Source organism: Streptomyces deserti (assembly GCF_054782695.1).
In genome coordinates this window covers 55,105-109,361 of record NZ_BAAGRZ010000003.1, presented here as the reverse complement: position 1 = coordinate 109,361, position 54,257 = coordinate 55,105, and the positions used below count along the sequence as shown (strand labels likewise).

General features: G+C 72.3%; 56 protein-coding genes, 1 pseudogene and 1 riboswitch (2 of these 58 only partly in view). Of the genes and pseudogenes, 36 read left to right on the top strand and 21 right to left on the bottom strand.

Annotated elements, in window-relative coordinates:
• On the bottom strand, positions 1-454 hold the start of the coding sequence (locus ACYVMZ_RS08765; protein WP_461077339.1) for an acyl-CoA dehydrogenase family protein. The gene continues 773 nt to the left of window position 1, outside the view; the window shows 454 of its 1,227 coding nt (coding positions 1-454); it begins with the start codon at positions 452-454; its stop codon lies beyond the left edge, outside the window.
• A 171-nt stretch (positions 455-625) separates the two neighbouring features.
• Between ACYVMZ_RS08765 and ACYVMZ_RS08760 the strand changes: the two genes are divergently transcribed.
• The gene (locus tag ACYVMZ_RS08760) at positions 626-1,267 is read left to right on the top strand and encodes a TetR family transcriptional regulator (RefSeq protein WP_461077337.1); all 642 of its coding nucleotides are present in this window, start codon (positions 626-628) and stop codon (positions 1,265-1,267) included.
• A 97-nt stretch (positions 1,268-1,364) separates the two neighbouring features.
• On the opposite strand, the gene def is transcribed toward ACYVMZ_RS08760, so the two are convergent.
• Positions 1,365-1,904: a peptide deformylase gene (gene def, locus ACYVMZ_RS08755; protein ID WP_461077335.1), complete on the bottom strand. Its 540-nt coding sequence runs from the start codon at positions 1,902-1,904 to the stop codon at positions 1,365-1,367.
• Positions 1,905-2,053: 149 nt separating this feature from the next.
• On the opposite strand from def, the gene ACYVMZ_RS08750 reads away from it, so the two are divergent.
• The 7 genes from ACYVMZ_RS08750 to ACYVMZ_RS08720 all read left to right on the top strand — a co-directional run bounded on the left by ACYVMZ_RS08750 (position 2,054) and on the right by ACYVMZ_RS08720 (position 10,253).
• The gene (locus tag ACYVMZ_RS08750; protein ID WP_461077333.1) at positions 2,054-3,292 is read left to right on the top strand and encodes a DUF1727 domain-containing protein; all 1,239 of its coding nucleotides are present in this window, start codon (positions 2,054-2,056) and stop codon (positions 3,290-3,292) included.
• Positions 3,293-3,312: 20 nt separating this feature from the next.
• On the top strand, positions 3,313-4,041 hold the full coding sequence (locus ACYVMZ_RS08745) for a type 1 glutamine amidotransferase (RefSeq protein WP_461077331.1): 729 nt from the start codon (positions 3,313-3,315) through the stop codon (positions 4,039-4,041).
• Positions 4,042-4,350: 309 nt separating this feature from the next.
• On the top strand, positions 4,351-5,376 hold the full coding sequence (locus ACYVMZ_RS08740; protein ID WP_461077329.1) for a 6-phosphofructokinase: 1,026 nt from the start codon (positions 4,351-4,353) through the stop codon (positions 5,374-5,376).
• 132 nt (positions 5,377-5,508) lie between these two features.
• Positions 5,509-6,459 carry a cytochrome c oxidase assembly protein gene (locus tag ACYVMZ_RS08735; RefSeq protein ID WP_461077327.1) on the top strand — a complete coding sequence of 317 codons (951 nt, stop codon included), beginning with the start codon at positions 5,509-5,511 and terminating at the stop codon, positions 6,457-6,459.
• Positions 6,460-6,642: 183 nt separating this feature from the next.
• Complete coding sequence (locus ACYVMZ_RS08730) at positions 6,643-8,037, top strand: DUF6777 domain-containing protein (protein ID WP_461077325.1); 1,395 nt, start codon at positions 6,643-6,645, stop codon at positions 8,035-8,037.
• A gap of 28 nt (positions 8,038-8,065) precedes the next feature.
• The gene (locus ACYVMZ_RS08725; protein ID WP_461077323.1) at positions 8,066-10,054 is read left to right on the top strand and encodes a serine/threonine-protein kinase; all 1,989 of its coding nucleotides are present in this window, start codon (positions 8,066-8,068) and stop codon (positions 10,052-10,054) included.
• Between the two features lie 64 nt (positions 10,055-10,118).
• Positions 10,119-10,253, top strand: a complete 135-nt coding sequence (locus ACYVMZ_RS08720) for a hypothetical protein (RefSeq protein WP_461077858.1) — start codon at positions 10,119-10,121, stop codon at positions 10,251-10,253.
• Positions 10,254-10,273: 20 nt separating this feature from the next.
• Here the strand turns inward: ACYVMZ_RS08720 and ACYVMZ_RS08715 are convergent, their stop codons facing one another.
• The 4 genes from ACYVMZ_RS08715 to ACYVMZ_RS08700 all read right to left on the bottom strand — a co-directional run bounded on the left by ACYVMZ_RS08715 (position 10,274) and on the right by ACYVMZ_RS08700 (position 14,370).
• The gene (locus tag ACYVMZ_RS08715; protein WP_461077321.1) at positions 10,274-11,479 is read right to left on the bottom strand and encodes a sensor histidine kinase; all 1,206 of its coding nucleotides are present in this window, start codon (positions 11,477-11,479) and stop codon (positions 10,274-10,276) included.
• Entirely contained in the window at positions 11,476-13,188 is a 1,713-nt protein-coding gene (locus ACYVMZ_RS08710) for a sodium/solute symporter (protein WP_461077319.1), read from the bottom strand. The genes ACYVMZ_RS08715 and ACYVMZ_RS08710 overlap by 4 nt, the downstream gene beginning before the upstream one ends.
• 70 nt (positions 13,189-13,258) lie before the next feature.
• Entirely contained in the window at positions 13,259-13,618 is a 360-nt protein-coding gene (locus ACYVMZ_RS08705) for a hypothetical protein (protein WP_461077838.1), read from the bottom strand.
• A 2-nt stretch (positions 13,619-13,620) separates the two neighbouring features.
• Positions 13,621-14,370, bottom strand: coding sequence for a LytR/AlgR family response regulator transcription factor (locus ACYVMZ_RS08700; protein ID WP_461077317.1), 750 nt, complete (start codon positions 14,368-14,370; stop codon positions 13,621-13,623).
• Between the two features lie 123 nt (positions 14,371-14,493).
• Between ACYVMZ_RS08700 and ACYVMZ_RS08695 the strand changes: the two genes are divergently transcribed.
• The 5 genes from ACYVMZ_RS08695 (at position 14,494) to ACYVMZ_RS08675 (ending at position 21,106) form a co-directional block, all read left to right on the top strand.
• Positions 14,494-15,009: an Lrp/AsnC family transcriptional regulator gene (locus ACYVMZ_RS08695; RefSeq protein ID WP_461077315.1), complete on the top strand. Its 516-nt coding sequence runs from the start codon at positions 14,494-14,496 to the stop codon at positions 15,007-15,009.
• 48 nt (positions 15,010-15,057) lie between these two features.
• On the top strand, positions 15,058-15,966 hold the full coding sequence (gene ddaH, locus ACYVMZ_RS08690) for a dimethylargininase (RefSeq protein WP_461077313.1): 909 nt from the start codon (positions 15,058-15,060) through the stop codon (positions 15,964-15,966).
• On the top strand, positions 15,963-17,189 hold the full coding sequence (gene rocD, locus ACYVMZ_RS08685; protein WP_461077311.1) for an ornithine--oxo-acid transaminase: 1,227 nt from the start codon (positions 15,963-15,965) through the stop codon (positions 17,187-17,189). Before ddaH ends, rocD begins: the two co-directional genes overlap by 4 nt.
• A 144-nt stretch (positions 17,190-17,333) precedes the next feature.
• Positions 17,334-19,790 (top strand): SpoIIE family protein phosphatase, encoded by a 2,457-nt coding sequence (locus ACYVMZ_RS08680; protein WP_461077309.1) that lies wholly within the window; start codon positions 17,334-17,336, stop codon positions 19,788-19,790.
• An 86-nt stretch (positions 19,791-19,876) separates the two neighbouring features.
• Positions 19,877-21,106, top strand: a complete 1,230-nt coding sequence (locus ACYVMZ_RS08675; protein ID WP_461077307.1) for a PP2C family protein-serine/threonine phosphatase — start codon at positions 19,877-19,879, stop codon at positions 21,104-21,106.
• A gap of 3 nt (positions 21,107-21,109) precedes the next feature.
• On the opposite strand, the gene ACYVMZ_RS08670 is transcribed toward ACYVMZ_RS08675, so the two are convergent.
• Positions 21,110-21,565 carry an RpiB/LacA/LacB family sugar-phosphate isomerase gene (locus tag ACYVMZ_RS08670; RefSeq protein ID WP_461077305.1) on the bottom strand — a complete coding sequence of 152 codons (456 nt, stop codon included), beginning with the start codon at positions 21,563-21,565 and terminating at the stop codon, positions 21,110-21,112.
• Between the two features lie 208 nt (positions 21,566-21,773).
• Here ACYVMZ_RS08670 and ACYVMZ_RS08665 point away from each other — a divergent pair, with 208 nt between their 5' ends.
• On the top strand, positions 21,774-22,499 hold the full coding sequence (locus ACYVMZ_RS08665) for a lysophospholipid acyltransferase family protein (protein WP_461077303.1): 726 nt from the start codon (positions 21,774-21,776) through the stop codon (positions 22,497-22,499).
• Positions 22,500-22,558: 59 nt separating this feature from the next.
• Positions 22,559-23,583 (top strand): annotated as a pseudogene (locus ACYVMZ_RS08660) (NAD-dependent epimerase/dehydratase family protein).
• Positions 23,584-23,692: 109 nt separating this feature from the next.
• Here the strand turns inward: ACYVMZ_RS08660 and ACYVMZ_RS08655 are convergent.
• From ACYVMZ_RS08655 to ACYVMZ_RS08620, 8 genes are all read right to left on the bottom strand, one after another.
• Entirely contained in the window at positions 23,693-25,288 is a 1,596-nt protein-coding gene (locus tag ACYVMZ_RS08655) for an alpha/beta hydrolase (protein WP_461077301.1), read from the bottom strand.
• A 152-nt stretch (positions 25,289-25,440) separates the two neighbouring features.
• Positions 25,441-26,202 (bottom strand): urease accessory protein UreD, encoded by a 762-nt coding sequence (locus ACYVMZ_RS08650; protein ID WP_461077299.1) that lies wholly within the window; start codon positions 26,200-26,202, stop codon positions 25,441-25,443.
• Positions 26,199-26,882 carry an urease accessory protein UreG gene (gene ureG, locus ACYVMZ_RS08645; RefSeq protein WP_461077297.1) on the bottom strand — a complete coding sequence of 228 codons (684 nt, stop codon included), beginning with the start codon at positions 26,880-26,882 and terminating at the stop codon, positions 26,199-26,201. The genes ACYVMZ_RS08650 and ureG overlap by 4 nt, the downstream gene beginning before the upstream one ends.
• Before the next feature lie 269 nt (positions 26,883-27,151).
• Positions 27,152-27,826 (bottom strand): urease accessory protein UreF, encoded by a 675-nt coding sequence (locus tag ACYVMZ_RS08640; RefSeq protein ID WP_461077295.1) that lies wholly within the window; start codon positions 27,824-27,826, stop codon positions 27,152-27,154.
• 18 nt (positions 27,827-27,844) lie between these two features.
• Positions 27,845-29,566, bottom strand: coding sequence for an urease subunit alpha (locus ACYVMZ_RS08635; RefSeq protein WP_461077293.1), 1,722 nt, complete (start codon positions 29,564-29,566; stop codon positions 27,845-27,847).
• The gene (locus ACYVMZ_RS08630; protein WP_461077291.1) at positions 29,559-29,870 is read right to left on the bottom strand and encodes an urease subunit beta; all 312 of its coding nucleotides are present in this window, start codon (positions 29,868-29,870) and stop codon (positions 29,559-29,561) included. Before ACYVMZ_RS08630 ends, ACYVMZ_RS08635 begins: the two co-directional genes overlap by 8 nt.
• Before the next feature lie 14 nt (positions 29,871-29,884).
• A complete protein-coding gene (locus ACYVMZ_RS08625) occupies positions 29,885-30,187 on the bottom strand; it encodes an urease subunit gamma (RefSeq protein WP_461077289.1) in 303 nt (100 codons plus the stop codon).
• 167 nt (positions 30,188-30,354) lie between these two features.
• Positions 30,355-30,984, bottom strand: coding sequence for a TetR/AcrR family transcriptional regulator (locus tag ACYVMZ_RS08620; RefSeq protein WP_461077287.1), 630 nt, complete (start codon positions 30,982-30,984; stop codon positions 30,355-30,357).
• A 119-nt stretch (positions 30,985-31,103) separates the two neighbouring features.
• Between ACYVMZ_RS08620 and ACYVMZ_RS08615 the strand changes: the two genes are divergently transcribed.
• Positions 31,104-32,120, top strand: coding sequence for an ABC transporter permease (locus ACYVMZ_RS08615; RefSeq protein ID WP_461077285.1), 1,017 nt, complete (start codon positions 31,104-31,106; stop codon positions 32,118-32,120).
• 75 nt (positions 32,121-32,195) lie between these two features.
• On the opposite strand, the gene ACYVMZ_RS08610 is transcribed toward ACYVMZ_RS08615, so the two are convergent.
• A complete protein-coding gene (locus tag ACYVMZ_RS08610; protein ID WP_461077283.1) occupies positions 32,196-32,474 on the bottom strand; it encodes a type II toxin-antitoxin system Phd/YefM family antitoxin in 279 nt (92 codons plus the stop codon).
• 150 nt (positions 32,475-32,624) lie between these two features.
• On the opposite strand from ACYVMZ_RS08610, the gene ACYVMZ_RS08605 reads away from it, so the two are divergent.
• The 4 genes from ACYVMZ_RS08605 (at position 32,625) to ACYVMZ_RS08590 (ending at position 35,269) form a co-directional block, all read left to right on the top strand.
• The gene (locus ACYVMZ_RS08605; RefSeq protein WP_461077281.1) at positions 32,625-33,260 is read left to right on the top strand and encodes an ATP-dependent Clp protease proteolytic subunit; all 636 of its coding nucleotides are present in this window, start codon (positions 32,625-32,627) and stop codon (positions 33,258-33,260) included.
• 4 nt (positions 33,261-33,264) lie between these two features.
• Positions 33,265-33,573 (top strand): hypothetical protein, encoded by a 309-nt coding sequence (locus tag ACYVMZ_RS08600; RefSeq protein ID WP_461077279.1) that lies wholly within the window; start codon positions 33,265-33,267, stop codon positions 33,571-33,573.
• A gap of 352 nt (positions 33,574-33,925) precedes the next feature.
• A riboswitch (cyclic di-AMP (ydaO/yuaA leader) is annotated at positions 33,926-34,116 on the top strand.
• 3 nt (positions 34,117-34,119) lie between these two features.
• Positions 34,120-34,593 (top strand): C40 family peptidase, encoded by a 474-nt coding sequence (locus tag ACYVMZ_RS08595; RefSeq protein ID WP_461077277.1) that lies wholly within the window; start codon positions 34,120-34,122, stop codon positions 34,591-34,593.
• Between the two features lie 79 nt (positions 34,594-34,672).
• On the top strand, positions 34,673-35,269 hold the full coding sequence (locus ACYVMZ_RS08590) for a DUF6328 family protein (protein ID WP_461077275.1): 597 nt from the start codon (positions 34,673-34,675) through the stop codon (positions 35,267-35,269).
• On the opposite strand, the gene ACYVMZ_RS08585 is transcribed toward ACYVMZ_RS08590, so the two are convergent.
• The gene (locus tag ACYVMZ_RS08585; RefSeq protein ID WP_461077273.1) at positions 35,202-35,828 is read right to left on the bottom strand and encodes a LysE family translocator; all 627 of its coding nucleotides are present in this window, start codon (positions 35,826-35,828) and stop codon (positions 35,202-35,204) included. The two genes, ACYVMZ_RS08590 and ACYVMZ_RS08585, sit on opposite strands and share 68 nt — an antisense overlap.
• Before the next feature lie 92 nt (positions 35,829-35,920).
• On the opposite strand from ACYVMZ_RS08585, the gene ACYVMZ_RS08580 reads away from it, so the two are divergent.
• Positions 35,921-36,844 carry a LysR family transcriptional regulator gene (locus ACYVMZ_RS08580; protein ID WP_461077271.1) on the top strand — a complete coding sequence of 308 codons (924 nt, stop codon included), beginning with the start codon at positions 35,921-35,923 and terminating at the stop codon, positions 36,842-36,844.
• Positions 36,845-36,874: 30 nt separating this feature from the next.
• Here the strand turns inward: ACYVMZ_RS08580 and ACYVMZ_RS08575 are convergent, their stop codons facing one another.
• Positions 36,875-37,333, bottom strand: a complete 459-nt coding sequence (locus tag ACYVMZ_RS08575) for an ATP-binding protein (protein WP_461077269.1) — start codon at positions 37,331-37,333, stop codon at positions 36,875-36,877.
• 215 nt (positions 37,334-37,548) lie between these two features.
• Between ACYVMZ_RS08575 and ACYVMZ_RS08570 the strand changes: the two genes are divergently transcribed.
• Positions 37,549-38,409: a helix-turn-helix domain-containing protein gene (locus tag ACYVMZ_RS08570; RefSeq protein WP_461077267.1), complete on the top strand. Its 861-nt coding sequence runs from the start codon at positions 37,549-37,551 to the stop codon at positions 38,407-38,409.
• 9 nt (positions 38,410-38,418) lie between these two features.
• Positions 38,419-38,643, top strand: coding sequence for a DUF397 domain-containing protein (locus ACYVMZ_RS08565; RefSeq protein WP_461077265.1), 225 nt, complete (start codon positions 38,419-38,421; stop codon positions 38,641-38,643).
• Positions 38,644-38,705: 62 nt separating this feature from the next.
• Here the strand turns inward: ACYVMZ_RS08565 and ACYVMZ_RS08560 are convergent, their stop codons facing one another.
• Positions 38,706-39,833, bottom strand: coding sequence for an 8-amino-7-oxononanoate synthase (locus ACYVMZ_RS08560; protein ID WP_461077263.1), 1,128 nt, complete (start codon positions 39,831-39,833; stop codon positions 38,706-38,708).
• A gap of 148 nt (positions 39,834-39,981) precedes the next feature.
• Here ACYVMZ_RS08560 and bioB point away from each other — a divergent pair, with 148 nt between their 5' ends.
• The 4 genes from bioB (at position 39,982) to ACYVMZ_RS08540 (ending at position 43,888) form a co-directional block, all read left to right on the top strand.
• The gene (gene bioB / locus ACYVMZ_RS08555) at positions 39,982-41,139 is read left to right on the top strand and encodes a biotin synthase BioB (protein ID WP_461077261.1); all 1,158 of its coding nucleotides are present in this window, start codon (positions 39,982-39,984) and stop codon (positions 41,137-41,139) included.
• Entirely contained in the window at positions 41,132-42,412 is a 1,281-nt protein-coding gene (locus tag ACYVMZ_RS08550; protein ID WP_461077259.1) for an adenosylmethionine--8-amino-7-oxononanoate transaminase, read from the top strand. Before bioB ends, ACYVMZ_RS08550 begins: the two co-directional genes overlap by 8 nt.
• A gap of 1 nt (position 42,413) precedes the next feature.
• A complete protein-coding gene (gene bioD / locus ACYVMZ_RS08545) occupies positions 42,414-43,130 on the top strand; it encodes a dethiobiotin synthase (RefSeq protein WP_461077257.1) in 717 nt (238 codons plus the stop codon).
• Between the two features lie 83 nt (positions 43,131-43,213).
• A complete protein-coding gene (locus tag ACYVMZ_RS08540) occupies positions 43,214-43,888 on the top strand; it encodes a class I SAM-dependent methyltransferase (RefSeq protein WP_461077255.1) in 675 nt (224 codons plus the stop codon).
• Position 43,889: 1 nt separating this feature from the next.
• Here the strand turns inward: ACYVMZ_RS08540 and ACYVMZ_RS08535 are convergent, their stop codons facing one another.
• Together ACYVMZ_RS08535 and ACYVMZ_RS08530 are read right to left on the bottom strand one after the other, a co-directional pair.
• Positions 43,890-44,264 carry a fic family toxin-antitoxin system, toxin component gene (locus ACYVMZ_RS08535; protein ID WP_461077253.1) on the bottom strand — a complete coding sequence of 125 codons (375 nt, stop codon included), beginning with the start codon at positions 44,262-44,264 and terminating at the stop codon, positions 43,890-43,892.
• A gap of 4 nt (positions 44,265-44,268) precedes the next feature.
• Complete coding sequence (locus tag ACYVMZ_RS08530) at positions 44,269-44,487, bottom strand: toxin-antitoxin system HicB family antitoxin (RefSeq protein ID WP_461077251.1); 219 nt, start codon at positions 44,485-44,487, stop codon at positions 44,269-44,271.
• A 199-nt stretch (positions 44,488-44,686) separates the two neighbouring features.
• Here ACYVMZ_RS08530 and ACYVMZ_RS08525 point away from each other — a divergent pair, with 199 nt between their 5' ends.
• From ACYVMZ_RS08525 to ACYVMZ_RS08485, 9 genes are all read left to right on the top strand, one after another.
• Positions 44,687-45,532, top strand: coding sequence for an ABC transporter ATP-binding protein (locus ACYVMZ_RS08525; protein ID WP_461077249.1), 846 nt, complete (start codon positions 44,687-44,689; stop codon positions 45,530-45,532).
• Positions 45,533-45,536: 4 nt separating this feature from the next.
• Positions 45,537-48,104 carry an ABC transporter permease gene (locus tag ACYVMZ_RS08520; protein WP_461077247.1) on the top strand — a complete coding sequence of 856 codons (2,568 nt, stop codon included), beginning with the start codon at positions 45,537-45,539 and terminating at the stop codon, positions 48,102-48,104.
• Between the two features lie 94 nt (positions 48,105-48,198).
• Positions 48,199-49,008 carry a TIGR03621 family F420-dependent LLM class oxidoreductase gene (locus ACYVMZ_RS08515; protein ID WP_461077836.1) on the top strand — a complete coding sequence of 270 codons (810 nt, stop codon included), beginning with the start codon at positions 48,199-48,201 and terminating at the stop codon, positions 49,006-49,008.
• On the top strand, positions 48,914-49,339 hold the full coding sequence (locus ACYVMZ_RS08510) for a GNAT family N-acetyltransferase (protein ID WP_461077244.1): 426 nt from the start codon (positions 48,914-48,916) through the stop codon (positions 49,337-49,339). The genes ACYVMZ_RS08515 and ACYVMZ_RS08510 overlap by 95 nt, the downstream gene beginning before the upstream one ends.
• Positions 49,340-49,489: 150 nt before the next feature.
• Positions 49,490-50,818, top strand: coding sequence for a hemolysin family protein (locus ACYVMZ_RS08505; protein WP_461077242.1), 1,329 nt, complete (start codon positions 49,490-49,492; stop codon positions 50,816-50,818).
• On the top strand, positions 50,815-51,828 hold the full coding sequence (locus ACYVMZ_RS08500) for a hemolysin family protein (RefSeq protein WP_461077240.1): 1,014 nt from the start codon (positions 50,815-50,817) through the stop codon (positions 51,826-51,828). The genes ACYVMZ_RS08505 and ACYVMZ_RS08500 overlap by 4 nt, the downstream gene beginning before the upstream one ends.
• Positions 51,829-51,892: 64 nt before the next feature.
• Positions 51,893-52,675: an SGNH/GDSL hydrolase family protein gene (locus ACYVMZ_RS08495; protein WP_461077238.1), complete on the top strand. Its 783-nt coding sequence runs from the start codon at positions 51,893-51,895 to the stop codon at positions 52,673-52,675.
• A gap of 93 nt (positions 52,676-52,768) precedes the next feature.
• Complete coding sequence (locus tag ACYVMZ_RS08490) at positions 52,769-53,824, top strand: right-handed parallel beta-helix repeat-containing protein (protein ID WP_461077236.1); 1,056 nt, start codon at positions 52,769-52,771, stop codon at positions 53,822-53,824.
• A gap of 42 nt (positions 53,825-53,866) precedes the next feature.
• A protein-coding gene (locus ACYVMZ_RS08485) for a methyltransferase (protein WP_461077234.1) crosses the window boundary here: on the top strand, positions 53,867-54,257 show its 5' end (the start). The gene runs 638 nt beyond the window's last position; the window shows 391 of its 1,029 coding nt (coding positions 1-391); its start codon is at positions 53,867-53,869; its stop codon lies beyond the right edge, outside the window.

Here is a 54,257-nt window from a genome sequence, read left to right as displayed (position 1 = left end):
CCTTGGCCTCGTCGTACACGGCACGCGTACGCATGGAGGCCACGTCCGAGCCGGCGTCGGGCTCGGAGGAGCAGAACGCGGCGACCTTGACATCGTTGGCGTCGCCGTACATCTGGGGGATCCAGGTGCCGATCTGCTCCTCGGTGCCGTTGGCGAGGACGCCGACGGCGGCCAGGCCGGTGCCGACGATCGACAGGGCTATACCGGCGTCTCCCCAGAACAGCTCCTCCATCGTCATGGGGATGCCGAGGCCCGTGGAGTCGAAGTACTGCTGGGCGTAGAAATCGAGGGAGTAGATGCCGACCTTGGCGGCCTCCTGGATGACCGGCCAGGGAGTCTCCTCGCGCTCGTCCCATTCGGCGGCCGCGGGGCGGATCACATCGGCGGCGAAGCCATGGAGCCAGTCCCGGACTTCCCTCTGTTCGTCGTTGAGCTCCATGGTGAACTCGGCCATGTCCCCTCCAGCGGCGACGCACGTACGTGTTACTTGCGGTAACCCAGTCTGTTACTGGCGGGTAGGAAAAGTCAACTCCCGATGACTCCTCGGCAGCCCGTTCGATGGAAGGGCCGGGTTGAGTGCTAGTTTGCGCAGGCGTCACCGAATCAGCACGGGTGGGGAGAGCACATGGACACCACGCAGCGGACCGATCAGCAGCGGTCCGCCGACCGCCGACGGCGCGAGTTGCTGGAGGCCGCCGACCGAGTGGTGCTGCGCGACGGCCCGCAGGCCTCCATGAACGCGATCGCGGCGGAGGCCGGCATCACCAAGCCGATTCTCTACCGGCACTTCGGCGACAAGGGCGGACTTTACGCGGCCCTTGCCAAGCGGCACACGGACGCGTTGCTGGACTCGCTGCGGGCGGCGCTGGACGCCCCCGCGGATCGGCGGGAGCGGGTCGAGGCCACGCTGGACACGTACCTCGCCGCGATCGAGGCACGGCCTCAGGTGTATCGGTTCCTGATGCATCCGGCGGAGGGGTCGCAGGGCGATCAGGGGTTCGATGTCGGGAAGCACAGCGCGCCGCTGCTCCGCAGGATGGGCGAGGAACTGGCCCAGGTCATCGAGGAGCGGCTGGATCTCGGGCCGGAGAGTCAGCGGCTGGCCCGGGTGTGGGGGCATGGGATCGTCGGGATGATGCACGCCGCCGGGGACTGGTGGCTGGGGGAACGGCCTTGTTCCCGGGCTGAGTTGGTGCGGAGCCTTGCTGATCTGCTGTGGGGGCGTCTTGCGGCGGCTGGGGACAAGATGGGGGGCCCGGGGTTCTGACGCTCGTGTCCTGTCTGCGGGTGGTTCGTGGTCGCTCGCGCCCACGCGGCGGAGCCGCACAGTGATAGAGCCCCGCACCCCTTTTGGGCCGGTGCACTCACCGGCGCCAGGAAGCCCGGGCCGCCTGCCGCATGAGCTTGCGGTGGCGCCGGCCGGTCAGGCGGTCCGCGTAGATACGGCCCTCCAGGTGATCGCACTCGTGCTGCAGGCACCTCGCGAAGAATCCCGTCCCGTGCACGGTGACCGGCTCCCCAGCCACCGTGAAGCCCTCGACCACGGCGTGGTCGTAGCGCTCCGTCCCCGCCTCCAGGCCCGGCAGGGACAGGCAGCCCTCCGGCCCCCGCAGCACCACCCCGTCCGCCTCCACCAGCCTCGGGTTCACGACATGTCCGAGATGCCGGACGTCCTCGTCGTCCGGGCAGTCGAAAACGAAGACCCGCGACGGGACGCCGATCTGGTTCGCGGCGAGGCCCACGCCCTGGGCGGCGTACATGGTCGCGAACAAGTCCTCCACGAGTGCGGAGAGTTCGGGGCCGAAGTCGGTGACCTCCGCGCAGGGTGTGTGCAGGACCGGGTCGCCGAGCAGGGTGAGGGGTCTCACGCGGCCTCGGGTGCCGGGGATGGGGCCGTGTCGCATGGCGGCAAGAGTACGGTCCTTGCTGCAACGCTCGTCTCACGGTGGTGGCACGGTTCGGGAGTGCGAATGGATCTCGATAGGCTGAGGTCCACACCACGTGGCCGTCAGGCTTCAAGGCGCGGCGCGTACGCAAGGAGGATCGAGAACTGATGGCAGGCAACTCGGACCCGCTCACGCCGCGGGCCAAGCTGGCCGTGACCGCGGGCAAGGCGGTCGCAGCGGCATCGCGCGCCGCGGGGCGCGGCAGCGGTTCGGTGATCGGTGGCCGGGTGGCCCTCAAGCTCGACCCCGACCTCCTCGCCAAGCTCGCCCAGAACCTGGACGTGATCCTGGTGTCGGCGACCAACGGCAAGACGACGACGACCCGGCTGATCGCCGAGGCGCTGCGGGCCGCGGGCCCGGTCGTCTCCAACGCGCTCGGCGCCAACATGCCCGCCGGTATCACCTCGGCGCTCGCGGGCGGTTCGGACGCCCGGTACGGCGTCATCGAGGTCGACGAGAAGTACCTCGCCGGGGTCGCCCGGGACACCGAGCCGAAGTGCATCGCCCTGCTGAACCTCTCCCGCGACCAGCTCGACCGGGCCGCCGAGACCCGCATGCTGGCCGAGAACTGGCGTGAGGGCCTGGCCGGTTCCAAGGCCGTCATCGTCGCCAACTGCGACGACCCGCTGGTGGTGTGGGCCGCGTCCTCCTCCCCCAACGTGATCTGGGTCGCCGCCGGGCAGATGTGGAAGGACGACGCCTGGTCCTGCCCGTCGTGCGGTGGCGTGATGCAGCGCCCGGGCGACGACTGGTTCTGCGGCGAGTGCGGCTTCCGCCGGCCGACGCCGAGCTGGGCGCTGAACGGCGACTACGTCCTCGATCCGCACGGGTCCGCCTGGCCGATCCACCTCCAGCTGCCGGGGCGCGCCAACAAGGCCAACGCGGCCAGCTCGGCCGCCGTCGCCGCCGTCTTCGGGGTGCCGCCGCAGGTCGCGCTGGAGCGCATGTACCAGGTGCAGGCGGTGGCCGGGCGCTATGACATCGTGCAGTTCCAGGGACGTGACCTGCGCCTGCTGCTGGCGAAGAACCCGGCCGGGTGGCTGGAGACCTTCTCGCTGATCGACCCGCCGCCGGCGCCGGTGATCCTGTCGGTGAACGCGCGGTCCGCCGACGGCACGGACACCTCCTGGCTGTGGGACGTGGACTACACGCGCCTGACCGGCCACCCGATCTGCGTGATCGGCGACCGGAGGCTGGACCTGGCGGTGCGTCTGGAGGTCGCCGACCAGCAGTTCCAGGTGTGCGAGAACCTCGACCAAGCCGTGCAGATGTGCCCGCCGGGCCGCATCGAGGTCATCGCCAACTACACCGCGTTCCAGGACCTGCGCCGCCGCGTCGGCAACTGACAAGCACTCAGGGGACTTTTGTGAGCGACAACAGCCTGCGGGTCGTCTGGATCTACCCGGACCTGCTCAGCACGTACGGCGACCAGGGCAACGTCCTCGTCGTGGAGCGCCGGGCGCGGCAGCGGGGCCTGGACGTGGCCCGGCTCGACGTGCGCAGCGACCAGCCGATCCCGACCTCCGGCGACATCTACCTGATCGGCGGCGGCGAGGACCGTCCGCAGCGGCTCGCGGCCGAGCGGCTGCGCCGGGACGGTGGTCTGCACCGGGCGGTCGACAACGGCGCGATCGTCTTCTCCGTGTGCGCCGGCTACCAGATCCTCGGCCACGAGTTCATCAACGACCTCGGCCAGCGCGAGCCGGGGCTCGGGCTGCTGGACGTGGTGTCCGGGCGCGGTGAGGGCGCCCGTTGCGTCGGTGACGTGCTCGCCGACATCGATCCGCAGCTCGGCCTGCCCCCGCTGACCGGCTTCGAGAACCACCAGGGCGTCACCCACCTGGGCCCCACCGCCCGCGCCTTCGCCCGGGTGCGCCTGGGCAACGGCAACGGCACGGGCGACGGCACGGAGGGCGCGTACAACGGCACCGTCTTCGGTACGTACATGCACGGCCCGGTGCTGGCCCGCAACCCGCTGATCGCCGACCTGCTGCTGAAGCTGGCGCTCGACGTCAACGCGCTGCCGCCGACCGACGACCGTTGGTACGAGGCCCTGCGCAACGAGCGCATCGCGGCTGCGCAGCAGCCTGCGTAGGCGCTGTTGCGCGGCAGCCTGCGTAGGCGCTGTTGCGCGGCAGCCTGCGTAGGCGCTGTTGCGCGGCAGCCTGCGTAGGCGCTGTTGCGCAACAACCTGCGTAAATGCCGCTGCGCGGCAGCCTGCGTGAAACTCCACGTCAAGCTGCTGGCACCAGCCCGTCTGACGGCTCATCCGCACAGGTGAGCGGGGTCGTCCAGCAGGCGGACGCATGGTTCGGCCCCGCCCCCTCGTGCCGCTAGGGTGGCGGGGATCGAGCCGGACAGCGCGGTCCGGTCCCGTGCCCATGTGGAGAAGGTTATTCGGGCTATGCGCATTGGTGTCCTCACGTCCGGCGGCGACTGCCCCGGCCTGAACGCCGTCATCCGGTCCGTCGTGCACCGTGCCGTCGCCGACCACGGCGACGAGGTCATCGGCTTCCGGGACGGCTGGAAGGGCCTCCTGGAGTGCGACTACCTCAAGCTCGACCTGGACGCGGTGGGCGGCATCCTCGCCCGCGGCGGCACCATCCTCGGCTCCTCCCGGGTCCGTCCCGAGCACCTGCGGGACGGCGTGACCCGGGCCAGGGGGCACGTCGAGGAGCTCGGACTCGACGCGATCATCCCGATCGGCGGTGAGGGCACGCTGAAGGCGGCCCGGCTGCTGTCGGACAACGGCCTGCCGATCGTCGGCGTGCCGAAGACCATCGACAACGACATAGCGGTCACGGACGTCACCTTCGGCTTCGACACGGCGGTCGGCGTCGCGACCGAGGCCCTGGACCGGCTGAAGACGACCGCCGAGTCCCACCAGCGGGTGCTGATCGTGGAGGTCATGGGCCGCCACACCGGCTGGATCGCGCTGCACTCGGGCATGGCGGCCGGCGCGCACGCCATCGTCGTGCCCGAGCGGCCCTTCGACATCGAGGAGTTGACCGCGAAGGTCGGCGAGAGGTTCTCGGCGGGCAAGCGGTTCGCGATCGTCGTCGCCGCCGAGGGCGCCAAGCCGAAGCCCGGGACCATGGAGTTCGACGAGGGCGGCAAGGACATCTACGGCCACGAGCGGTTCGCCGGGATCGCCCGGCAGCTCTCCGTGGAGCTGGAGCGGCGGCTCGGCAAGGAGGCCCGGCCGGTGATCCTCGGGCACGTCCAGCGCGGCGGGACCCCGACGGCGTACGACCGGGTGCTCGCGACGCGGTTCGGGTGGCACGCCGTGGAGGCCGTGCACCGCGGGGAGTTCGGGAGGATGACCGCGCTGCGCGGGACGGACATCGTGATGGTGTCGCTGGCGGAGGCCGTCGAGTCGCTGAAGACGGTGCCGGAGGACCGGTACACCGAGGCGGAGTGCGTGCTGTAGGACGTACGTCGGCTTCAGTCGCCCCCGGTCGCAGCAGCGGCCGGGGGCGGTTCTACTCTGGTGCGGACAAACAGCTGTCCGCAGACAGCTGGGACGTATCGACGCACACCCCCACGAATCAGGAGCCGGCGGATGGATCACAGCGGGCACGGCATGATGACGGATCTGCCGCCGTTCACGCTGGGACGAGGGCTTCAGTGGTCCGCGGACCCGTTCTTCCTCGTCGCCTGTCTGATGGGGCTGGCGCTGTACGCCTGGGGGGTCGTACGGCTGACGCGGCGCGGGGACAAGTGGCCGGTGGGACGGACGGTCGCGTACGCCGCCGGCGTGCTGAGCATCGGGCTCATGATGTGCACGCAGCTGAACGACTACGGCATGGTCATGTTCAGCGTGCACATGGTGCAGCACATGGTGATCAGCATGGTGTCGCCGATCCTCATTCTGCTCGGGGCGCCGATCACGCTGGCGCTGCGCGCGCTGCCGACGGCGGGCCGCGGCCGCACAGGGCCCCGTGAGCTGCTGCTGATGCTGCTGCACAGCCGCTACATGCGGATCGTCACCCACCCCGCGTTCACCATTCCGCTGTTCATCGCGAGCCTGTACGGGCTGTACTTCACGCCGCTGTTCGACTTCCTGATGGGGTCGAAGGCGGGGCACATCGCGATGATGGTGCACTTCCTCGCCGTCGGCCTGGTCTTCTTCTGGCCGATCATGGGCGTGGACCCGGGGCCGTACCGGCCGGGCTACCTGATGCGGATGCTGGAGTTGTTCGCGGGCATGCCGTTCCACGCGTTCTTCGGTATCGCGCTGATGATGGCGTCCGCACCGATGGTCGAGACGTTCGAGAACCCGCCCGCCTCGCTCGGCATCGAGGCACTCTCCGACCAGAACGCCGCCGGCGGCATCGCCTGGGCGTTCAGCGAGATCCCGTCCGTGCTGGTGCTGATCGCGCTGCTGTTCCAGTGGTACGCCTCGGAGCAGCGGCAGGCCAGGCGCAAGGACCGGGCCGCCGACCGGGACGGGGACAAGGAACTCGAGGCATACAACGCCTATTTGGCCTCATTGAACGCACGCGGCCGCTGATAGGCCCTGCCTTCAGTAGCATGAAGCGCGACGGGGGAACCGCCGGGGGGAGCGGTGATGACACTTCGCGCGCTTGTGCAAGCGTTCGTACAAAGGGTCGGGAAATCAGCGATTCGGAATCTCTCGATCCTGTCGGTTTTCGTTCTGGCGGCCAGCGGGTGCGACAGAGAAGCACCGTTGTTCGTGGTGAAGGCGGTCGCCGCGGGCGTTCCCTCGCTCGCGCCCTTCTTCGACGAGAACAGCGGGCTCGGCCGGGACGCCGTGGTGCGGTCACGGCCGGCGCGCGGTGGTCTGCAACAGGGTGATTCACCTGGCCTGTACGGCGGGACGCGGCAGCCGACGGTCTGTGACGTCGACCGGCTGGAGCGCTACCTCACCGCTCCCGGGAATCACCGCAAGGCACAGGCGTGGGCGAAGGCGCGCGAAATTCGAACGGACGAGATTCCGGTTCATCTCGACCGGCTCACCCCGGTTCTCCTGCGTCACGACACCCTCGTGAAGAACCACGACCACAAAAAGGGAAAGGCTGTTCCCTTCCACGCGCTGCTCCAGGCGGGAATCGCCATTCTGGTCGACGAACAAGGACTTCCCGCGGTGAAGTGCTCGTGCGGAAATCCGCTGCGCCCCTTCGAAGGGGACACGAGCCGGATCTCGGTCAGGTTCGGGGGCGGCAACGACAAGTGGCGGGGATACGACCGTTCCGCCGTGGTGGCCGTCAGGCCCGCACCCCGGGAACTGGAGCGGCTCGCCCTCGTCGACGTCGAGGATCCGGACCGGGGCATCGCGCGGCCCGTCGGGACGACGGGCGAGGCCGACTCCGCCTTCGACACGCGACAGCGGCGCGCGGTGCCGGACGTCAGGGGGACGACATTCGGCGAGGCGAGCAGGCGGCTGGCCGACGAGGGGCTGGCGGTCGCGTACGACGGGGAGGGGCTGCCGCCGGTCGGTGCGCGGGTCACCGCGTCCGATCCGGTGGCGGGGGCCGAGCTGCGGTTCGGGGCGTATGTGACGCTGAGTGCGGACGCGGGGGGTCGCACCTCCGGTGACACGTCCAGTGGCAGGTCCGGTGGGACGTCCGGTGGCAGGTCCGGTGGGACGTCCGGTGGCACGACCACCGCTCCCCCGGGCCCGGAGTCGTCGCGGCCCGTGGAGGATCCGGCGACCTCGTCACCGCCGCCCTCGTCGCCCGGAGATCCCGGGGCGGGCGGGTCGTCCGGGCCCACGTCGTCCGCGCCGGGGGAATCCGGGCCCACGAGTGAGGCACCGTCGTCCGCGCCGCCCGGGTCGGGAGAACCGCCCGGCTCCGCGCCTGCTCCGTCGAGCGCCGAACCCCGGACCAGTACGCCGCCCGCCGGGTCCGGCCCGCCGCCGGGAGTCACCGGCTCGCCTCCCGAGGTCACCCGCTCTCCTCCAGAGGTCACGAGCTCTCCCCCGCAGGTCACAAGCTCACCGCCCACCGCCGATCCGCCGGCCACCGCTCCACCCACCCCCCGTCCACCCACCACGGATCTGGTCCCCAGCAGCGCGCCACCACCCGTGACCAGCGTGCCGGCCACCGGCCCGAGCGCGACCGCATGACGCCCCCGCCGACCCCGGGAGTCACCGGATGTCTTCAGGATCACCGACGTCGGGAGTGGGCCGGGTCATCGCCGGCCGTTACCTGCTGCTGCGGCGGCTCGGCAGCGGCGGCATGGGACACGTCTGGCTCGCGCACGACCAGAGACTGGCCTGTGAGGTCGCGCTGAAGGAGATCGTCTTCCGCGACGGGGCCGAGGCCGGTCACGAGCGGGAGGCCCGCGTCGCCCGGGCCCGTGCGGAGGCCCGGCACGCGGCAGGCCTGCGCGGCCATCCGCATGTGGTGACCGTGCACGACGTGCCGGAGCACGAGGGGCTGCCGTGGATCGTCATGGAGTACGTGGCGGCCGCGGTCGACCTGCGGGATCTGGTCGCCCGGCGCGGGCCGCTCGCCCCGGCCGAATGCGCCCGCATCGGCCTCGCCGTGCTCGACGCGCTGACCGCCGGGCACGAGCGGGGCGTCATGCACCGGGACGTGAAACCGGCCAACATCCTGCTCGCCCCGGACCGCACCGGCGCGCCGTACGGACGCGTGCTGCTCACCGACTACGGCATCTCCGTGCAGCCGGACGCCGGCGAGACGCGGTACACGATGGCGTCCGTCCTGATCGGCACGGCGGGCTATCTGGCGCCGGAGCGCGCCAAGGGGGATCCGCCCACACCGGCCGCCGACCTGTTCTCGCTGGGCTGCACGCTCTACTACGGCGTCGAGGGCCGCGGCCCCTTCGAGCGAGCGTCGCACCTCGCGGCGATCACCGCGGCGGTGATGGAGGAGCCGCGTCCGCCGGTGCGGGCCGGTGCCCTTGAGCCGGTGGTGCGGGGGCTGCTCGCGAGGGATCCGGAGCGGCGGATGACGGCTGCGGAGGCGGAGGCGGCCCTGTCGCTGATCGTCACGCCGTACTCCGAGGCGTACGAACGGACGCGAACCGATCCCGGGTCGCCGTCTCCCTGGGAGGCGACGGCCTCTTCCTCGGGCGCACACGGGTCGGGGCAGCCCCCGGCGTCGGCGCCCGGGGCTGCCCCGCCGCCCGGACCGGACGGATTCGGGCGCGCGCGGACGCCAGGGGGTTTCGCCCCACCCGGATCGGCCGGAGGCGGGCGCGCGCGGGAACCGGGGCCCGCGCACACTTCCGGCTCGAACGGAGACGGGCGTGGCCCGGACGGATTCGGGTCCGTCCCGGCCTCGCCGGGCGGACACCGAACCCCGCGCCGCCGTGCGCTGCGGGCCGCCCTGGCCGGCGGCCTGGGCGTGGCCCTCACCCTCGGCGGCGTCTGGTACGCCCTGGCCGACCGGGCGGGCGAGGGGACGGCGGCGCCGTACGGCGCGGCCGTCGGGCTCGCCGAGCCGCTCCGGGAGGGGGACTGTGTGCTCGTCGACTGGCCCGGCGGGAGCCGCTTCACGGGCACGCCCCGGCTGACCTTGGATCCGACCTGCCGGGACAAGGCTCCCGACGGGCAGGTGATGGCGGTGGTCGAGGCCGCCTCGGCGCACGACGCGCGTGAGCGGGGGCCGGCCCGGTGCGAGGAGCTGACGCGGGAGCTGCGGGACCGGCTGGCGGATGTGCGCAGCCACGCCGTCGTACCGGCCGAGGAGGGGTTCGAGGCGGCCGGGCGGCGTACCGCCTGCCTGGTGCTGGGCGCGCACGGGCCGGTGTACGGGCCGCTCGGGGAGCGCCGCAGGTTCGGAGCGGCGTTCGCCGACACCTCGACCATGCAGAGGCGGGACTGTCTGGACGTCCGGACCAACCGGGACGCCCGGCTGGTGCCGTGCGGCGGGCCGCACGACGAGCAGGTGCTCGGATTCACCCGGTTGGGTGACGACGTCACGCTCGCCGAGGCGCGGACGGAGTCGGACGCGGCGTGCGCGCGGGACGTGCCGCCGCGCGACTACGGCTTCGACCCGTCCGTCTACGAAGCCGGGTCGTGGACCAGTGCGGGCCCCTGGAAAACCGGCACACATGTCGTCGTGTGCACCGTAAGAAAACAGAACGGGGGCACCATGGAGGGGACCGAACCATGAGGAGGGTGTTGCGATGCCCAGTTCGTCCGGTTCGCCGGGTTCTATGAATGGTTCAACGAAGACCATGGGGGCTCTCACCATCGGCGGGCTCGTCGTGGTGACGGCCTACACGGTGGCGCTCGGCAGCAACGGCTGGCTCTGGTTCGGGTGGGTGGTCCTGGGGTTGATCACCCTGGGCATGATCGCCAGCCGCGGCTGAGGCTCACTCGCGGGTGCCCCTCACTCCCGGGTGAGGCGCCCGGCCGAGTGGACGCCCGGCTGGTACTTGGGCAGCCGGACGGTGATCTTCATGCCCGCGCCCACCGCGGTCTCGATGACGAGGCCGTGGTCGTCGCCGTACACCTGGCGGAGCCGGTCGTCGACGTTCGAGAGCCCTATGCCGCCCGAGGGGCTGACCTCGCGGGCGAGGATGCGGCGCAGCAGGCCGGGGTCCATCCCGGCGCCGTCGTCCTCGATGACGACCAGTGCCTCGGCGCCCGCGTCCTGGGCGGTGATCTGGATGTGGCACTTGTCGGCCTTGCCCTCCAGGCCGTGCTTGACGGCGTTCTCGACGAGCGGCTGGAGGCACAGGAAGGGCAGCGCGACCGGCAGGACCTCCGGGGCGATCTGGAGGGTGACGGAGAGGCGGTCGCCGAAGCGTGCCCGGACGAGCGCCAAGTAGTGGTCGATGGCGTGCAGTTCGTCGGCGAGGGTGGTGAAGTCGCCGTGCCGGCGGAACGAGTAGCGGGTGAAGTCGGCGAACTCGAGGAGCAGTTCGCGGGCGCGCTCGGGGTCGGTGCGGACGAACGAGGCGATGACCGCGAGCGAGTTGAAGATGAAGTGGGGGGAGATCTGGGCCCGCAGTGCCTTGATCTCGGCCTCGATGAGGCGGGTGCGGGACTGGTCGAGGTCGGCCAGTTCGAGCTGGACGGAGACCCAGCGGGCGACCTCGCCGGCCGCGCGGACCAGGACGGCGGACTCGCGGGGCGCGCAGGCGATGAGGGTGCCGTGCACGCGGTCGTCGACGGTGAGCGGGGTGACGACCGCCCAGCGCACCGTGCAGTCCGGGGTGTCGCAGGTCAGGCGGAAGGCCTCGCCGCGGCCGGTCTCCAGGGGGCCGGCGAGGCGTTCCATGATCTCGGTGCGGTGGTGGGCGCCGGCGCCGTCCCAGACCAGGACCTGCTTGCGGTCGGTCAGGCACAGGGCATCGGTGCCGAGCAGGGAGCGCAGTTTGCGGGCCGACTTACGGGCGGTCTCCTCCGTGAGGCCCGCGCGCAGCGGGGGCGCGGCGAGGGTGGCGGTGTGCAGGGTCTCGAAGGTGGCGTGCTCGACGGGGGTGCCGAGTCCGGCGAGGCTGGTGGGCCGGGCGGTGCGGCGGCCCAGCCAGAATCCCGCGGCCAGCAGCGGGAGGACGGCGACGCACAGGCCCGCCAGGAAGCCGCTCATGCCGGCACCTCCGTGCGCAGTTCCTCCGGCAGGTGGAAGCGGGCCAGGACCGCCGCCGTGCCGGGCGGCACCCGGCCCGGGGTGGCCAGGGACACCAGGATCATGGTGAGGAAGCCCAGCGGCACCGACCACAGCGCGGGCCAGGCGAGCAGGGCGTGCAGCGCCCCGCTTCCGGGGAAGCCCGCCATGGTCGCGGCGACGGCGAGCAGCGCGGAGCCGCCGCCCACCAGCATCCCGGCGGCGGCGCCGGGCGGGGTGAGCCGCCGCCACCAGATGCCGAGGACGAGCAGCGGGCAGAAGGAGGAGGCGGACACGGCGAAGGCGAGCCCCACGGCGTCGGCGACCGGCAGTCCGCCGACCAGGACGCTCGCCACGAGCGGGACGACCATGGCGAGGGCGGTGCCGCGCCGGAAGTGCCGTACGCCGCGCGACGGCAGGACGTCCTGGGTGAGCACGCCCGCCACGGCCATGGTCAGCCCGGACGCCGTGGACAGGAACGCGGCGAAGGCGCCCCCGGCGACCAGCGCGCCCAGCAGGTCGCCGCCCACTCCCCCGATCATCCGCTCGGGCAGCAGCAGGACGGCGGCGTCCGCGTCGCCGGTGAGGGTGAGTTCGGGGGCGTACAGGCGGCCGAGGGCGCCGTAGACCGGGGGCAGCAGGTAGAAGGCGCCGATCAGGCCGAGCACGGCGACGGTGGTGCGGCGGGCGGCGACGCCGTGCGGGCTGGTGTAGAAGCGGACCACGACGTGCGGCAGGCCCATGGTGCCGAGGAAGGTCGCGAGGATCAGTCCGTACGTGGCGTACAGCGGGCGTTCCTCGCGGCTCTCGGCCCGGGAGGGCGTCAGATCGCCGCCGCTGCCGCGGTGGGCCTCGGGGACGGGGGTGCCCTGGGCGAAGGTGAGGCGGGTGCCGCGTTCGATGTGGTGGGTGCCGGCGGGGAGTTCGAGCCGTGTGCCGGTGTGCGTGCGGCCGTCGATGGTGCCGCTGACGGTGACGGTCAGCGGCTGGTCGAGTTTCAGGTCGAGGCTGTCCTCGACGCGGACGGCCCGCTGTTCGCGGAAGGTGGCCGGTTCGTCGAAGGCGCGGCGGGGGGCGCCGTCGCTCTGCCAGGCGAGGATCAGGAAGAGGGCGGGGACGAGCAGGGCGGTGAGTTTCAGCCAGTACTGGAAGGCCTGGACGAAGGTGATGCTGCGCATGCCGCCGGCGGCGACGGTGGCGGTGACGACGACGGCGACGATCACGCCACCGAGCCAGTCGGGCGCCCCGGTCAGCACGGTCAGCGTCAGCCCGGCGCCCTGCAGCTGGGGCAGCAGATACAGCCAGCCGACGCCGACGACGAAGGCGCCCGCCAGCCGCCGTACCGCCTGGGAGGCGAGCCGGGCCTCGGCGAAGTCGGGGAGGGTGTAGGCGCCGGAGCGGCGCAGCGGGGCGGCGACGAAGAGCAGCAGGAGCAGGTATCCGGCGGTGTAGCCGACCGGGTACCAGAGCATGTCGGGGCCCTGGACCAGGACCAGGCCGGCGATGCCGAGGAAGGATGCGGCGGAGAGGTACTCGCCGCTGATGGCGGCCGCGTTCAGGCGGGGGCCGACGGTGCGGGAGGCGACGTAGAAGTCCGAGGTGGTGCGGGAGATGCGCAGGCCGAAGGCGCCGACGAGGACGGTCGCCACGACGACGAGGGCGACGGCGGGGACGGCGTAGCTGGGGTTCACGGGCTCATCGGTCCTGGGGGCTGCGCGGGCATCGGCGTCATCGGGTCTCGGGCTGAGCAGGCATGCGGCGTCATCGGTCCTCGACGAGCCGGACGAAGTCCCGTTCGTTGCGCTCGGCGCGCCGCACGTACCAGCGGGCCAGCAGGACCAGCGGGACGTACAGGCCGAAGCCGAGCACCGCCCACTCCAGGCGGCGGGACTCCTCGGTCGCCGCGAAGAGCAGCGGCAGGGGCCCGACGAGCAGCATGAGGACCGCCAGCACGCCGAGGGCGGCGCGCAGCTGGGTGCGCATGAGGGAGCGGACGTAGGTGTGGCCGAGGGTGGTCTGCTCGTCGATCTCGGTGCGCGGGCGGTAGTAGCCGGAGGCCCGGCGCGTGCGGCGGGGCGGGCCGGTGACGACGACGCGGCGTTCGGTGTGGTCCTGGGGCACCGTCACGACCTCCTCATGAGCAGATCCCGCAGTTCGCGGGCGTGGCGCCTGCTGACCTGGAGTTCCTCGGAGCCGACCAGGACGCTCACGCTGCCCGCGTCCAGGCGCAGTTCGCCGATGTGGCGCAGGGCGACCAGATGGCGGCGGTGGATGCGGACGAAGCCGCGGGAGCGCCAGCGCTCCTCCAGCGTGGACAGCGGGATGCGGACGAGGTGGCTGCCCTTGTCGGTGTGCAGGCGGGCGTAGTCGCCCTGCGCCTCGACGTGCGTGATGTCGTCGACGGCGACGAACCGGGTCACACCGCCGAGCTCCACGGGTATGTGGTCGGGGTCCGGCTCGTGCACGGGGATGCGCGGGGCGGTGCCGCGCAGCTCGGCGGCCCGCCGTACGGCCTCCGCGAGCCGCTCCTTGCGGACCGGCTTGAGGACGTAGTCGACGGCCTTGAGGTCGAAGGCCTGGACGGCGAAGTCCTCGTGGGCGGTGACGAACACGACGAGCGGCGGCTGGGCGAACCCGGTGAGCAGCCGGGCCAGGTCGAGCCCGTCGAGGCCGGGCATCTGGATGTCCAGGAAGACGACGTCGATCGCCTCCGGCCCGTCCGGCCCGGACTCCAGCGCGCGGTTGATGCGCCGCAGTGCCTCGGTCGCGTCACCGGCGCCCTCCGCGCTGCCGATGCGGGGGTCCGCGTGCAGCAGGTAGAGCAGCTCCTCCAGCGAGGGGCGTTCGTCGTCGACGGCGAGGGCGCGCAGCATGAACGTGGAGTGTAGGTGGAATTCGCACGTCTGGACATGTGCCGGCCGTGGACGTTCCCGCCGGCCGCGAGGGCGCCGTTTGTGCTGCCCACGGCGCGACGGCGCCCTGGATACAGTGCCCGCATGAACAGCAGGCCCACGCCGTTCGACGAGCTCGACCGGAAGATCATCACCGCGTTGATGGCGAACGCCAGGACGTCCTTCACGGAGATCGGCGCGGCCATCGGGCTGTCGTCGACGGCGGTCAAGCGCCGGGTGGACCGGCTGCGCGAGACGGGGGTGATCACCGGGTTCACGGCGACGGTGAAGCCGTCGGCGCTGGGCTGGCGCACGGAGGCGTACGTCGAGGTGTACTGCGAGGGCGCCGCCCCGCCCAGGCGGCTGGCGGAGGTGGTCCGCAACCACCCGGAGATCACCGCGGCGATGACGGTGACGGGCGGCGCCGACGCGCTGCTGCACGTGCGGGCGCGGGACGTGGAGCACTTCGAGGAGGTGCTGGAGCGGATCCGCGCGGAGCCGTTCATCCGGAAGACGATCAGCGTGATGGTGCTGTCCCATCTGATTCCGGAGAGCCCGGAGGCCGGCGCCAGCCAGCCCGCGCCGGAAGAGACCGGGGAAGGCGCAGCAGACATGCGCTGAGCGGCTTGAAGTCGCAGGATTCCTGCGCGAACACGCAGCTCTCGTTCCTTGTCGCCCGTCCCCGTCGCTTCCTACCGTGGTGTCAACCCTCAGTCACACACCGTCAGGAAGCGGAGGAACCCCTCTGTGCCCGACTCCCGTGTGCCGCGCCGGCGGCGCTTCCTCGTCTGCGTACCCAGACACTTCGCCGTGCAGTACGCGATCAACCCCTGGATGCGTCCCGACCGGCCGGTCGACGTCATCCGCGCCCTGGACCAGTGGCAGGCGCTGGTCGACACCTACCGCGACCACGGGCATACCGTGGACACCGTGAAGCCGGTGCCCGGCCTGCCCGACATGGTGTTCGCCGCGAACGCGGCGGTCGTCGTGGAGGGCCGTGTCTTCGGCTCCCTCTTCCACGCGCCCGAACGCCGTCCCGAGTCCGTGCCGTACGAGGCGTGGTTCAAGGCGGCGGGCTTCGAGGTCTACCACCCCGAGTCCGTCTGCGAGGGCGAGGGCGACCTGGTCCCGGCCGGCCGCTGGATCCTGGCCGGCACGGGGTTCCGCACCACTCGCGAGGCGCATCGCGAGGTGCAGGAGTTCTTCGGGATCCCGGTGATCAGCCTGACACTGGTGGATCCGTACTTCTACCACCTGGACACCGCGCTGTTCGTCCTCGACGACGAGGGCGACGGGAACATCGCCTACTACCCCGAGGCGTTCTCGCCCGGCAGCCGCGAGGTGCTCGCGCGGCTCTACCCGGACGCGGTGATCGCGACCCGTGAGGACGCGCTGGCCTTCGGCCTCAACTCCGTCTCCGACGGCTGTCACGTCTTCATCCCACCGGGGGCGACGGCCCTCGCCGACCAACTCGCCGCCCGCGGCTACGCCCCCGTCCCCGTCGACCTGTCCGAGTTCCACAAGGCCGGCGGTGGCATCAAGTGCTGCACCCAGGAAATCCGGGAGACCCGCTCATGACCGCACCCGCCCACACCCGTGGCTCCGCCGAGCTGATCCGCGCGGAGGAGCCGGTCCTCGCGCACAACTACCACCCGCTGCCCGTGGTCGTCTCGCGCGCCGAGGGCACCTGGGTGGAGGACGTGGAGGGCCGCCGCTACCTCGACATGCTGGCCGGCTACTCGGCCCTCAACTTCGGGCACCGGCACCCCGCGCTGATCGAGGCGGCCCACCGCCAGCTGGACCGGCTCACCCTCACCTCGCGCGCCTTCCACAACGACCGGCTCGCCGAGTTCGCCGAGCGGCTGGCCGCGCTGACCGGCCTGGACATGGTGCTGCCCATGAACACCGGCGCGGAGGCGGTGGAGAGCGGCGTCAAGGTGGCCCGCAAGTGGGCGTACGACGTCAAGGGCGTCCCCGCCGACCGGGCGACGATCGTGGTCGCGGCGGACAACTTCCACGGCCGTACGACGACGATCGTCAGCTTCTCCACGGACGAGACGGCACGCTCGGGCTTCGGCCCGTTCACACCCGGGTTCCGGATCGTGCCGTACAACGACCTGGCCGCGCTGGAGGAGGCCGTCGACGAGACGACCGCGGCGGTGCTCATCGAGCCCATCCAGGGCGAGGCGGGCGTCATCATCCCGGACGACGGCTACCTGACCGGCGTACGGGAGCTGACCCGGCGCAGGGGCTGCCTGTTCATGGCGGACGAGATCCAGTCGGGGCTCGGCCGTACGGGCCGCACGCTCGCCGTCGAGCACGAGTCGGTGATGCCGGACGTGGTGCTGCTCGGCAAGGCGCTGGGCGGCGGGATCGTCCCGGTGTCGGCGGTGGTCGCCCGCCGGGAGGTGCTCTCGGTGCTGCACCCGGGTGAGCACGGCTCCACGTTCGGCGGCAACCCGCTGGCCGCCGCGGTCGGCACGGCGGTGGTCGAGCTGCTGGAGACGGGCGAGTTCCAGCGCCGGGCGACCGAGCTGGGCGTGCTGCTGCGCGAGGGGCTCCAGGGGCTGGTCGGCCGCGGTGTCGTCGGCTTCCGCTCGCGCGGGCTGTGGGCGGGCGTGGACATCGACCCGGCCCTCGGTACGGGCCGCGAGATCGGCGAACGCCTCATGCGGGAGGGAATCCTCGTCAAGGACACCCACGGCTCCACGATCCGCGTCGCGCCACCGCTGACCATCACCGCCGACGAGCTCCAGGGGGCGCTGGGAACGCTGGAGAAGGTGCTCGCGCAAGGGGCGTGACCCACACACCCAGGCGGGGCCGTCTCTGCGGAGGCCGCCCCGCCCTGCTGTGAGCGGCCCCCCACAACCCGCCCTCTCCCCGCTGGAAGGGTGAAGATTGAGACAAGTGGTGGTAGACCACTCTCAGCGACAGAGAGGTCGACCGTGGGCATACACGAGGAGCACGACGTTGCCCGGCAGCGGTTCGACGTGGCCGACGCCGCGCCCCTGGTGCTCGACGCACAGGGCGTGGTGACGAGCTGGACCAGGGACGCCCAGCGGCTGCTGGCGTACCCGGCCTCCGAGGCGGTGGGCAGGAAGCTGGCCGACCTGCTGGCCGACGAGGACGCGGCACGGGTGCCGGACCTGGTCGAGCGCTGCCGCAGGGACGGCGGATGGGCGGGCCTGCTGACGGCCCGGCACAGGGACGGGCGGCCGGTCAGGGTCATGGTGCGGATCACCTGCACCCTTCAGGCGGGCGGCCCCGCCCAGTGGCTGGTGCTGGTGTCGGAGCTGGCCCAGGCGCCCGGCTGGGACATGAGCCGGACCGTGCTGGAGCAGATGGCCGCCGGATCGCCGGTCGGCATCGCGATCGTGGACACCGACCTGCGCTTCGTGTGGTCGAACGCCGCCCTGGAGCAGTTCGGCGGCGGCCCCGCGCATCGCCGGCTGGGGCTGCGGCTCGCGGACGTCCAGCCCGGCCTGGACGTGGAGGCGATCGAGGCGCAGATGCGGCACGTGCTGGAGACCGGTGAGCCGGTCTCCGGATACGAGCACGTGGGCCGCGTCCGGTCGGCGCCGCTGCGGGAGACCGCGCACATGCTGTCGTTCACCCGGCTCGAGGACGAGCACGGCCACCCCATGGGCGTGTACTACACCGTCGTCGACATCACCGAGCGGCACCGCGCCCGGCAGCGGCTGGCCCTGCTGGACCGGGCCGGCGAGCACATCGGGCGCAGCCTGGACATCTTCCGTACCGCTCAGGAGCTGGCCGACGTGGCCGTGCCGGAGCTCGCCGACTTCGTCACCGTGGACCTGCTGGAGCCGGTGCTGCGGGGAGCGGAGCTGCCGCCCGGGCCGCTCGCGGACACCGACACCGTCACGCTGCGCCGCGCCGGGCACCGGTCGATCGACGCGAGTGTCCCGGAGGCCGTCGTGGAGATCGGCGCGGTGGCGACCTACCTGGCCGGAGCTCCCCCGATCCGCTGCCTGGTCACCGGCCGCTCCTGGCGTGCGGAGCGGCTCGATCCGCTCGCCCGGCACTGGGCCACGGACACGCCGGGCCGCCAGGAGGCCACCTTCCTGGAGCTGGGCCTGCACAGCGTGATGATCGTGCCGATCCGGGCCCGGGGCACCACCCTCGGGGTCACCACGTTCTTCCGCCGCCGCCACCAGGATCCCTTCGACGCGGACGACCTGAACCTGGCCGAGGACCTCGTCTCGCGTGCGGCCGTCTGCGTGGACAACGCCCGGCGCTACACCCGCGAGCGCGACGCCGCGCTGGTGCTGCAGCGCAGCCTGCTGCCCCACCGGCTGCCCGAGCAGGACGCGGTGGAGGTGGCGGCCTGCTACCGGCCGGCCGACGAGCTGACCGGCCTCGGCGGCGACTGGTACGACCTCATCCCGCTGTCCGGGGCGCGGGTCGCGCTCGTCGTGGGCGAGGTGCCCGGGCACGGCATCGACGCCGCCGCGGCCATGGGCCGGCTGCGGACCGCCGTACGGACCCTCGCCGCGCTGGATCTGCCGCCCGAGGAGGTGCTCGCCCACCTCGACGACCTGGTGGCCCGGTCGGCGCGGGAGGAGGGCTTCGAGGTGGGCGGGGGAGCCGACCGGACCCAGGCCGTCGGCTCGGGCTGCGTGTACGTGATCTACGACCCCGTCGACGGGCGGTGCACCATGGCCGCCGCCGGCCATCCCGCGCCCGCCGTCGTCGAGCCCGACGGCACGGTGCGGTTCGTGGAGCTCCCGCAGGGACCGGCCCTCGGGGTGGGCGGCCCGCCCTTCGAGGCGGTCGAGCTGACCCTGGCGGAGGGCAGCACACTCGCCCTGCACACCGACGGGCTGCTGGCCCGCGGCGAGACCGGGACCGTCGACGCGGACCGGGACCGGCTGCGCCGGGCCCTGGAACGGGCCGCCGCCTCGCTCGACCTGCGCTGCCGGGCCGTGGTCGACGCGCTGGTCCCGGCCCGGCCGTACGACGACGTGGCCCTGCTGATGGCCCACACGAAACGCCTCGGTGCGGAGCAGGTCGCGGCCTGGGAGCTGCCCGCCGACCCGGCCGTCGTCGCCGAGGCCCGCAAGGCGGCCACCCGGCAGCTGGCGCTGTGGGGCCTGGACGAGGTGGTGTTCACCACGGAGCTGGTGGTCAGCGAACTGGTCACCAACGCCATCCGGTACGCCACCGGTCCCATCCGGCTGCGCCTGATCCGGGAACGCGCCCTGGTCTGCGAGGTCTTCGACGGCGGCGCCACCGCGCCCCACCTGCGCCACCCCCGCACCACCGACGAGGGCGGACGCGGGCTGCTGCTGGTCTCCCAGCTCACCCAGCGGTGGGGCACCCGGTTCATCCCCGACGGGAAGATCATCTGGGCCGAGCAGTCACTCAACGGACTCGCGGGCTGACCCGGACCCCCAGGTGCCGTCCGTCCCCTGCTCAGGCCGCACATAACATGCGAAACTGGTGCGATCCCGGCGATGAGGCGGTGGCCATGACGGATGCGGCGATCGACTACGCGGCGGTGTTCCAGAGCCTGCCCGGCATGGTGGCGCTGCTCACGCCGGACCTGGTGTACGCGGACGTCAACGAGGAGTTCGTCCGCATGTCCGGGCGGACCCGCGAACAGCTGGTGGGCCGCTACCTGTTCGACGTCTTCCCGGACAACCCCAACGACCCCGCCGCGACCGGCATGCGCAACCTGGCGGCCTCGCTGTACCGGGTCCTGACCACCGGCGAGCGCGACGCCATGGCGTTGCAGCGCTACGACGTCGAGGACCCGACCCGGCCCGGTCAGTGGCAGGAGCGCTACTGGAGCCCGGTGAACGCTCCGGTGCACGGCCCCGACGGGAAGGTCGTCCTCATCGTGCACCGCGTCGAGGAGGTCACCGAGCTGATCCGGGCCCGTGGCCGCCCCGGCGGCGGCCGGGACCGGGTGCTGGAGGCCGAGCTGTACACGCGCGCACGTGAACTGCAGGAGGTCAACGAGCGCCTGCGCCAGGCGCACGCCCGGGAACGCGAGGTGGCGCTGGCCCTGCAGGAGGCGATGCTGCCCGCGCCCCGGCAGGTCGGCCACCACCCGGCCGCCGTGCGCTACCGGCCCGCCGTGGGCGCGCTCAACGTGTGCGGGGACTGGTACGACCTGGTCGACCTGGTCGGCGGCGACCGCATCGGCGTGTCCGTGGGCGACGTGGTCGGCCACGGGCTGGCGGCCGCCGGTGTCATGGGCCAGCTGCGCAGCGCGCTCAGCGCCGCCTCCCGGGTCGCCACGGGGCCCGCCCAGGCGCTGGACGTGCTCGGGCGCTACGCCCACGTGGTCGACGGCGCCGAGTCGGCGACCGCGGTCACGACCTTCATCGACTGCGGCCGCCACTCCATCACCTACAGCAGCGCCGGGCATCCCCCGCCCGCGCTGGTCCATCCCGACGGCCGCGTGGAGTTCCTCGACCAGGCCACCGACACACCGCTCGACGCCCGCCCCGACCCGATCCCGCGGCCCCAGGCCGGTACCACGTACACGGAGGGCGCCATCCTCGTGCTGTACACCGACGGCCTGATCGAACGGCGCCGCGAGGACATCGACACCGGGCTGGCCCGTCTCGCCGACTCCCTCAGCCGCCACCGGGACCAGGACCCCGAGACCCTGGCCGACACCGTGCTGCGGGAACTGCTGCCACCCGGCGGCGCCACCGACGACACGGCGCTGATCATCGTGCGGCTGTGACCCCTACGAGGGGCTCCGCTCATGGCCGAGCCGCCCGACCCGGTCCACGTTCTCCCGGTCCTCGGCGTCCCGGCTCGGCTCGCCCGCGAACCAGGCGTCGAGGATCTCCTTCAGCAGCGGCTCCGACGTCAGCCGCAGGCTGAGGGCCAGCACGTTGGCGTCGTTCCAGCGGCGCGCCCCATCCGCCGTGTAGGCGTCCGTGCACAGGGCGGCCCGTACGCCCGGCACCTTGTTCGCGGCGATCGAGGCGCCGGTGCCGGTCCAGCAGCACACCACCGCCTGGTCCGCCGTCCCGTCCGCGACCTCGCGGGCCGCCGCCTGGGTGCACACCGCCCACTGGGTGTCCTCCCCGGGGCGCAGGGCGCCGTGCGGCAGCACCTCGTGACCGCGGTCGCGCAGCTCGGCGACGAGGGAGCGGGCGACCGGTTCGTCCATGTCCGAGGAAACAGAGATCCGCATGCTTCGGAGACTACTCCGTGCGGCCACTCGACGCGGGTCCCGAAGGACCGTCTGATGAGTGGTCAGTACATCGGAGAAGAAACGGCCTGGTCCGGTCACGCGTAGTGTCGGGCGGCGGTGCCTGCACCTACACTGACAGCCCACGACATGCCGGTCGACCTGCTGGAACGCGGCGGCCCCGCCCACCCGCACGAGTCGAGGAGCGCCCTTGTTCTACCACCTGCTCAAATACGTGCTGCTGGGCCCGCTGCTGAGACTCGCCTTCCGGCCGCGCATCGAGGGCCTGGAGCACGTTCCGGAGTCGGGCCCGGCCATCGTCGCCGGCAACCATCTGTCGTTCTCGGACCACTTCCTGATGCCCGCGGTCCTCAGGCGGCGCATCACGTTCCTCGCCAAGAAGGAGTACTTCACGGGCCCCGGCCTCAAGGGCCGGCTCACCGCGGCCTTCTTCCGCAGCGCCGGGCAGATCCCGGTCGACCGCACCGGCAAGGAGGCGGGCCAGGCCGCGATCCGCGAGGGCCTCGGTGTGCTGAGCAAGGGGGAGCTGCTCGGTATCTACCCGGAGGGCACGCGCTCGCACGACGGCCGCCTGTACAAGGGCAAGGTCGGCGTCGCGGTGATGGCGCTCAAGGCGGGGGTTCCGGTCATTCCGTGCGCGATGATCGGCACCTTCGAGGCCCAGCCGCCGGGCAAGGTCATCCCCAACCTCCACCCCGTGGTGATCCGCTTCGGCGAGCCCCTCGACTTCTCCCGCTACACCGGCATGGAGAACGAGAAGGCCATCCTGCGCGCGGTCACCGACGAGATCATGTACGCGATCCTGTCCCTGTCCGGGCAGGAGTACGTCGACGAGTACGCGGCCGTCGTCAAGGCGCAGGAGACCGCGCGGCAGGCGGAGAGGGAACGCAGGTTCCCGCGGCTGCCGCTGAGTTGAGGTCTGCTGTCGGCAGAGCACCGTGGTGCGCCGGTCCCGCCCGGCCGTAGGGTCGCGGCATGCGACGTGCTGTGGTGATCGGAGCGACGGGCCAGATCGGCCGGCCGGTGGTGCACGCTTTGGCGCGGGACGGCTGGGAGGTGACGGCCGCGTCGCGCGGCGGGGGCCGGGACGCGAGCTGGCCGGGCGGGGTACGGGCGGTGCGGCTCGACCGGGAGGACGACGCGGCGCTGGCCGCGGTGCTCGGTGACGGCTGCGACACCGTGGTCGACATCGTCGCCTACGGGGCCCGGCACGCACGGCAGTTGACGGCCCTGGCCGACCGCATCGGCTCGGCGTGGTGATCTCCACCGTCTCGGTGTACGAGGACGCAAAGAGGCGCGGCTTCGACACGATGGCCGAGCCGGACGGCTTCCCCGAGTATCCCGTGCCGATCCCGGAGGACCAGCCGACGGTCCCGCCGGGCGACACCACGTACAGCACGGGCAAGGCGGCCCTGGAGCGCGAACTCCTCGCGGCGGGCGACCGGTTGCCGACGACACTGCTGCGCGCCGGCGCGATCCACGGGCCGTACAGCCCGCTCCCCCGCGAGCTCTATTTCGTGAAGCGCAACCTCGACGGCCGGCGTCGGCGGGTGCTCGCCCACGGTGGCGAGAGCCGGTTCCACCCGGCGGCCGCCCGCACCATCGCGGAGCTCGTCCGGCTGGCGGCGGCCCGGCCCGGCTCGCGGGCACTCAACGCCTGCGATCCCGAGGCGCCGACCGTGGCCGAGATCGGCGCGGCGATCGACGCGGTCATGGGGGCCGAGACCGGGACGGCTCTGCTGGACGGGCCGGAACCGGCGCCGTCCGTGGGGCGCTCGCCCTGGTCGGTGCCGCTCCCGGTGGTGTGCGACATGTCCGCGGCGCGGCGGGAGTTGGGCTACCGCCCGGTCGTGTCCTACACCGAGAGCCTGCCTAAGACCGTCGACTGGCTCACCCGCCGGCTGTCCGAGCGGGACTGGCGGGAGGCGTTCCCGATCCTCGCGCGGGTCTACCCCGGCCTCTTCGACTACGCGGCGGAGGACGCCTGGTTCGCGGCCTGAGCGGGCGCCTGGTTCGCGGCCTGAGCGGAGGACGCCTGGTTCGCGGCGTAGGCGAGGGGCGGCCGGAGTCCGAGTCCCCGGCCGCCCCTCACCGCCGTACGGAAGCCGCCTACGGCTTCGGCGTGGCGTGCGGGGCGCAGGTGACGTCCGCGCCGTCGAGCTCGCCGGTGAGCAGGTAGGTGTCCACGCGGGTGTTGACGCACGGGTTGGTCAGGCTGGTGACCCCGTGGGAACCCGCGTCCTTCTCGGTGATCAGGCGGGAGCCCTTGAACCGCTGGTGCAGTTCGACGGCACCCTCGTACGGGGTGGCCGCGTCACGCTCCGACTGGACGATCAGCACGGGCGGAAGTCCCTTGCGGGTCTTGACGTTCAGCGGCGTCTGCTGCTTGACGGGCCAGGTGGCGCAGGGCAGGTTCATCCAGGCGTTGGCCCAGGTCATGAACGGGTGGTCCCGGTGCAGCCGCGTATTGTCGCGGTCCCACCTCTTCCAGCTGGTGGGCCACTTGGCGTCGGCGCACTCGACGGCCGTGTAGACGGCGTTGCCGTTCTCGGAGGCGGCGTTGCCCGCGGTGTCGGACAAGTCCGGGGCGGCGGCGTCGACGAGCGCCTGGGTGTCACCGGCGAAGTACTTGCTCATCACCGTCGCGACCGGCACCCATGAGGAGTCGTAGTACGGGGCGCTCTGGAAGAAGGAGATCAGCTCGGCCGGGCCGACGACCCCGCCGATGGGGTTCTTCTTGGCCGTGGCGCGCAGTTCGAGCCACTTGGCCTGGACCTCGGCACGAGTGTCACCGAGGTGGAAGGCCGCGTCGTTCTTCGCGACCCAGTCCTGCCAGTCCTTCCAGCGCGTCTCGAAGGCGACGTCCTGGTCGAGGTTGGCCTGGTACCAGATCTTCTCCCGGGACGGGTTGACGACGCTGTCGACGACCATACGGCGCACATGGCCGGGGAAGAGGGTGCCGTAGACGGCACCGAGGTAGGTGCCGTAGGAGACGCCGAGGAAGTTGAGCTTCTTCTCGCCGAGCGCGGCGCGGATGACGTCGAGGTCGCGCGCGGTGTTCGGCGTGGTCATGTGCGGCAGCATGGCGCCGCTGCGCTCGTAGCAGCCCTCGGCGTACTCGCGGGCCAGCTTGCGCTGGGCGAGCTTGTCGGCCTCGGAGTCGGGCACCGGGTCCATCTTGGGCGCCTTGACGAACTCCTGCGGGTCGACGCAGGAGATGGGCGCGGACTTGCCGACGCCGCGCGGGTCGAAGCCCACGAAGTCATAGGCCTTGGCCACATTGGCCCAGAGGGGGTTCTTGGTGGTGACCCGGCGCGGGAAGCGCAGGCCGGAGCCGCCGGGGCCGCCCGGGTTGTAGACGAGCGCGCCCTGGCGCTCCGCCTTCGTCCCGGTGTTGGCTATCCGGTCCACGGCGAGTTTGATCTGCTTGCCGTAGGGCTTGGCGTAGTCGAGGGGCACGGTGACCCAGCCGCACTGGATCGGCTTCTCCAGCCCCCAGTCGGCGGGACAGTCCCGCCAGTCGATCCCGGTCTTCGCGGCCCGGGCGGCGGCGATCGCGACGCCCCGGTCCTCGCGGTCCTGCCGGTGGCCGGTGGCCGCGCCGGCGGTGGGTGCCGTGACGGCGCCGGCGATGAGGGTGGCCGCGACGATCGTGCCGGCCGAACCGAGCGCCAGGGTCCGGCTCTTCGCTCTCGTGTCCCTCAAGGGGGACCTCCCCGTACATGGTGACGAATGGGTACGGGGATCCTCGCGGCTGCGCGGCACCTGAGGACAGGGGGCGTTGACCTTCTTTGCCAATCCGATAAGCGGATAGGGATATCCCGCTATCCGGATGGGGATATCCCTCTGACGGCCTGTCAGCCCAGCGACGCCAGTGCCTCGTCCAGCATCCGGCGCAGCACCCGCCCGTCCGCCGCCACCGCCGTCACCAGCACGGCGGGCCCGGCCAGCGGCATCACGGCGGCGCTCTCCCCCAGCACCCGCGCCGTCACCGGCTGCGCCGAGAACTCCGGCCGGACAACGACGAGTTGGCCGACGGCCCGATGGCCCGCGAGTACGGCGGGACCGTCCCAGCCGCCCGGGGCGCCGGGACCGCAGGCCAGCTCCTGGTCGAGGACGGTGCGCCCGGCGATCCGCACGGTCAGCCGGCTGCCGAGCCGTCCGGGCTCCTCGCCGGTGCGCCCGAGCACCTGCTCCTCGCGCAGCACCAGCCGGGCCGTGGCACCGAGCTCGACGCGTGTCGTGACGTGCAGGTCGCTGCCCTGGGCGGAGATCAACTGCTCGGGCAGCCAGTGCAGTTCGGCCCCGTCGGCGACGGTGAGCCGTACGTCGTAGCGGGCCTCGCCCTTGGCCTGGCCCGGCAGCGCGATGGTGGCCGCGGCCGACCCGACGCGCAGCCGGGCCCCCTGCGCCACGTCCGCCGCCACGGTGAAGTGGTCCCCGCCGAGCGGCCCGCTCATGGCGCCGACGAGCATGACACGCGCCTCGGCACCGCTCCCCCGCGTCCGCCGCAGCGCCAGGGGGCCGTCGCTCTCCAGCACGGGCAGGGCGGTCCCGCCCCGGCCGTCGTCCCGGGCGAGGATCCGCGCGACGGCCCGCACCCCGGTCGTCCCGGTCATGCCGTCCACGCGGCGAGCTGCGCACGCACCCAGTCGGCGACGTCCCTCACCCCGGTCTCGCTCCTCAACGACTGGAAGACGACCGGCAGTTCGCCCCGCTGCGCCTTGGCGTCGGCGGCCATCCGGCCGAGGTCGGAGCCGACGTACGGCGCGAGGTCGGTCTTGTTGACGACGAGCAGGTCGGCGGTGGTCACACCGGGACCGCCCTTGCGGGGGATGTCGTCACCGCCGGCCACGTCGATCACGAAGATCTGCGCGTCGACGAGCCCCTTGGAGAAGGTCGCGGTGAGGTTGTCCCCACCCGACTCCACCAGGATGAGGTCCAGCGGCCCCACGGCGTCCTCCAGGTCCTCCACCGCCTCCAGGTTGGCGGAGATGTCGTCCCGGATCGCGGTGTGGGGGCAGGCGCCGGTCTCCACGGCGGTGATCCGCTCGGGCGGCAGCACGGCCTCCCGGAGCAGGAACTGGGCGTCCTCGCGGGTGTAGATGTCGTTGGTGACGACGGCCAGGGACAGCTCGTCCCGCAGGGCCCGGCAGAGCGCGGCGACAGTGGCCGTCTTGCCGGAGCCGACGGGGCCGCCGAGGCCGATCCGCAGGGCGCGGCGGCTGCCGTCGGGGCGCCGGGCGTCGGCGCTGAGGGCGGCGGGGCCGTCGTGGGGGTGGGAGTGGTCGAGGTGCATACGGGCGGCTCCAAAACTCTCTGGGTGGTGCCCTCGCTCTGGGCGGTGGCTCTTCAGCACGGACGGGGTTCATCCAGCCCGTCCGGCGTTCGAGGACGAGGCCGTTCAGGCCGACGGGGTCAGGGGCGAAGCCCCGGCGGGGTCAAGGGGCGAAGCCCCAAGGCGGGGTCAAGGGGCGGAGCCCCGGGCGGGGTCAAGGGGCAGAGCCCCGGGCTCTGGGTCAGCCTCCTGGCCCACCGATTCGCTCGGGTGGGTGGGCAAGAGACCCTCTACGACGCGAAGAGCCGCACAGGCCACGCCGCATGCACCTCCGCCCCGATCTCCAGCAGCGGAGCGGAAGCCGCGGGCAGCGCGTCGGCCCCCTCGTCGACCGCCCGCCGCGCCGCCTCCACCGCCCGATCCGCGACCAGGTCCATCTCCGGCGCCAGCCGCGCCAGCACGCCCGTCGCGTCGAAGGGATCCAGGCTCAGCAGCCGCACCGTCGCCGTCGCCGGGCCGCTGACGCTCTCGTACGCCGCGCAGTACGCGGCGTCGACCGGCCCCAGCCCGGCCGCCCGCGCCGCGAGCCCCAGCACCACCGGCTGATGCGCCCCCTTGGGAAACGCCCGGGCCACGGCATCGAGCTCCCCGGACGGCCAGGTCGCACGGGCGGCCCGCGTCAGCTGCCGCCCCAGCCTGCGCGCGGCGACGCGCAACGCGGGCGACGGCGTACGGGCGTCCGCGGCCGCGTCCAGCGCGACCGGGTCGATGCCCAGCGCCGCCGCCGTGGCCAGCGCCGCCGACACCAGCCCCGCCGTGTGCAGCCGCCCCCGGCAGAAGTCCGCGAGGCTCGCCGCCCCGGTGATCCGCCCGGCCTTGACCGCCGCCTCGGCCCCGCCGGAGTGCGCGTGCCCTCCGGCGGGAAAGCGGCCGTCGGCCAGGACGAGAAGTGCTGCTCGTGACATCAGAACACCCAGACGCCGTCAGAAGAGGAAGTACCGCTGTGCCATGGGCAGTTCGGCGGCCGGAGTGGCCTCGACCAGTTCCCCGTCGATGTGGACGGCGAAGCTATCGGGGTCGACGCGGACCTCGGGCCGCGCGTCGTTCTCCCGCATGTCCGCCTTGGTGACGCCCCGCGTCGACTCGATGGCCACGAACCGCTTCCCGAGCTCCAGCCGCTCCGGCAGCCCGTCCTCGAGGGCGAGCGGCGCCACGAAGTTGAACGAGTTGGACGCGGGCGCCCGTCCGATCGCCCCGTACATGGGGCGCGGCAGGATCGGCTGCGGGGTCGGGATGGAGGCGTTGGCGTCGCCCATCTGCGCGTACGCGATCTGCCCGCCCTTGATGACGAGCTGCGGCTTGACGCCGAAGAAGGCCGGCTCCCACAGCACCAGGTCGGCCAGCTTGCCGCTCTCGACGGAACCGATCTCCCCCGCCAGCCCCTGCGCGAGCGCCGGGTTGATCGTGTACTTGGCGACATAGCGGCGTACGCGGTGGTTGTCGGCGCGTCCGTCCCCCGGCAGTGCGCCCCTGCGCCGCTTCATCACATGGGCCGTCTGCCAGGTCCGCATGACGACCTCGCCCACCCGGCCCATGGCCTGCGAGTCGGAGGAGATGATCGAGATGGCGCCGAGGTCGTGCAGGATGTCCTCGGCCCCGATCGTGGACGGCCGGATCCGCGACTCGGCGAACGCCAGGTCTTCGGGCACCGCCGGGTTGAGGTGGTGGCACACCATCAGCATGTCGAGGTGTTCCTCGGCGGTGTTGACGGTGAACGGCCGGGTCGGGTTCGTCGAGCTGGGCAGCACGTGCGGCTCGGAGACCACGGTCATGATGTCCGGGGCGTGCCCGCCGCCCGCGCCCTCGGTGTGGTACGCGTGGATGCCGCGCCCCCCGATCGCGGCGAGGGTGTCACCGACGAAACCGGCCTCGTTGAGGGTGTCGGTGTGGATGGCGACCTGGATGCCGGTCCGCTCGGCGACCGTGAGCGAGGCGTCGATGACGGCCGGGGTCGAGCCCCAGTCCTCGTGCAGCTTCAGGCCGAGCGCGCCGCCCCGGATCTGCGACAGCATCGCCTCGTGGGAGACGGTGTTGCCCTTGCCGAGCAGGCCGATGTTGAGCGGGTAGGCCTCCATCGCCTCCAGCATCCGCGCCAGGTGCCAGGGGCCGGGCGTGACGGTGGTGGCCTTGGAGCCCTCGGCGGGGCCGGTGCCGCCGCCGACCAGCGTCGTGATGCCGGCCGACAGCGCCTCGTCGGCGATCTGCGGGCAGATGAAGTGGACGTGGGCGTCGATCGCGCCCGCCGTCAGGATCCGCCCATTACCGGCGATCACCTCGGTCTCCGGCCCGATCACCAGATCAGGATGCACGCCGTCCATCGTGTCCGGGTTGCCCGCCTTGCCGATCCCGGTGATCCGGCCGTCGCGGATGCCGACGTCGGCCTTGACGATGCCCCAGTGGTCGATGATCACCGCGCCGGTGATGACCGTGTCCGGGGTGCCCTCTGCGCGCGTAGCGCGCGCCTGGCCCATGGACTCGCGGATGACCTTGCCGCCGCCGAAGACGGCTTCGTCACCGGCGCGCCCGGGCCCGCCGGAACGGTCTTCCTCGATCTCGACCAGCAGATCGGTGTCGGCGAGCCGGATGCGGTCCCCGGTCGTCGGGCCGAACAGGTCTGCGTACGCGGTACGCGAGATCTCAGGCATCGAGGGCACCTCCGGTCTCGCCGCGCAGCCCCGGCACGATCCGGGCGCCGGTGAGCGGGACGAGTTCGACGTCGACGGGGATCCCGGGTTCGAAGCGGACGGCGGTGCCGGCGGCGACGTTCAGCCGCTTGCCGCGCGCGGCGGCGCGGTCGAACTCCAGACCGGGATTGGCCTCGGCGAAGTGGTAGTGGGAGCCGACCTGGACGGGCCGGTCGGCGGCGTTGAGGACGGTCAGCCGGGTGACCTCGCGGCCCTCGTTGTAGGCAATCGGGTCGTCGGCGAACAGGATCTCTCCGGGGATCACGGCGGCCTCCCCCGTCAGACGATCGGGTCGTGGACGGTGACGAGCTTGGTGCCGTCCGGGAAGGTGGCCTCCACCTGGACGTCGTGGATCATCTCCGGGACGCCCTCCATGACGTCGTCCCGGGTGAGCAGCCTGCGCCCGGAGGCCATGAGCTCGGCGACGGTACGGCCGTCACGCGCGCCCTCGAGGATGTGCGAGGTGATGAGGGCGACGGCCTCGGGGTGGTTGAGCTTGAGCCCACGGGCCCGGCGCTTCTCGGCCACGTCGGCCGCCACGTGGATCAGCAGCCTCTCTTGCTCGTGCGGGGTCAGTTGCACGTCCCACCTCACAGTCCTCGCTCCGGACCGTGCGGGGTCCGGTTGCCGCAGCCCCGGGGCAAAGTCCCTGGTGGCATGGATCGGCAGGCTAATTGGGCCGGGTTTCGGGCACGTTAACCGAGCTGTGATCCCTTCGGACCTCCGCACAGGCCCCGCACAGACCCCGCTCAGGCCTCCGTACGCGGGTCGCGCACGCTCATCAAGGCCCGCACTCCGTCCCGCAGGATCTCGGGCGGCATCTCACCGAACACCGCCATCTGCGCGGCGAAGCCCTGCGCGAGCGCGATCATCGCCCGTGCCATGGCGTCGGCGTCGGCGTCCTCGGCGATCAGGCCCGCGGCCTTGTAGCGCTCCACGACCCTGGCCCACGCGGCACGGACCCTGCCGTAGCCGGCGTGGATCGTGGCCGACAGGACGTCGCTGCGGGGCGCCTCGGTCCACACCTGGATCATCAGCCGGGGAAAGATCCACTCCCCGTCGTGCACGACGCCCGGCCGGGCCTCCTTCAGCCGGGCGAGGGTCCGGGGGATCAGCACGTCGGGCAGGGGCGGCGGGTTCTCCTCGGCCGCGCTCTCGTAGGTGCCGCCCACCACGTCGAGCACCTCGTCGACGATCGCGCCGATCAACTCCTCCTTGCCGCTGAAGTAGCGGTAGACGGCGCCCGCGGACAGGCCGACCTCCTTCAGCACGTCCTGCATGGACGTGGCGTGGAAGCCGTTGCGGGCGAAGCAGAGCGCGGCGCCGTCGAGGATCTGGCGGCGGCGGGCGTCGAGATGTTCCTGGGACACGCGGGCCATGGTCGACAACGTAGAACGAACATTCCTTCTTGACAAGACGGCATCCCGGGCGGACGGTGGAGGTACAGCGAAAACGAACGATCCTTCTTTTTGGATCGCGCATCTCCGAGGGAGACCCCATGTCCACCCCGTCCGCTACTCCGAAGAGGCCGGTCGCCCGCCGGCTGGTCGCGGTCGTCGTCCTCGTCCCCGTCCTCGCGGCGCTGGCCCTGTGGGCCTTCGCCTGGCCGGCCGCCCGCACCGCGCCCCGCGATCTGCCGCTCGGCGTGGCCGGGCCCGCCACAGCGGCGGCCCAGGTGGAGAAGCAACTGGAGCGGCGCGAGGGCGCCTTCGCGATCCACCGCTACGCCGACGAGGCCGCCGCCCGGGACGCCATCGAGGACCGGACGGTCTACGGCGCGGTCGTCGTCACCGACCGGGGCCCGAAGCTGCTCACCGCGTCGGCCGCGAGCCCGGTCGTCGCCCAGACGCTCCAGCAGGCCGTGGCCCAGCAGGCGGCGTCCGAGGGTGCGCGGGTCAGCACGGTCGACGTCGTGGCCGCCCCGGAGAACGACCCGCGCGGCGCGGTCCTGAACGCGAGCGTGCTGCCGCTCGCGCTGGCCGGTATCGCGGCGGGCTCGGTGGTCACGGTGCTGGGCCTGCGCGGCATGCGCGCCGTGGCGGCGCTGCTCGGCGCCTCCGCCCTGGCGGGTGTGGTCGCGGCGGCGGTCGCGCACAGCTGGCTCGACGTCCTGACGGGCGACTGGTGGGCGGAGGCCGCCGCGTTGGGGCTGTCGACGCTGGCCGTCGGCGGCGCCGTCGCCGGGCTCGCCGCCCTCGTCGGCACCGCGGGGCTCGGGATCGCGGCAGCCGTGGTGATGCTGTTCGGCAACCCGTTCTCCGGAGCCGCATCGGCTCCGCAGATGCTGCCGGAGCCGGCCGGCGCGATCGGCCAGTGGCTGCCGCCGGGGGCGGGCACGACCCTGCTGCGCTCGGTGGCGTACTTCGACGGCGCGGCGGCCACCGGCCCCGCCCTGACGCTGACCTGGTGGGCCGCCCTGGGCCTGGGCGCGGTGCTGCTCGGCAGCACCCTCAGCACGCGGGCGGCGAACCGTGCGGGCGCGGCCGACGAACGCAAGCTCGCACCCGTCGGCTGACCTGCGGCCCACAGAAAGCGACCGTGCGTCCCCGCTGTAGCGGACGGGGATGCGCGGTCTTTTCGTGTCGGCCCGTCAGGAGGGGTGGGGCCCCCGGTGCTGGGCCGCGATGCCGAAGCGCTGCTGTTCGCCGGGAGCGGACGCGACCTCCCGGACGGTGGAGACCGCGCTGATCACCTGCTCCTCCGCGGGCTCCTGCTGGTCTTCCAGTCGCCGCAGGTCATCGGCGGAGACGAGGGCGACGAGGGGCTTGCCGTGCCGGGTCACGACGACGCGTTCACCGCCGTACACCACGCGGTTGATCAGGTCGGCGAGCTCAGCCCTGGCTTGCGTCACCGGAATCTCGTAGGCCATACACCCATCATAACGTCATGTACGTCCTGTACATTTTTTACAGGGACAGTTCTGCCGGAGACAGTTCTGCCCGAGACAGCCCTGCCGGAAGGCAACTCCGCCGGACACACCTCCGCCGGAGACGGCACCGCCCGCGAGGAGGGGTTCGCCATGACCCGACCGTCCGCCCGCCACGTCCTGCCCGAGTTCACGGAGCGCACGGGCTTCGGGCAACGGACGATGGATCCGTACTCGAAGTTGATGGAGGAGCGGATCGTCATCCTCGGGACGCAGATCGACGAGACGTCGGCGAACGACGTGATGGCCCAGTTCATGTACCTCGAACACCAGGCCCCCGACCGGGACATCTCGCTCTACATCAACTCCCCCGGCGGCTCCTTCCACGCCATGGCGGCGATCTACGACACGATGCGGTACGTCACCTGCGACGTGGAGACGATCTGCCTGGGCCAGGCCGGCGCGAGCGCCTCGGTGCTGCTGGCGGCGGGCACGCCGGGCAAGCGATTCGTGCTGCCGGGCGCGCGTCTGGTGATCCATCAGCCCGAGGTGCCCGATCCGGTGCGCGGGCAGGCGAGCGATCTGGCGATCCAGGCCGACGAGCTGACGCGCATTCGGGCCCGCCTGGAGGAGATGCTCACGCGGCACACGGGCCGCTCGCGCGAGCAGGTCGGCGCGGACATCGAGCGGGACAAGGTCCTCGACGCCGAGGAAGCGGTGGAGTACGGCCTGGCCGACCGGATCGTCCCGAGCCGCAAAGCCACGCTCGCCCCGCCCACCGGGAGGTGAGCAGATGCTCCCACCCGAACTTCCGCCGCTGCCCGCGCTGACGCGCGCCGAGGCGGAGTTGATCGACCGTTACCTCGACGTCGTGGACCTGCTCGGCCGTATCAACCCGGCCCTGCCCGGCGACACCTACCGCGGACTGCGCGCCGCCCAGGCCCTGGTCGGCAAGGCGGTCGCCCTGCGGGACGCGCTGGCCGTGATGCACCAGCGGGGCGAGAGCGAACTGCACGCGGCCACGCTGGCCCGGGCGCTGCGGGTCCTGGACGGCGAACGGCGCACCGCCCGCGTCACCCTTCCTCCGGCCAACGGGATCTGACGCTCCCCCACCGGTCCGGACGCCCGCCCCATCGGCGAGGCGTCCGGGCCCGACTCCAAACGGACCGAACGACGTACCCCCTTTCGGAGTAGCCAGACCTACTGTTTTCGATCCGTCAGGCTTGCGCAACGCGCGTAGCTCACGGACGGAATGGGACATTCCGCCGCTGGTCCGAGCCCCCTCGGGCCCGTAGACAGCGACTCGAACACAACGCTGTCCACCCGAACGGGTGAGTGGTGAGTAACAACACAAATCCCCGGTTCCGTTGGGATTTTCGGACATCCATGAGTCAAGATCCGTGTCTGACGACAAGCCCCCGCCGCCGCGGCGGGGCGGTCCGGGCGGACGCCGAGTCCTGCCGCCGCCCGGATGACCGGTCGACAGGAGTGGATCGGCAGGAGTGGAGGACCCAAGCACGACGGGTCGCCGGAGCGTGAGTTCCGAGCAGCCCTTGGGGTGAAGCCGCAAGCTCGCTTGCGGCCGGGCTACTTCGCCAGCCCGAATCCGACAGGTCATCCTTCACAGGCGGCTGACGAAGGGTTGCGCATGACTGCGCTCAATCGTGTCCCGTCGCTGATGGCCCGAGCCGGTACGGCTTCGGCCCTGACCATCGCCGCCGTGGGCGGCTCGATCGTGGCTCCCGGATTCACCTCCGAGGCCCAGGCCGCCTCACCGGCGACCAAGGCGCTCCAGATCGCTGCCTCGAAGAAGGGCTCGCCCTACAAGTGGGGCGCCGCCGGACCGCACAGGTTCGACTGCTCGGGGCTCACGCTGTACTCGTTCAAGAAGGCGGGCAAGAAGCTGCCGCGTACGGCGGCCCAGCAGTACAACAAGACGCGCCACATCTCCGCCAAGAACCGCAAGGCGGGAGACCTGGTGTTCTTCCACTCGGGTCGCAACGTCTACCACGTCGGCATCTACGCGGGTAAGGGCAGGATCTGGCACTCCCCGAAGACCGGGGACGTGGTGCGGCTGCAGAAGATCTGGACCAAGAGCGTCTGGTACGGCCGGGTCAAGTGATCCGCGCGGGCGGCGGCGTCTCGGGGTGCCGCCGCCCCGCCGGGGCGTGATTCGGGCTCAGGTGGCTACTCGTGCCCCCATGGCCGAGCACCGTCCCTGCACCGCACGCAACGAGACGCCGCTGGAACGCGCCGACCGCAACTTCGTGGAACTGCTCCAGGAGCTGCGCGTCACCCAGACGGGCGTACAGATCCTGTTCGCCTTCCTGCTGTCACTCGCCTTCACGTCACGCTTCGAGTCCCTCGACACGGTCCAGCGCGTCACGTACGTCACGGCCCTCCTGCTGGCCGTCCTCGCCGCCGCGCTGTTCACCGCGCCGGCCGCGCTGCACCGCTCCCTGTTCCAGAAGGGCGCGAAGCCGCGCATCGTGCAGGTCTCCTCACGGCTCGCCACCATCGGCCTGGTGGTGCTGGTCTTCGCGTTCAGCGGATCGGTCACGCTGGTCGTGGACGTGACGACCGGCCGGGCCGGTGGACTCGCCGCGGGCGCGGCGACCTTCCTCGTCTGTGCCGGCCTGTGGGGGCTGCTTCCCCGGCTCGTGCGCCGCGCGGGCCTGGCCGACGCGGCCCACGACACTTCCCAGGGCCCGGATCCGGTCCAGGACGCCGTCAGGGCGCCGCACCCAGCGGTTCGAGGAGGAGAACGGCGCCCAGAGCCGTCAGTGCGGTACCGGTGACGCCCTCGACGACCCGAGCGGCGCGCGGTCCGCGCAGCCACCGGCCGAGGCGGTCCACCAGCAGGGCCACGGCCGGGAACCACACCAGGGCGAGCACGACCACGATCAGCGCGAGCAGCAGCGTCCGGGGCAGCGCGGGACTGCCCGCGGGCACGAACTGCGGCAGCAGGCTGAGGAACGTGATGGGCGCCTTGGGGTTGAGCGCGTTCGTCACGAAGCCCTGCCGCAGCGGGCGCAGGGCGGACCTGCCGTCGTCCTCGACGGCCGCGCTCCGCGGCTGCCGCAGCGCCCACAGGGTCCGTACGCCCAGGTACAGCACATAGGCACCGCCCAGCAGTTGCAGCGCGCGGAACAGTGCCGGGACGGCGGCCAGCACCGCGGCGACCCCCGCCACCGCGAGCGCCGTGTGCAGGAGCAGCCCGGCCGCGATGCCGAGCGCGCACGCGACACCGGCCCGGCGCGACACCAGCGCGTTGCGCACGACGACGGTGAAATCGGCGCCCGGCATGGCGACCATGCCCGCGGCGACCCCGGTGAAGGCGATGAGCTGTGCGTCCATGCGACCAGCCTGCCGGGCCCGGGCCTTCAGCAGGTATGTCGAATAAGCTCCGTGAGCCTTAAGCAGTGCTTTACGCCTCCGGAGGACGAGACATGTACGACCCGACCCGGCTCGCCGCGCTGGTCGCCGTCGCCGAGGCCGGTTCGATCACGCGGGCCGCCGAGCGGCTCGGTTACACTCCGCCCGCGCTCTCCCAGCAACTGGCCAAGCTGGAACGGGAGGCGGGCACGGCCCTGCTGGTCCGGCATCACCGCGGGGCGCGGCTCACGGGCGCGGGCGAACTGCTGGTGGCGCGGGCCCGCCGCGTCCTCGACGAACTGGAGCAGGCCCGGCACGAACTGGCGCGGCTGACCGGCCTCACGGGAGGCACCCTCCGGCTCGGCACCTTTCAGACGGCGGGCATCCATCTGCTGCCGCCGGTGCTCAGCGCGTTTCACCGGGCGTATCCGGATGTGGCGCTGACCGTCGCGGACTACGAACCGCCGACCGGTGTCGCCGCGGTCGCCGCCGGTGAGATCGACCTGGCGCTGACGCACACGTACGAACCCGCCGATCCGGTCCGGCTGCCCGGAGCGGTCCGTGCGGAACCTGTCCTCGTCGAGGAGCTGGTCCTGGTGACCGCCCCGGGGCACGCCCTCACCAGCGGTACGTCACGGCTGCCGCTGGCGGAGCTCGCCGGGCAGCCGCTGATCAGCATGGCGCCGGACCATCCGGCCCGGCAGGGCGTCGAGGCGGCCCTGGCCAGCGCCGGGGCCACCCCGTCGGTGGTGGTCGCGACGCCCGGATACGCCCTGGTGTGCGCGCTGGTCAGCGCGGGGCTCGGGGTCGGTGTCGTACCGGAGATGGTGGCGCGGACGGCGGCCACCCCGGTCGGGACGCGCCCGCTGGAGCCGGGAGAGCTGCGCCGCACCATCTCGGTCGTGCACCGCGCGGACGAGGCGGCACCGGCCGCCGACGCGTTCCGGGCGCTGCTGCGCGGCGCGTTCGGCCGCGCCCGGCGGACCCACCAGGGGTGAGATCCACCGGATTCGCCAGGTTGACCGGGCTTACGACTCCTGCTGGCCCGCCGCCGGTACCGGTGCCGTCGGCAGGGTCCACGGCAGTTCGACGGAGACCGTCTTGCCGCCCGACCGGGTGGGGCGGATGCGCAGTCTGCCGCCGCATTCCGCGGTCAGGCACCGGATGATCACCATGCCCCGACCGTTGTCCTGCTGGACTGCGGCGGGCAGCCGCTTGGGAAAGCGCGGGTGGCTGTCGGTCACGCCGATGCGCAGCTGCTCGTCACGGTCGAGGGCGACGTCCACCGTGAAGGTCGGCGACTGGCCGAAGGTGTGCTGGACGGCGTTGGTGGCGAGTTCGGAGATGATGAGCCGGACGGTGTCGGACACTTCCGTGTCCGCCGGCATGCCCCACTCCGCCAGCGTGCCCACCACATAGGCGCGGGCGGCGGAGACCGAGGCGGGATCGCTCGGCAGAGTGACGGAGGCTTCCAAATGGTCTGCCATGGCGACGTCGTCCCTTTCCCCCGGGACCGCAGTCCGACACGGAGACGGATGGTTCGAGTACGGTCCCGGACTGGTGCTTCGCCCGCCAGACTGCCATCACCACCCCGGCGAAGGACGGCGATCCACCAAGATATGCATATATCTGTCGCTCAAAGCGGTGAACTCTACGACGGAAGACCGTATTTGGGCGCCTCGGAAGGAGTAAGGAGAAGCCCATGCAGCACGGTCCCGCGGTGCGCCGCCGGAAGCTGGGCGCCGAACTGCGCGCGCTGCGCACCTCAGCGGGGCTCACCAGTGGTGAGGCCGCCCGGCTGGTGGGCTGGCACCAGTCGAAAGTCAGCCGGATCGAGACCGGCACGAGCGGGGTGAAACCGGCCGATGTGCGGTTACTCCTCGACGCCTACGGCGTGGTCGAGACCCAACTGCGGGAGTTGCTGCTGGTGTTGGCGGGGTCGGAGGACCCCGGCGGCCGGCACCACTGGTGGCACGCCTACCGCGGGGTCCTGCCGCCGACCTACCGCGACTTCATCAGCCTGGAGTCCCAGGCCGGCGCGATGCGCACGCTGGAGACCACCGTCGTCCCCGGGCTGTTGCAGACGCCCGAGTACGCACGGGCGGTGACGCGGGCCGCCGTGGAGGGCCTGTCGGAGGAACGGCTCGACACCCTGGTCGAGGTACGGCTGGCCCGGCAGGACGTGCTGCGCGCCGATCCGCCGCTGGAACTGAACGCCGTCCTGGACGAGGCGGTGCTGCGCCGGGAGGTCGGCGGGCCCGGTGTGATGGCCCGGCAGCTGACGCGGCTGGTCGAGGAGGCGCAGCTGCCCCACGTACGGCTCCAGGTCCTGCCGTTCGCCGCCGGGGCGCACATCGGAGTCACAGGGCCTTTCGTAATTTTGTCATTTCCGCACACTTCTGATCTGGACGTTGTTGTTCTCGACCACTTGACGAGTAGCCTCTATCTCGAACGGAAAGAAGACCTCCAGGCCTACACGGAGGCCTTCAACGCCCTTCAGATCCACGCCCTTTCGCCCGAGGAATCGTTGGATTTCATCGCCGGGATAGCTGCCGGCGCGTAAGGAGGCACCATGCGTGCATTGCCTCGGACCATCCCCTCCAGCACCGATCTGCCCGACGTGCGGTGGCTGCGCAGCAGCTACAGCACCGGCGCGAACAACTGCGTAGAGACGGCCCGTCCGGCCTCCGGCCCCTGGGCCGGGCTGCTCGCCGTGCGGGACTCCAAGGACCCGGCCGGGCCCGCGCTGCTCTTCTCCCCCGGGAGCTGGACGCGGTTCACGGCCGCGCTCCGGTGATCCCTGACCTGTCCCTCAGCCGACCTGTCCCTCACCCGCGACGCACGGCCGTGCACGCCGACTCATGGCCGCGTTTCGCCGATCACCCGTACGGCGCGTTCGATCTGCTCCCCGGAGAGGTCGCCACGGGCGGTCAACCTCAGCCGTGAGATGCCGTCGGGCACGGAAGGAGGACGGAAGCAGCCCACGGCCAGTCCGGCCGCCCGGCAGTCGGCCGCCCACCGCACGGCTCCCTCCGGGGAGGGCGCGCGCACGGAGACGACCGCGGCGTCCGGACGGACCGCCTCCAGGCCGGCGGCCGTCAGGCGGGTGTGCAGCTCGCCCGCCACGGCCCGCGCTCGCGCCGCACGCTGCGGTTCGCGGCGCAGCAGCCTCAGTGCCGCCAGGGCCGCCCCCGCCGCGCCGGGGGCGAGGCCCGTGTCGAAGATGAAGGTCCGGGCCGCGTTGACCAGGTGGTCGATGACCCGGGCGGGGCCGAGGACGGCTCCGCCCTGGCTGCCGAGCGACTTGGACAGCGTGACCGTCACGACGACGTCGTCGGCGCCCGCGAGTCCCGCCGCGTGCGGGGCTCCGCGGCCGCCGTCGCCGAGCACACCCAGGCCGTGGGCGTCGTCGACCACCAGCCCCGCGCCGTGCTCCCGGCATGCCTCGGCGAGCTCGGCGAGCGGGGCCGCGTCGCCGTCGACCGAGAAGACCGTGTCGGACACGGCGATCGCGGGCCCGTCGTGCGTCCGCAGCGCCTTGCGCACGGCGTCCGGGTCGGCGTGCGCCACGACCTGCGTGGTGCCCCGGGCCAGCCGGCAGCCGTCGATCAGCGAGGCGTGGTTGCCCGCGTCGGAGACGATCAGCGAGCCGTGCGGGGCCAGCGCGGTGACCGCGGCGAGGTTGGCCGCGTAGCCGGAGGAGAAGACGAGGGCCGCTTCGAAGCCGCAGAAATCGGCCAGTTCGCGTTCCAGCTCGGTGTGCAGCTCGGTGGTGCCGGTGACGAGCCGGGAGCCGGTCGCGCCGCCGCCCCAGGTCCGCGCGGCCCGCGCGGCACCCTCGGTGACCTCCGGGTGACGGGCCAGGCCCAGGTAGTCGTTGCTCGCGAGATCGAGGAGCGGCGCGTCGGCCGGGCGCGGGCGCAGGGTCCGTACGAGACCCGCGCGGCGGCGCAGTTCCGCCTGCTCGTCGATCCAGCCGAACACCATGGGTCCTCCGGGGGAATTTGTAGGCAGTGCACAGACACTAGCGGCCCGGCCCGCAGGCCAGGATGTGGCGATACCCACACGTCGAAGCGCCTCTGTTGTGCGAAGTCTCCTTGGCCCGGGGCGGCTCCGTACGACAGGATCAGCTCCCATGGACCTGCTGAACACGCTGGTGGACAAGGGGCTGCGGCGCGAGACGCCGACCCGCGAGGAGGCGCTGGCCGTCCTCGCCACGCCCGACGACGACCTGCTCGATGTGGTGGCCGCGGCCGGAAAGGTGCGCCGGCACTGGTTCGGCCGACGGGTGAAACTCAACTATCTCGTCAACCTCAAGTCCGGCCTGTGCCCGGAGGACTGCTCCTACTGCTCCCAGCGGCTCGGCTCCAAGGCCGGGATCCTGAAGTACACCTGGCTGAAACCCGACCAGGCCTCCCAGGCCGCGGCCGCCGGTGTGGCCGGGGGTGCCAAGCGGGTGTGTCTGGTGGCCAGCGGACGGGGGCCGACCGACCGGGACGTCGACCGGGTCTCCGAGACCATCAAGACGATCAAGGAGCAGAACGAGGGCGTCGAGGTGTGCGCCTGTCTGGGGCTGCTCTCCGACGGCCAGGCGGAGCGGCTGCGCGAGGCGGGCGCCGACGCCTACAACCACAACCTGAACACGTCCGAGGCGACGTACGGGGACATCACCACCACCCACACCTACGCCGACCGGGTGGACACCGTCCAGAAGGCGCACGCGGCGGGCCTGTCCGCCTGCTCGGGTCTGATCGCCGGGATGGGCGAGACGGACGAGGACCTGGTGGACGTGGTCTTCGCGCTGCGCGAGCTGGACCCGGACTCGGTTCCGGTCAACTTCCTGATCCCGTTCGAGGGCACCCCGCTGGCCAAGGAGTGGCACCTGACCCCGCAGCGCTGCCTGCGGATCCTGGCGATGGTCCGGTTCGTGTGCCCGGACGTCGAGGTGCGCATCGCGGGCGGCCGTGAGGTCCATCTGCGCTCCATGCAGCCGCTCGCCCTGCACCTGGCCAACTCGATCTTCCTCGGTGACTACCTCACCAGCGAGGGCCAGGCGGGCAGGGCCGACCTGGAGATGATCGCGGACGCCGGGTTCGAGGTGGAGGGCACCGACCAGGTGACGCTGCCGGAGCACCGCACCTCCGGGGGCTGCCACGAGGGCGGCGGGTGCGGCTCCGAGGAGGGCGGCAAAGTCTGCGGTTCCGCACCTGCTCCGCGGGTCGACGAGCCCAGGCCCGACCTGGTCGCCGTCCGCCGCCGGGGCGCCGGAACGGATATCGCGCCCAATGCCTGAGCTGAGCGTGCCGGAGCTGCTGGAGCTCGACCGTCGGCACGTGTGGCATCCGTACGGCCCCATGCCCGGTCGTCAGGAGCCGCTCGTCGTGGAGGCGGCGAGCGGGGTGCGGCTGAAGCTGGCCGACGGCTCGGGCGAGCTGGTCGACGGCATGTCCTCCTGGTGGTCGGCGATCCACGGCTACAACCACCCGGTGCTGAACGAGGCCGCGCGCGAGCAGCTGGCGCGGATGAGCCACGTGATGTTCGGCGGGCTCACCCACGAGCCCGCCGTACGCCTGGCGAAGCTCCTTGTCGACATGTCGCCCGAGGGTCTGGAGCACGTCTTCCTCGCCGACTCCGGGTCGGTGTCGGTCGAGGTCGCGGTCAAGATGTGCCTGCAGTACTGGCGCTCGCTGGACCGTCCGGGCAAGCAACGGCTGCTGACCTGGCGCGGCGGCTACCACGGCGACACCTGGCAGCCGATGTCGGTGTGCGACCCCGAGGGCGGCATGCACGAGCTGTGGACCGGGGTGCTCCAGCGCCAGGTGTTCGCGGACCCGCCGCCGGCGCGGTACGAGGAGTCGTACGCCGATCATCTGCGGTCGCTGATCGAGCGGCACGCCGACGAGCTGGCAGCGGTGATCGTGGAGCCGGTGGTGCAGGGCGCGGGCGGGATGCGGTTCCACTCCCCCGCCTATCTGCGGGTGCTGCGCGAGGCGTGCGACGCCCACGGCGTGCTGCTGGTCTTCGACGAGATCGCGACCGGATTCGGGCGCACGGGCGCGCTGTTCGCGGCGGAGCACGCCGCCGTGACGCCCGATGTGATGTGCGTGGGCAAGGCACTGACCGGCGGCTATGTGACCATGGCGGCGACGCTGTGCACCTCCCGGGTGGCCGACGGCATCTCGCGGGGCGAGGTGCCGGTGCTCGCCCACGGGCCGACCTTCATGGGCAACCCGCTGGCGGCGGCCGTCGCCTGCGCCTCGATCGAGCTGCTCCTCGGGCAGGACTGGCTCGCGGAGGTCAAGCGGATCGAGGCCGGGCTGCGGGAGGGCCTGTCGGCGGCCTCGGGCCTCCCCGGGGTGAAGGACGTACGGGTCCTCGGCGCCATCGGGGTCGTGCAGCTCGACCACGCGGTCGACATGGCGGCGGCGACCCGGGCCGCCGTCCGGGAGGGCGTGTGGCTGCGGCCGTTCCGCGACCTGATCTACACGATGCCGCCGTACGTCACGGGCGACGCGGACGTGGCGCGAATCGCGCGCGCGGTGTGCGCGGCGGCGCGGGAGGGATGACATGCCGGTACTGGTGATCACGGGCACGGGTACGGAGGTCGGCAAGACGGTCGTGACGGCCGCCGTCGCCGCGACGGCGCTGGCGGCCGGCCGGTCCGTGGCCGTGCTGAAGGCCGCGCAGACGGGTGTACGGCCGGACGAGCCCGGGGACGCCGCCGAGGTCGCGCGGCTCGCGGGTGCCGTGACGACGGCCGAACTCGCCCGGTACCCCGAGCCGTTGGCGCCGGCCACGGCCGCCCGCCGGGCCGGTCGCGCGCCGGTGCACCCGCACGAGGTCGCGGAGGCCGCCGCCAAGCTGGCCACCGAGCACGACCTCGTGCTCGTCGAGGGCGCGGGCGGACTGCTCGTACGGTTCGACGCGGCGGGCGGCACGCTGGCGGACGCGGCGCAGCTGCTGTCGGCGCCGGTCCTGGTGGTGGCGACCGCGGGGCTCGGCACGCTGAACACGACGGAGCTGACGGCACGTGAGCTCCGCTCCCGGGGGCTGGAGTCGCCCGGGATCGTGATCGGCAGCTGGCCCGCCGAGCCCGACCTCGCCTCACGCTGCAACCTGGTGGATCTGCCGGACGTGGCCGGGACACCCCTGCTCGGCGCCGTGCCCGCCGGGGTGGCGGCCCTCGACCCGGCCGAGTTCCGGGCGGCGGCTCCGCACTGGCTGGCACCGCGGCTCGACGGCACATGGGACGCGGAGGCGTTCCGCGTACGGCAGGCACCCTGACGGTCCGGGCGTGCACGGCGGGGGTGCGTGGGGTCCGTACGGGGGACAATCACCCTGAGGCCCGTCCTGCCGAGGAGGTTCCCATGCCGCTGCGGTCTGCCGGGAGGGCGCGGGATGCCGTGCACCACCCCCTGTTCGCCCGCTACTACGCCCGGGTCAGCGTGGCCGCCGAGACCAGAGCCGGCATGGCTGGGGTGCGGGACCGGCTGCTCGCCGGGCTGTCGGGGCGGGTGATCGAGGTCGGCGCCGGCAACGGCCTGAACTTCGCGCACTACCCGGGCACCGTCTCCGAGGTCGTCGCCATCGAACCGGAGCGGATGCTGCGGAAGTTGGCGGTGGAGGCGGCCCTGCGGGCGGAGGTGCCGGTGGACGTGGCGCCGGGTGCGGCGGAGGCGCTGCCGGTCAAAAGCGAGGCCTTCGACGCGGCGGTGGTCTCGCTGGTGCTGTGCAGTGTGCGGGACGTGCCGCGGGCGCTCGGGGAGCTGCGGCGTGTGCTGCGGCCGGGCGGCGAGGTGCGGTTCTTCGAGCACGGCGTGGGCGGCGGCCGGGCGATGACACTCACCCAGCGCGCGCTGGACCGGACGCTGTGGCCGGTGCTGAACGGCGGCTGCCACTTGTCCCGGGACCCGGTCGCGGCGCTGCGGGAGGCCGGGTTCGAACTCGGCCCCTACCGGCGGACGCTGATGCCGGAGAAGGGGCCGAGGCTGCCCACCTCGTACTGCGTGCTGGGCACCGCGTGGCGGCCCGGGCCGGAGTAGCTCACAGGCTCCACTGGCGCAGTTCTTCCGCGATGTCGTACACCGACGCCTCACCGCTGCTGACCAGCCGGGCCAGGTCGCGGACCTGCTCGGGCGAGGTGGTGACCTTCAGGCCGCTGGCGACGAGGTAGGCGTACGCGACGGCGGAGGCGAACAGGGCGTTGGAGCGTTCCAGCGCGGGCACGTGGACGAGGAGCTGGAGCAGCGCGGCGGCACGCGCGTGCGGGCTGTCGTAGACGGGGACGTCGAATATCTCGGCCTGGTGGCGTGCGACGGCGGCGACGAGGGCGCCCCAGTCGGTGACCTGGGGGTCTCCGGGCGTCCGCTGTTCGGCGAGCATGAGCAGCCAGGCGAGGTCGATTCTGAGGTTGTTCAACGGATCAGCGGCGCGGCTCGCCGACCTCCTCGGCGAACACCTTCTCGTACTGCTTCATGAAGTCGGCGGCGGCCTCCACGAAGGTGTGGCCGGCTTCCCCGGTGTCCTGCCGGACCAGCTCCTCGATGTAGCGGTTGACGCTCATGCCGCGCGCCAGGGCGCGTTCGCGGGCCGCGCGGGCGGTCTCCTCGTCCACGCGCACGTTCAGCTGGGTCTTCGCCATACCTCGACGCTAGCGTCGAGACGCTAGCACCGGCAAGGGGCTCGCCCGGTCGGTGAAGCGTGTCCCTTACACCGGTATCGGGGGCCCGACCTGGGGTGGAGACGCACCCGGGACCCACGGGGGATACCAGGTGTGGGACGGATCACATTACCCTCGGCCGGGACGAGGAAGTCCGTACGTCCATCCCGAGGAGGCGGCCTTGTCCACACCTGCTGCGGAGCACGCCCCGGGCCTCGGGTCGGCCGACGGGACCGCGGCCCGCGCCCGCGGTCTGACCAAGGCGTACGGCTCGGGCGAGACGGCGGTGCTCGCCCTGGACTCGGTGGACGTGGACATCGCGCGCGGCCGTTTCACCGCGGTGATGGGGCCGTCGGGCTCGGGGAAGTCCACGCTGATGCACTGCCTGGCGGGGCTCGACACGGTCTCGGCCGGGCGGGTGTGGATCGGCGACACCGAGATCACGGGTCTGAGGGAACGCGAGCTGACCCGGCTGCGGCGGGACCGGGTCGGTTTCATGTTCCAGTCGTTCAACCTCATCCCGACCCTGAACGCGCTGGAGAACATCACCCTGCCCATGGACATCGCGGGCAAGAAACCCGACGAGAAGTGGCTGGACGAGGTCATCGACACGCTCGGCCTCAGGGACCGCCTGGGGCACCGGCCGTCGCAGTTGTCCGGCGGGCAGCAGCAGCGCGTGGCGTGCGCGCGGGCGCTGGCCTCCCGGCCCGAGCTGATCTTCGCGGACGAGCCGACCGGCAACCTCGACTCACGCGCCGGGCTGGAGGTCCTCGGCATCCTGCGCGAAGCCGTGGACACCCTCGGGCAGACGGTCGTCATGGTCACCCACGACCCGGGCGCCGCAGCCCACTCCGACCTGGTGCTCTTCCTCGCGGACGGCCGGATCGTCGACGAGATGCGCCGGCCCACGGCGGAGTCGGTGCTGGAGCGGATGAAGCGGTTCGACGTGATCCGCGTCCAGGCCGACGACGGCGGCCCGGCACCCGGAGCCGTCCCGGCGGACAGACCGTCACCCGAGGAGAACTGACCCCGTGCTGAAGGCGACACTCAGGAGCTTCCTCGCGCACAAGGGACGCCTGCTGCTGTCCGCGCTGGCCGTCATCCTGTCCGTGGCGTTCGTCGCGGGAAGCCTGATCTTCTCCGACACGGTCAGCCGCACCTTCGACCGGCTGTTCGCCTCGACCGCCGCCGACGTCACCGTCACCCCCAAGGAGACCCTCGACGAGGCGGTGCCCTCCGGGGCGACGGCCACGCTCCCGGCCGCGCTGGCGGACCGTGTGGCGCGGGTGGACGGGGTGGCCGCCGCGCGCGTGGACGCGGAGACGCGGAACATCACGGTCGTCGACGACGAGAACCAGCCCGTCGGCCCGACCACCGGCGCCCCCACCATCGGCACCAACTGGAACCCGACCGAACGCAGCCCCGTGGAGCTCACCTCCGGTCACGCCCCGCGCGGCCCGGCCGAGGCGCTGATCGACTCCGAGACCGCCGACCGCAGGAACGTACGCGTCGGCGACGCCCTCACCGTCATCGCGGCGCCCGGCTCGTTCAAGGTCGAGGTCGTCGGCATCGTCACGTTCACCACGACCAACCCGGGCGCGGCCCTGCTGTTCCTCGACACGCCGACCGCGCAGGCCAAGCTGCTGGGCGACCCCGGGGCCGCCACCGGTATCTCCGTCGACGCGGCCGACGATGTCACCGACGACCAGCTCAAGCAGCGCGTCGCCGCCGCGCTCGGCGCGAACGCCTACGACTACCGCACGGCCGCCGAGCAGGCCGAGTCGGACGTCGAACAGCTGGGCGGATTCCTCGACATCATCAAGTACGTCATGCTCGGCTTCGCCGGGATCGCCGTCCTCGTCGGCGTGTTCCTGATCGTCAACACCTTCTCCATGCTGATCGCGCAGCGGACCCGCGAGCTGGGGCTGCTGCGCGCGCTGGGCGCCGACCGGCGCCAGGTGCGCCGCTCGGTCCTCACCGAGGCGCTGCTGCTCGGCCTGTTCGGCTCCACGGTGGGACTGGCCGCGGGCATCGGGCTCGCCGCCGGGCTCATCGAGCTGATGGGCCTGCTCGGCATGAACATCAAGGCCACCGAGATGGTCATCGGCTGGGCGACCCCGGTCGCGGCGTACCTCGTCGGGGTCGGTGTCACCTTCGTCGCCGCGTATCTGCCGGCCCGGCGCGCGGCGGGTGTCTCGCCGATGGCCGCCCTGGCGGACGCCGAGGTGGCGGGGGTGGGACGGCCGCTGCGGCTGCGGGCGGTGGTGGGCGCGGTCGTCGGGGCGGCGGGCGCGGCGGCCCTCGTGGGGTGCGTGGTGTCGTCGCAGACGTCGGCGGCGGCGTCCCTGCTGGGCCTGGGCGTCGTCCTGACGCTGATCGCGACGGTCATCGCGGGCCCGCTGCTGGTCCGTCCCGTGATCCGGGTGCTGGGCGGTGCCTTCCCGGCGTTGTTCGGTTCGGTCGGCCGGATGAGCCAGCGCAACGCCCTGCGCAACCCCCGCCGCACCGGAGCCACCGCGGCCGCCTTGATGGTGGGTCTCGCCCTGGTCGGCGGGATGTCGGTGGCGAGCGCCTCGATGACCGAGTCGTTCGACCAGCAGATCGACAAGACCCTCGGCGCCGACTTCGTGATCCAGAACAGCAACTTCGTGCCCTTCCCGCGGGAGGTCACGGACGCGGTGCGGGACACCGAGGGCGTCGGGCTCGTCGTACGGTCGAGGTTCGCGCCGGTCGCGGTCCGGCTCCCGGACGGCGACCGGGTGAAGACGACCGCCGCCGGCTACGACCCGCGGCTGGACGACGTCGCCAACATCACCTACGCGCGGGGCGACAGCGCGGCGGCGCTCGCGGACGGGCGTCTCGCGATGGACCGGGACTTCGCGCGGGACCACGGGGTGCGCGTCGGCACGGTGGTACCCGTCGAGTTCCAGGGCGGGCGCCGGGCCGAGCTGACGGTGAGCGCCCTCACCGACCAGGAGTCCGCCGAGGGGTTCCGGCAGCAGGGCGGGCTGTACTTCGGCCTCGCCACGCTGGAGCGGTACGCGCCGGGCGGGCAGGACTCCGTGCTGTACGTCAACGCCGCGCCCGGCACGGACCCGGACGATCTGCGCGCCGCCCTGGACCGCACCCTCGACCGGTATCCGCAGGTGCAGGTGAGGGACCTCGCCGACTACAAGGACCTGGTGCACGACCAGATCGCCGTCCTGCTGTACCTCGTCTACGCGCTGCTGGGGCTGGCGATCATCATCGCGGTGCTCGGCGTGGTCAACACCCTGGCGCTGTCGGTGGTGGAACGCACCCGGGAGATCGGTCTGCTGCGGGCGATCGGGCTCGCGCGGCGGCAGTTGCGCCGGATGATCCGGCTGGAGTCGGTGGTCATCGCGGTGTTCGGCGCGGTCCTGGGGCTCGCGCTGGGGCTGGTGTGGGGGGTGTGCACCCAGCAGGTGCTGGCGTTGCAGGGCATGACGGCGCTCGCGATCCCGTGGGGCACGATCGTCGCCGTCGTCGTCGGCTCGGCGGTGGTGGGCGTCGTCGCGGCGCTGCTGCCGGCGTTGCGTGCCTCCCGCATGAACGTGCTGGCGGCCATCGCGCACGAGTGATTGACTCCTCTGTGGCCTCAAGTCGCTTGCCCGTGAGGAGAGTTCCTGCCGCGCCCGTTCCGCTTCGGTGGTGGGGCTGCTGGCCGTCAACCTCATGAGCCCCGCCCCGGCGGACGAGTGGCGTGCGAAGTGCCGCCGGGCCGAGGAACTCGGCTACGACGTGATCCTCGTCCCCGACCATCTGGGCATGCCGGCGCCGTTCCCGGCGCTGGTGGCGGCGGCCGAGGCCACCGAACGCCCCCGGCTGGGGACCTTCGTGCTCAACGCGGGCTTCTGGAATCCTGCCCTGCTGGCCCGTGAGGTGGCGACGACGGACGCGCTGACGGGCGGGCGCCTCGAACTCGGGCTCGGCACCGGCTACGTCCGGGCCGAGCACGACACCGCCGGACTGCCCTTCGGGTCGCCGCGCGAACGGGTCGAGCATCTCCGGCGGACCGTCGAGGATTTGGACCGGTTGCTGACGTCCAAGGAGCACCGGCCGCGGCCGGTGCAGAAGCCGCGGGTGCCGCTGCTGATCGGCGCCAACGGCGACCGGATGCTCGAACTGACCGCCGAGCACGCCGACATAGCCGCCTTCACCGGCGCGCGATCGGTGCCCGGGAGCACCACCGGGCAGCTGACGGCGATCAGCGCGGAGGAACTCGACGAGCGCGTGGGGCGGTACCAGGAGCTGGCGGCGGGCCTATCTGACCGTCCTGGAGCCGTCCATGGAGGCCTTCGGGCCGGTCATCGAACGGCTCCGCGGCGCCTGACCGTCCGTATCCCGGAAATGCCGGGTCGTGGCAAGCGGCGCGTGATGGGATCACCGCATGACCGACGTGCGCATACGGGCCGCGGTGCCCGAGGACCTGGACGCCGTGCTGGCCTTCTGGAAGACGGCCGCCGAGGGGACGAGCATCAGTGACGACCGGGACGGGGTGGAGCGGCTCGTCGCCCGCGACCCCGAGGCGCTGATCCTCGCCGAGAACGGCGGCGAGCTGGTGGGCACGGTGATCGCGGGCTTCGACGGCTGGCGCTGCCATCTGTACCGGCTGGCCGTGCATCCGGACCATCGCCGCCAGGGGATCGCCTCCGCGCTGCTCGCCGCCGCCGAGGAGAGGTTCGTACGGCTCGGCGGGCGCCGCGCGGACGCGATGGTGCTGCGGCGCAACGAGACCGCACATCACGCGTGGGGCGCCGCCGGATACGCGCCCGAGGAGCAGTGGCGGCGCTGGGTGAAGCCCCTCACCGACTAGGCTGCCGACTTCTTTACTGATCCTTTGCTCGTGGAGGGCCACTCGGTCCCCCATGAAAGGTTCCGAGCGTCCACCGATGGGTGAGCCTCCCTGTGCGCGACATCGCGCACTCCGTCCCGTCCTGACCGACCATGGGACGGAGGTGACCCGATGACCGAAGTGCTCCTCCTTCTGGTGGCGATCCTGCTCTCGCTCGCCTGTGGTGCCTTCGTGGCGGCGGAGTTCTCCCTGACCACGGTCGAGCGCGCCGCGCTGGAGCGGGCCGTGGAGCGCGGCGAGCGGGGCGCGTCGGGCGCGCTGAAGGCCGTGCGGAACCTGACCTTCCAGCTGTCCGGGGCGCAGCTCGGCATCACGGTCACCAACCTGGTGGTCGGCATGCTCGCCGAGCCGTCGATCGCCGCGCTGCTCGCCGGCCCGCTGAAGTCCGTCGGCGTCCCGCGCTCGGCGGCGTCGTCTCTCGCGCTGGTGATCGGTACGGGCCTGTCGACGGTGTTCCTGATGGTCGTCGGCGAGCTGGTGCCCAAGAACTGGGCGATCTCGTCGCCGCTGAAGGTCGCCAAGACCGTGGGCAACGCGCAGCGCTGGTTCAGCGCCGCGTTCCGGCCCTTCATCACCCACCTCAACAACACGGCGAACCGCGTGGTGCGCCGTATCGGCCTGCAGCCCGCCGAGGAGCTGGCCTCCGCGCGCGGACCGCAGGAGCTGGCGGCGCTGGCCCGGCACTCCGCCAAGGAGGGCGCCCTGGAGGCCGACACCGCCGAGTTGTTCGTACGGACCCTGAACCTCGCCGACCTGACCGCGGAGAACGTGATGACCCCGCGGGTCCAGGTCATCGCCCTCGACGCCCAGGCGACCTGCGAGGACGTGGCGAACGCGACCCGGGCGACCGGACTGTCCCGGTTCCCGGTCTACCGCGGCACCCTCGACTCGGTCGTGGGGACCGCCCACGTCAAGGACGTCCTGGCGGTGCCCGCGGACCGCCGGCGCCTGGTCCCCGTCTCCGAGCTGATGCGCGAGCCGCTGCTGGTCCCCGAGTCGCTCACCGTCGACCGGCTCCTGGACCGGCTCTCCGGCAAGCGCACCATGGCCGTCGTGATCGACGAGTACGGCGGCACGGCGGGCGTGGCCACGCTGGAGGACATCGTCGAGGAGGTCGTCGGCGAGGTCCGCGACGAGCACGACCCGCACGAGACGCCCGAACTGGCCCCGGCCGGCACGGACGAGGCGGGCCACGCCCTGTACTCGGCCGACGGCTCGGCGCGCCTCGACCAGCTCGCGCAGGTCGGCCTGCGTGCGCCGGAGGGACCGTACGAGACGCTGGCCGGGCTCGTGGCCACTCGGCTCGGCCGGATTCCCGCCGTCGGGGACACCCTCGAGGTCGCCGGCTGGCGCATGGAGGTCCTGGACGCCACGGGCCGCCGCGCGGCACGCGTCCTGCTGCACGCACCCCTCGACGACGAGACGGGGGTGGAGCGGTGACCACCGTCCAGCTGCTGATCGGTCTGGCGACACTCGTCGTCAACGCCTTCTTCGTGGGCGCCGAGTTCGCACTGATCTCGGTGCGCCGCAGCCAGATCGAGCCGTACGTCGAACGGGGCGACCGGCGCGCCAAGAGCGTGCTGTGGGGCCTGGAGCACGTGTCGGCGCTGATGGCGGCCGCGCAGCTCGGCATCACGCTGTGCACGCTGGTCCTCGGTGTGGTCGCCGAGCCGGCCATCGAGCACCTGCTGGAGCCGGTGTTCCACGCGATGGGCGTGCCGGAGGGCGCGGGACACGCGGTCTCCTTCGTGATCGCGCTGACCCTGGCGACGTATCTGCACATGCTGTTCGGCGAGATGGTGCCGAAGAACGTCGCCGTCGCCGAGCCGGTGCGCAGCGCGCTGGCGCTGGGCCCGCCGCTGGTGGCGCTGTCCCGGGCGCTGCGCCCGGTGATCTTCACGGTGAACGCGTTCGCCAACACGCTGCTGAGGCTGCTGCGGGTGCAGGCCCGGGAAGAGGTCACGGCCTCCTTCTCGGACGCCGAGCTGGCGCGGATCGTGAAGGACTCCGGTGAGGCGGGTCTCATCGACGACCGTGCGCGGGAGCGGCTGCACGACGCGCTGGAACTGGGCCGCCGACCGGTGCGCGACGTGGTGCTGCCGCTGGAAAGCGTCGTGTACGCGCGCGTGGGCGTCACGCCCGAGCAGCTGGAGGAGCTGTCGGCCCGGTCGGGGTTCTCGCGCTTCCCGGTGGTGGACGAGGGACGGCGGATCGTCGGCTATCTGCATGTGAAGGACGCCCTGGACGCCTCGCCGCGGGATGTGCCGTTCCGGCTGCGGGACATGCGGCCCATCGCGCGCGTGCGTGAGGGCACGCCGCTGGACGACGTGCTCACGGCGATGCGGGGCAGCCGTACGCATCTCGCGGCCGTGATCGGCGCCGACGGGCGGCTCGCGGGACTGGTGACCATGGAGGACGTGCTGCGGGAGCTGTTCGGGCAGCGGGCGTGAGCCGTCGCTGGCATCCGGGCCGACCGACCGATGGGTATGTGCACCGGATACCATCTCTGTCGCCATGCAGACGAACCCCACCCACACCAGCCTGGTCGCGGTCGGCGACTCCTTCACCGAGGGCATGTCGGACCTCCTGCCGGACGGCACGTACCGGGGCTGGGCCGATCTCCTCGCCGCGCGGATGGCCGCCGTCAACCCCGGGTTCCGGTACGCCAACCTCGCTGTGCGCGGCAAGCTGATCGGGCAGATCGTCACGGAGCAGGTGGACGCGGCGGCGGCCATGCAGGCCGACGTGATCACCCTGGTCGGCGGGCTCAACGACACGCTGCGGCCCAAGTGCGACATGGTGCGGGTGCGCGATCTTCTGACCGAGGCCGTGGAGAAACTGGCCCCCTCCTGCAAGCAGCTGGTGCTGATGCGCAGCCCGGGCCGCCAGGGCCCGGTCCTGGAGCGGTTCCGGCCGCGCATGGAGGCGCTGTTCGCCTGGGTCGAGGAGCTCGCCCGGCGGCACGACGCGCTGGTCGTCGACCTGTACGGCGCGCCCGCGCTCGGTGATCCGCGCCTGTGGGACGTGGACCGGCTGCATCTGACGGCCGAGGGGCACCGCCGGGTCGCGGAGGCCGTGTGGCAGACGCTGGGCTACGAGCCCGAGGATCCCGAGTGGCACATGCCACCGCCGGTGACCGCGCCGCCCGGCTGGGTCTCGCGCCGGGTCGCGGACGCCCGGTTCGCCCGGCGGCACCTGCTGCCGTGGATCGGGCGGCGGCTGACGGGGCGCTCGTCCGGCGACGGCCGCCCGCCGAAGCGGCCCGAGCTGCTGCCGTACGAGGGTCCGGCGGCGTAGGCCCCTCCCTTCCGGTGGGCTCGGCACCGGAGACACGCCGCCGAATGGCCGATCGGCCGGTCCCGGTCAACATCCGGACATAGCGTGCCACTTATGATCAAACGCCACTTCGCCTATCTGGCATGCACCGCGGCACTCGTCGGCACGGGGATCGGGGCCGCCCCGCCGGTCGAGGGTCCGCAGACCCACCTGGTCCGTCCCGGGGAGTCGATCCAGAAAGCGGTGGACGCCGCTCAGCCGGGCGACACCGTACTGCTGGCCCCCGGCACCTTCCGGGAGAGCGTCCGGGTGACCACGTCCGGGCTGACCCTGCGCGGCAAGGGCCCGCGCACCGTCATCAAACCCGCCGCGAAGGCCGCGAACAGCTGTGCCAAGGCCGGCAACGGCATCTGTGTGGAGGGCACGGAGAGCCGTCCCGTCGAGCACACCACGATCGCCGCGCTGACCCTGTCCGGCTTCGCCAAGAACGGCCTGTGGGCGACGGGCACCGACCGGCTGACGGTCCGGCGGGTGACCGCCGAGAAGAACGGGCAGTGGGGCCTCGCCCAGGAGAACTCCGTACGCGGCATGTTCACGTACAACATCGCCCGGAACAACGGTGACGCCGGGGTGTTCCTCGCCAACACGGTCACCGCCGAGAAGGGCGCCATGGACACCCTGGGCACCGTGGTCGCCCGCAACCGTCTGGAGGGCAACCGGATCGGTCTGACCGTCCGGCGCCTGCGGAACCTCACCGTCGCGTACAACGACGCCACCGCCAACTGCGCCGCCGTGTTCGTGGTCGGCGACGAGACCCGCCCCCGGGCCGGCGCCCTGACCGTGCGCGACAACCGGGTCGTGGCGAACAACAAGTACTGCCCGAAGACCCCCCGGCTGCCCTTCCTGCAGGGCTCGGGGATCGTGCTGACCGGCGCCGAGGACACGCTGGTGACACGGAACGCGGTCGCGGACAACAGGGGCACCTCGCCGCTGTCCGGCGGCGTCGTGATCTTCAAGAGCATGGTGGGCGCCAAGAGCGAGCGGAACCGGATCACCGACAACACGCTGCGGAACAACTCCCCGGCCGACCTGGTCAACACGGACACCGGGAAGGGCAACACCTTCCAGGGCAACTCCTGCACGCTCTCCAAGCCCGCGGGGCTGTGCTGAACCGTCGTACCCATCCGTGAACCCACGAAGGAAAGGCGGCACATGACGACCGCAAACCCTGCCCCGCCGCCGTCCATGCGGCTGAGGGAGCTCGTGTTCGGGGCGGCGTGTGCCGCCGCCCTCCGTGCGGCTGCCCGGCTGGGCGTGGCCGACGCACTCGGCGACGGCCCCATGGCCGTGGAGGACCTCGCGGCCGCGGTGAAGGCCGAGCCGCAGCCGCTGCGGCGACTGCTGCGGGCCCTGTCCTGCTACGGGGTCTTCACCGAGCAGGAGGACCGCAGGTTCGCGCACACCGGCATGTCCCGGCTGCTGCGCGAGGACGACCCGAACAGTCTGCGCGACATCTGCCTGTGGTGCACCGAGCCGTGGACCTGGGACGCCTGGCCGCTCCTCGACGAGGCGGTGCGCACCGGCCGCAACGTCGTGGAGGACC

Bases quoted from the DNA above. Each gene is read 5' to 3' on its own strand.
- ACYVMZ_RS08735 (WP_461077327.1), top strand. From the start codon at position 5,509: ATGGATCACAGCGGGCACGGCATGATGACGGATCTGCCGCCGTTCACG.
- rocD (WP_461077311.1), top strand. From the start codon at position 15,963: ATGACCGCACCCGCCCACACCCGTGGCTCCGCCGAGCTGATCCGCGCG.
- ACYVMZ_RS08575 (WP_461077269.1), bottom strand. From the start codon at position 37,333: ATGGCAGACCATTTGGAAGCCTCCGTCACTCTGCCGAGCGATCCCGCC.
- ACYVMZ_RS08580 (WP_461077271.1), top strand. From the start codon at position 35,921: ATGTACGACCCGACCCGGCTCGCCGCGCTGGTCGCCGTCGCCGAGGCC.
- ACYVMZ_RS08700 (WP_461077317.1), bottom strand. From the start codon at position 14,370: ATGCTGCGCGCCCTCGCCGTCGACGACGAACGCCCCTCGCTGGAGGAG.
- ACYVMZ_RS08750 (WP_461077333.1), top strand. From the start codon at position 2,054: ATGGCAGGCAACTCGGACCCGCTCACGCCGCGGGCCAAGCTGGCCGTG.
- ACYVMZ_RS08590 (WP_461077275.1), top strand. From the start codon at position 34,673: ATGGCCGAGCACCGTCCCTGCACCGCACGCAACGAGACGCCGCTGGAA.
- ACYVMZ_RS08720 (WP_461077858.1), top strand. From the start codon at position 10,119: ATGGGGGCTCTCACCATCGGCGGGCTCGTCGTGGTGACGGCCTACACG.
- ACYVMZ_RS08510 (WP_461077244.1), top strand. From the start codon at position 48,914: ATGACCGACGTGCGCATACGGGCCGCGGTGCCCGAGGACCTGGACGCC.
- ACYVMZ_RS08505 (WP_461077242.1), top strand. From the start codon at position 49,490: ATGACCGAAGTGCTCCTCCTTCTGGTGGCGATCCTGCTCTCGCTCGCC.
- ACYVMZ_RS08600 (WP_461077279.1), top strand. From the start codon at position 33,265: ATGCTCCCACCCGAACTTCCGCCGCTGCCCGCGCTGACGCGCGCCGAG.
- ACYVMZ_RS08565 (WP_461077265.1), top strand. From the start codon at position 38,419: ATGCGTGCATTGCCTCGGACCATCCCCTCCAGCACCGATCTGCCCGAC.
- bioD (WP_461077257.1), top strand. From the start codon at position 42,414: ATGCCGGTACTGGTGATCACGGGCACGGGTACGGAGGTCGGCAAGACG.
- ACYVMZ_RS08495 (WP_461077238.1), top strand. From the start codon at position 51,893: ATGCAGACGAACCCCACCCACACCAGCCTGGTCGCGGTCGGCGACTCC.
- ACYVMZ_RS08515 (WP_461077836.1), top strand. From the start codon at position 48,199: ATGAGCCCCGCCCCGGCGGACGAGTGGCGTGCGAAGTGCCGCCGGGCC.
- ACYVMZ_RS08740 (WP_461077329.1), top strand. From the start codon at position 4,351: ATGCGCATTGGTGTCCTCACGTCCGGCGGCGACTGCCCCGGCCTGAAC.
- bioB (WP_461077261.1), top strand. From the start codon at position 39,982: ATGGACCTGCTGAACACGCTGGTGGACAAGGGGCTGCGGCGCGAGACG.
- ACYVMZ_RS08620 (WP_461077287.1), bottom strand. From the start codon at position 30,984: ATGGCCCGCGTGTCCCAGGAACATCTCGACGCCCGCCGCCGCCAGATC.
- ACYVMZ_RS08585 (WP_461077273.1), bottom strand. From the start codon at position 35,828: ATGGACGCACAGCTCATCGCCTTCACCGGGGTCGCCGCGGGCATGGTC.
- ACYVMZ_RS08675 (WP_461077307.1), top strand. From the start codon at position 19,877: ATGACGGATGCGGCGATCGACTACGCGGCGGTGTTCCAGAGCCTGCCC.
- ACYVMZ_RS08695 (WP_461077315.1), top strand. From the start codon at position 14,494: ATGAACAGCAGGCCCACGCCGTTCGACGAGCTCGACCGGAAGATCATC.
- ACYVMZ_RS08530 (WP_461077251.1), bottom strand. From the start codon at position 44,487: ATGGCGAAGACCCAGCTGAACGTGCGCGTGGACGAGGAGACCGCCCGC.
- ureG (WP_461077297.1), bottom strand. From the start codon at position 26,882: ATGCACCTCGACCACTCCCACCCCCACGACGGCCCCGCCGCCCTCAGC.
- ACYVMZ_RS08595 (WP_461077277.1), top strand. From the start codon at position 34,120: ATGACTGCGCTCAATCGTGTCCCGTCGCTGATGGCCCGAGCCGGTACG.
- ACYVMZ_RS08560 (WP_461077263.1), bottom strand. From the start codon at position 39,833: ATGGTGTTCGGCTGGATCGACGAGCAGGCGGAACTGCGCCGCCGCGCG.
- ACYVMZ_RS08725 (WP_461077323.1), top strand. From the start codon at position 8,066: ATGTCTTCAGGATCACCGACGTCGGGAGTGGGCCGGGTCATCGCCGGC.
- ACYVMZ_RS08670 (WP_461077305.1), bottom strand. From the start codon at position 21,565: ATGCGGATCTCTGTTTCCTCGGACATGGACGAACCGGTCGCCCGCTCC.
- ACYVMZ_RS08715 (WP_461077321.1), bottom strand. From the start codon at position 11,479: ATGAGCGGCTTCCTGGCGGGCCTGTGCGTCGCCGTCCTCCCGCTGCTG.
- ACYVMZ_RS08570 (WP_461077267.1), top strand. From the start codon at position 37,549: ATGCAGCACGGTCCCGCGGTGCGCCGCCGGAAGCTGGGCGCCGAACTG.
- ACYVMZ_RS08550 (WP_461077259.1), top strand. From the start codon at position 41,132: ATGCCTGAGCTGAGCGTGCCGGAGCTGCTGGAGCTCGACCGTCGGCAC.
- def (WP_461077335.1), bottom strand. From the start codon at position 1,904: ATGCGACACGGCCCCATCCCCGGCACCCGAGGCCGCGTGAGACCCCTC.
- ACYVMZ_RS08610 (WP_461077283.1), bottom strand. From the start codon at position 32,474: ATGGCCTACGAGATTCCGGTGACGCAAGCCAGGGCTGAGCTCGCCGAC.
- ACYVMZ_RS08605 (WP_461077281.1), top strand. From the start codon at position 32,625: ATGACCCGACCGTCCGCCCGCCACGTCCTGCCCGAGTTCACGGAGCGC.
- ACYVMZ_RS08635 (WP_461077293.1), bottom strand. From the start codon at position 29,566: ATGCCTGAGATCTCGCGTACCGCGTACGCAGACCTGTTCGGCCCGACG.
- ACYVMZ_RS08760 (WP_461077337.1), top strand. From the start codon at position 626: ATGGACACCACGCAGCGGACCGATCAGCAGCGGTCCGCCGACCGCCGA.
- ACYVMZ_RS08490 (WP_461077236.1), top strand. From the start codon at position 52,769: ATGATCAAACGCCACTTCGCCTATCTGGCATGCACCGCGGCACTCGTC.
- ACYVMZ_RS08640 (WP_461077295.1), bottom strand. From the start codon at position 27,826: ATGTCACGAGCAGCACTTCTCGTCCTGGCCGACGGCCGCTTTCCCGCC.
- ACYVMZ_RS08540 (WP_461077255.1), top strand. From the start codon at position 43,214: ATGCCGCTGCGGTCTGCCGGGAGGGCGCGGGATGCCGTGCACCACCCC.
- ACYVMZ_RS08615 (WP_461077285.1), top strand. From the start codon at position 31,104: ATGTCCACCCCGTCCGCTACTCCGAAGAGGCCGGTCGCCCGCCGGCTG.
- ACYVMZ_RS08650 (WP_461077299.1), bottom strand. From the start codon at position 26,202: ATGACCGGGACGACCGGGGTGCGGGCCGTCGCGCGGATCCTCGCCCGG.